General features: G+C 59.0%; 44 protein-coding genes and 2 pseudogenes (1 of these 46 running past the window's edge). 15 read left to right on the top strand and 31 right to left on the bottom strand.

Features of this window, described 5'->3' with window-relative positions:
- Positions 1-226 precede the first annotated feature (226 nt).
- The 3 genes from CKW18_RS16275 to CKW18_RS16265 all read right to left on the bottom strand — a co-directional run bounded on the left by CKW18_RS16275 (position 227) and on the right by CKW18_RS16265 (position 2,407).
- Complete coding sequence (locus tag CKW18_RS16275) at positions 227-520, bottom strand: hypothetical protein (protein WP_095189727.1); 294 nt, start codon at positions 518-520, stop codon at positions 227-229.
- A gap of 116 nt (positions 521-636) precedes the next feature.
- On the bottom strand, positions 637-1,023 hold the full coding sequence (locus CKW18_RS16270) for a cytochrome c family protein (RefSeq protein ID WP_095189726.1): 387 nt from the start codon (positions 1,021-1,023) through the stop codon (positions 637-639).
- 52 nt (positions 1,024-1,075) lie between these two features.
- Entirely contained in the window at positions 1,076-2,407 is a 1,332-nt protein-coding gene (locus tag CKW18_RS16265) for a PLP-dependent aminotransferase family protein (RefSeq protein ID WP_095189725.1), read from the bottom strand.
- Between the two features lie 88 nt (positions 2,408-2,495).
- Here CKW18_RS16265 and CKW18_RS16260 point away from each other — a divergent pair, with 88 nt between their 5' ends.
- Complete coding sequence (locus CKW18_RS16260; RefSeq protein WP_095189724.1) at positions 2,496-3,389, top strand: DMT family transporter; 894 nt, start codon at positions 2,496-2,498, stop codon at positions 3,387-3,389.
- 3 nt (positions 3,390-3,392) lie between these two features.
- Here the strand turns inward: CKW18_RS16260 and CKW18_RS16255 are convergent, their stop codons facing one another.
- Entirely contained in the window at positions 3,393-4,208 is an 816-nt protein-coding gene (locus CKW18_RS16255) for an AraC family transcriptional regulator (protein WP_095189723.1), read from the bottom strand.
- A 133-nt stretch (positions 4,209-4,341) separates the two neighbouring features.
- Here CKW18_RS16255 and CKW18_RS16250 point away from each other — a divergent pair, with 133 nt between their 5' ends.
- Complete coding sequence (locus tag CKW18_RS16250) at positions 4,342-4,854, top strand: carboxymuconolactone decarboxylase family protein (protein ID WP_095189722.1); 513 nt, start codon at positions 4,342-4,344, stop codon at positions 4,852-4,854.
- 142 nt (positions 4,855-4,996) lie between these two features.
- Here the strand turns inward: CKW18_RS16250 and CKW18_RS16245 are convergent, their stop codons facing one another.
- A complete protein-coding gene (locus CKW18_RS16245; RefSeq protein ID WP_095189721.1) occupies positions 4,997-6,442 on the bottom strand; it encodes a SulP family inorganic anion transporter in 1,446 nt (481 codons plus the stop codon).
- A 159-nt stretch (positions 6,443-6,601) separates the two neighbouring features.
- On the opposite strand from CKW18_RS16245, the gene CKW18_RS16240 reads away from it, so the two are divergent.
- Both CKW18_RS16240 and CKW18_RS16235 read left to right on the top strand, forming a co-directional pair.
- A complete protein-coding gene (locus tag CKW18_RS16240; RefSeq protein WP_095189720.1) occupies positions 6,602-6,901 on the top strand; it encodes a hypothetical protein in 300 nt (99 codons plus the stop codon).
- 96 nt (positions 6,902-6,997) lie between these two features.
- Complete coding sequence (locus CKW18_RS16235; protein WP_095189719.1) at positions 6,998-7,543, top strand: hypothetical protein; 546 nt, start codon at positions 6,998-7,000, stop codon at positions 7,541-7,543.
- 40 nt (positions 7,544-7,583) lie between these two features.
- On the opposite strand, the gene CKW18_RS16230 is transcribed toward CKW18_RS16235, so the two are convergent.
- From CKW18_RS16230 to ggt, 5 genes are all read right to left on the bottom strand, one after another.
- On the bottom strand, positions 7,584-8,219 hold the full coding sequence (locus CKW18_RS16230; RefSeq protein WP_095189718.1) for a hypothetical protein: 636 nt from the start codon (positions 8,217-8,219) through the stop codon (positions 7,584-7,586).
- A 128-nt stretch (positions 8,220-8,347) separates the two neighbouring features.
- A complete protein-coding gene (locus CKW18_RS16225) occupies positions 8,348-8,806 on the bottom strand; it encodes an N-acetyltransferase (RefSeq protein ID WP_095189717.1) in 459 nt (152 codons plus the stop codon).
- A gap of 96 nt (positions 8,807-8,902) precedes the next feature.
- The gene (locus CKW18_RS16220; RefSeq protein WP_095189716.1) at positions 8,903-9,916 is read right to left on the bottom strand and encodes a lysozyme inhibitor LprI family protein; all 1,014 of its coding nucleotides are present in this window, start codon (positions 9,914-9,916) and stop codon (positions 8,903-8,905) included.
- A 122-nt stretch (positions 9,917-10,038) separates the two neighbouring features.
- On the bottom strand, positions 10,039-10,572 hold the full coding sequence (locus CKW18_RS16215) for a cysteine hydrolase family protein (protein ID WP_095189715.1): 534 nt from the start codon (positions 10,570-10,572) through the stop codon (positions 10,039-10,041).
- 66 nt (positions 10,573-10,638) lie between these two features.
- Positions 10,639-12,366: a gamma-glutamyltransferase gene (gene ggt / locus CKW18_RS16210; RefSeq protein WP_095189714.1), complete on the bottom strand. Its 1,728-nt coding sequence runs from the start codon at positions 12,364-12,366 to the stop codon at positions 10,639-10,641.
- A gap of 151 nt (positions 12,367-12,517) precedes the next feature.
- Between ggt and CKW18_RS16205 the strand changes: the two genes are divergently transcribed.
- Entirely contained in the window at positions 12,518-13,033 is a 516-nt protein-coding gene (locus CKW18_RS16205) for a methylated-DNA--[protein]-cysteine S-methyltransferase (protein WP_095189713.1), read from the top strand.
- An 82-nt stretch (positions 13,034-13,115) separates the two neighbouring features.
- On the opposite strand, the gene CKW18_RS16200 is transcribed toward CKW18_RS16205, so the two are convergent.
- From CKW18_RS16200 to CKW18_RS16150, 11 genes and pseudogenes are all read right to left on the bottom strand, one after another.
- Positions 13,116-13,706 carry an NUDIX domain-containing protein gene (locus CKW18_RS16200; protein ID WP_095189712.1) on the bottom strand — a complete coding sequence of 197 codons (591 nt, stop codon included), beginning with the start codon at positions 13,704-13,706 and terminating at the stop codon, positions 13,116-13,118.
- A gap of 107 nt (positions 13,707-13,813) precedes the next feature.
- Positions 13,814-14,728, bottom strand: a complete 915-nt coding sequence (locus CKW18_RS16195) for a RimK family alpha-L-glutamate ligase (RefSeq protein ID WP_095189711.1) — start codon at positions 14,726-14,728, stop codon at positions 13,814-13,816.
- Between the two features lie 48 nt (positions 14,729-14,776).
- Positions 14,777-15,520 (bottom strand): SDR family oxidoreductase, encoded by a 744-nt coding sequence (locus CKW18_RS16190; RefSeq protein ID WP_095189710.1) that lies wholly within the window; start codon positions 15,518-15,520, stop codon positions 14,777-14,779.
- On the bottom strand, positions 15,507-16,658 hold the full coding sequence (locus tag CKW18_RS16185; RefSeq protein ID WP_095189709.1) for a homoserine O-acetyltransferase: 1,152 nt from the start codon (positions 16,656-16,658) through the stop codon (positions 15,507-15,509). Before CKW18_RS16185 ends, CKW18_RS16190 begins: the two co-directional genes overlap by 14 nt.
- 54 nt (positions 16,659-16,712) lie before the next feature.
- Entirely contained in the window at positions 16,713-17,669 is a 957-nt protein-coding gene (cysK, locus tag CKW18_RS16180; protein WP_095189708.1) for a cysteine synthase A, read from the bottom strand.
- Complete coding sequence (gene dapF / locus CKW18_RS16175) at positions 17,656-18,513, bottom strand: diaminopimelate epimerase (protein ID WP_256586984.1); 858 nt, start codon at positions 18,511-18,513, stop codon at positions 17,656-17,658. The genes cysK and dapF overlap by 14 nt, the downstream gene beginning before the upstream one ends.
- Positions 18,506-19,345 (bottom strand): arginase family protein, encoded by an 840-nt coding sequence (locus tag CKW18_RS16170; protein ID WP_095189707.1) that lies wholly within the window; start codon positions 19,343-19,345, stop codon positions 18,506-18,508. The genes dapF and CKW18_RS16170 overlap by 8 nt, the downstream gene beginning before the upstream one ends.
- A complete protein-coding gene (locus CKW18_RS16165) occupies positions 19,345-20,124 on the bottom strand; it encodes a YqcI/YcgG family protein (RefSeq protein WP_095189706.1) in 780 nt (259 codons plus the stop codon). Before CKW18_RS16165 ends, CKW18_RS16170 begins: the two co-directional genes overlap by 1 nt.
- Before the next feature lie 209 nt (positions 20,125-20,333).
- Positions 20,334-21,527: pseudogene (locus tag CKW18_RS16160) on the bottom strand (pyridoxal phosphate-dependent aminotransferase); the annotation flags it as partial.
- A 47-nt stretch (positions 21,528-21,574) separates the two neighbouring features.
- Positions 21,575-22,786 carry an MFS transporter gene (locus CKW18_RS16155; protein ID WP_095189704.1) on the bottom strand — a complete coding sequence of 404 codons (1,212 nt, stop codon included), beginning with the start codon at positions 22,784-22,786 and terminating at the stop codon, positions 21,575-21,577.
- Complete coding sequence (locus CKW18_RS16150; RefSeq protein WP_095189703.1) at positions 22,783-24,324, bottom strand: FAD/NAD(P)-binding protein; 1,542 nt, start codon at positions 24,322-24,324, stop codon at positions 22,783-22,785. The genes CKW18_RS16155 and CKW18_RS16150 overlap by 4 nt, the downstream gene beginning before the upstream one ends.
- A gap of 188 nt (positions 24,325-24,512) precedes the next feature.
- Between CKW18_RS16150 and CKW18_RS16145 the strand changes: the two genes are divergently transcribed.
- A complete protein-coding gene (locus CKW18_RS16145) occupies positions 24,513-25,976 on the top strand; it encodes a PLP-dependent aminotransferase family protein (RefSeq protein WP_170947267.1) in 1,464 nt (487 codons plus the stop codon).
- Between the two features lie 130 nt (positions 25,977-26,106).
- Here the strand turns inward: CKW18_RS16145 and CKW18_RS16140 are convergent.
- The 3 genes and pseudogenes from CKW18_RS16140 to CKW18_RS16130 all read right to left on the bottom strand — a co-directional run.
- A pseudogene (locus CKW18_RS16140) lies at positions 26,107-27,108 on the bottom strand (chitinase); the annotation flags it as partial.
- 42 nt (positions 27,109-27,150) lie between these two features.
- Positions 27,151-27,786, bottom strand: a complete 636-nt coding sequence (locus CKW18_RS16135; RefSeq protein ID WP_095189700.1) for a lytic polysaccharide monooxygenase auxiliary activity family 9 protein — start codon at positions 27,784-27,786, stop codon at positions 27,151-27,153.
- A 222-nt stretch (positions 27,787-28,008) separates the two neighbouring features.
- Entirely contained in the window at positions 28,009-28,446 is a 438-nt protein-coding gene (locus CKW18_RS16130; protein WP_095189699.1) for a hemerythrin domain-containing protein, read from the bottom strand.
- A 149-nt stretch (positions 28,447-28,595) separates the two neighbouring features.
- Here CKW18_RS16130 and CKW18_RS16125 point away from each other — a divergent pair, with 149 nt between their 5' ends.
- Entirely contained in the window at positions 28,596-29,021 is a 426-nt protein-coding gene (locus CKW18_RS16125; RefSeq protein ID WP_095189698.1) for an N-acetyltransferase, read from the top strand.
- 99 nt (positions 29,022-29,120) lie between these two features.
- On the opposite strand, the gene CKW18_RS16120 is transcribed toward CKW18_RS16125, so the two are convergent.
- Positions 29,121-29,471, bottom strand: coding sequence for a hypothetical protein (locus CKW18_RS16120; protein WP_095189697.1), 351 nt, complete (start codon positions 29,469-29,471; stop codon positions 29,121-29,123).
- A gap of 134 nt (positions 29,472-29,605) precedes the next feature.
- Here CKW18_RS16120 and CKW18_RS16115 point away from each other — a divergent pair, with 134 nt between their 5' ends.
- From CKW18_RS16115 to CKW18_RS16080, 8 genes are all read left to right on the top strand, one after another.
- Positions 29,606-29,935 (top strand): DUF6388 family protein, encoded by a 330-nt coding sequence (locus CKW18_RS16115; protein ID WP_095189729.1) that lies wholly within the window; start codon positions 29,606-29,608, stop codon positions 29,933-29,935.
- Positions 29,936-29,960: 25 nt separating this feature from the next.
- Entirely contained in the window at positions 29,961-30,665 is a 705-nt protein-coding gene (locus CKW18_RS16110) for a YoaK family protein (RefSeq protein WP_095189696.1), read from the top strand.
- 205 nt (positions 30,666-30,870) lie between these two features.
- On the top strand, positions 30,871-31,263 hold the full coding sequence (gene tusD / locus CKW18_RS16105; RefSeq protein ID WP_095189728.1) for a sulfurtransferase complex subunit TusD: 393 nt from the start codon (positions 30,871-30,873) through the stop codon (positions 31,261-31,263).
- A gap of 1 nt (position 31,264) precedes the next feature.
- Positions 31,265-31,621: a sulfurtransferase complex subunit TusC gene (gene tusC, locus CKW18_RS16100; protein WP_095189695.1), complete on the top strand. Its 357-nt coding sequence runs from the start codon at positions 31,265-31,267 to the stop codon at positions 31,619-31,621.
- Complete coding sequence (tusB, locus tag CKW18_RS16095) at positions 31,621-31,914, top strand: sulfurtransferase complex subunit TusB (protein WP_095189694.1); 294 nt, start codon at positions 31,621-31,623, stop codon at positions 31,912-31,914. The genes tusC and tusB overlap by 1 nt, the downstream gene beginning before the upstream one ends.
- Complete coding sequence (locus CKW18_RS16090; RefSeq protein WP_095189693.1) at positions 31,911-32,246, top strand: TusE/DsrC/DsvC family sulfur relay protein; 336 nt, start codon at positions 31,911-31,913, stop codon at positions 32,244-32,246. Before tusB ends, CKW18_RS16090 begins: the two co-directional genes overlap by 4 nt.
- Positions 32,243-33,244 (top strand): glycosyl transferase family protein, encoded by a 1,002-nt coding sequence (locus tag CKW18_RS16085; RefSeq protein WP_095189692.1) that lies wholly within the window; start codon positions 32,243-32,245, stop codon positions 33,242-33,244. Before CKW18_RS16090 ends, CKW18_RS16085 begins: the two co-directional genes overlap by 4 nt.
- Before the next feature lie 91 nt (positions 33,245-33,335).
- Entirely contained in the window at positions 33,336-34,337 is a 1,002-nt protein-coding gene (locus tag CKW18_RS16080) for a glutathione S-transferase family protein (protein WP_095189691.1), read from the top strand.
- A 116-nt stretch (positions 34,338-34,453) separates the two neighbouring features.
- Here the strand turns inward: CKW18_RS16080 and cysG are convergent, their stop codons facing one another.
- The 6 genes from cysG to CKW18_RS16045 all read right to left on the bottom strand — a co-directional run.
- Positions 34,454-35,848, bottom strand: a complete 1,395-nt coding sequence (cysG, locus tag CKW18_RS16070) for a siroheme synthase CysG (protein ID WP_095189689.1) — start codon at positions 35,846-35,848, stop codon at positions 34,454-34,456.
- Positions 35,849-37,129, bottom strand: a complete 1,281-nt coding sequence (gene serS, locus CKW18_RS16065) for a serine--tRNA ligase (protein WP_095189688.1) — start codon at positions 37,127-37,129, stop codon at positions 35,849-35,851.
- A gap of 15 nt (positions 37,130-37,144) precedes the next feature.
- The gene (gene crcB, locus CKW18_RS16060; protein ID WP_095189687.1) at positions 37,145-37,519 is read right to left on the bottom strand and encodes a fluoride efflux transporter CrcB; all 375 of its coding nucleotides are present in this window, start codon (positions 37,517-37,519) and stop codon (positions 37,145-37,147) included.
- Positions 37,519-38,841: a replication-associated recombination protein A gene (locus CKW18_RS16055; RefSeq protein WP_095189686.1), complete on the bottom strand. Its 1,323-nt coding sequence runs from the start codon at positions 38,839-38,841 to the stop codon at positions 37,519-37,521. The genes crcB and CKW18_RS16055 overlap by 1 nt, the downstream gene beginning before the upstream one ends.
- Before the next feature lie 152 nt (positions 38,842-38,993).
- On the bottom strand, positions 38,994-39,614 hold the full coding sequence (gene lolA / locus CKW18_RS16050) for an outer membrane lipoprotein chaperone LolA (protein WP_095189685.1): 621 nt from the start codon (positions 39,612-39,614) through the stop codon (positions 38,994-38,996).
- 66 nt (positions 39,615-39,680) lie between these two features.
- Positions 39,681-41,101, bottom strand: partial view of a DNA translocase FtsK gene (locus tag CKW18_RS16045; RefSeq protein WP_095189684.1) — the 3' portion only. The gene runs 988 nt beyond the window's last position; only the last 1,421 of its 2,409 coding nucleotides appear in the window; its start codon lies off the right edge, out of view; the stop codon is at positions 39,681-39,683.

Here is a 41,101-nt window from a genome sequence, read left to right as displayed (position 1 = left end):
CCCCTCACCGAACTCTTCGAGCAGCTCCTTGGGGATTTTTGGTAGGTCACGCAGGGGTTTCTTTTTGGTTGGCATACATGCACCTCTTACTCATGTTATGCCCGAACACAAAATTTCTGACACCCCCCGCAACGCTTGAACCAACGGTTCCAAGTTAACAAATAAACAGCCCGGCCTGATCAGCCGGGCTTTTTCATGTCTGCCGGAACGCTGGATCAACGGCCCTTCAACTCTTTTTCAATTCGCACACACCGTTGGCCCGGTTCTTCCCGGTGTAAGACACCGCCGGCGAACCATCAGGATTGATACTCAACGAAATGGTCACCCCCGCGCCCTTGGCTTCAAAGTAGTTCTCGTTGAACTTCTTCAACTTGCCCTCCTTGCCATTGATATAGATTGGCCCGCCCTCATCGGCATGCACTTCGATGTTGCCGGGGCACGTCGCGTTTAGTTGAGGGATAGCGGCGTGGGCCATTGCGCTGGCGAGCAGCATGGGTGCTGCTAATAACAAAGACTTCATGGTGTGTTCCTCGATTGGGCGAAATGGATACACCAGTGTAGAGGCTAGCGCAGGGTAGTTGGTTCACATGACCACTATCCCCCTGCGGCAGCACATACAGGGGATCGCGCGGGTTGTTATTGCGGGAACGTCTGCAGATACGCCAACAGATTTTCCAGCTTCTCCTCATCACTCAGTCCCCAGAAAATCATCCGCGTTCCCGGCACTACGCCTTTCGGATCCTTCAGATAGGCCTTCAGCGTTTCGTGATCCCAGGTCACGCCTGAGTTTTTCATCGCATCGGAATACACATAGTTCGCCGAAGTCCCGGCAGGTCGGCCGATGATGCCGTTGAGTTGCGGGCCGAACCCCGGCCGCGCGGACTCGCCAACCTGATGGCAACCGCCGCACAGACGCGGGAAGATTTTCGCACCGGCCTCGGGGTCGCCTGCGGCGTGGGCAGCGCTGCCGAGCAGGCCTGCGGTGAGAGTCAGGGCGAGGCACAGTGAAGCGGTGTTTTTCATCAGGCGATCCAAGCGGTGTCGTGCAATTGGGGCAAGGCTAACACTTTGTGTTTTACAGATAAGCACCAACGACCTTTCTGACCGTGATCAACGCCTGGCGCAATACGTCCATGTCCACCGAGCCCAGCGCCAGGCGAATCGCGTGAGGCGTGTGTGTCGACACTGAAAACGGCTCGGCGGTGGTCACTGAAATCTGTTCGTGCATCAACTCCACGACAATCTGGTCGGCGCGCACGTCTTCCGGCAGCGGTAGCCATAAAAAATAGGAACACGGGTGTCCGATGCAGGGCAGCCCCTTCAGTAATTCGGTGGCCAATGCCTGACGAGCCCTGGCGTCGTCGCGCTTTTGTTCTTCAAGCACGGTGACGGTGCCGTCATCAAGCCAGCCGCAAGCTATCGCGGTCATTATTCCGGGGGTGTTCCAGGTGGTGGCGCGGATGATGCGCTCCAGTGCCGGCACCATGGGCACGGGCGCGGCGATGAAGCCGACGCGCAGACCGGTGGCGATATTCTTGGAAAGACCCGACACGTAAACCGTGCGCTCCGGCGCCAGTTCGATCAGTGTTGGCGGTGGGTTTTCCACCAGAAAGGCGTAGGCCGCATCCTCGATGATCGTCAGATCGTGCCGGCGGGCAATCGAGGCCAGTTGCTCGCGCTGCTCAAGCGGCATCACCCAGCCCAGCGGGTTATGCAACGTCGGCATGCTGTACACGGCGCGCACCGAGCGGCTGCGGCAGAGTGTGTCCAGTGCCACGAGATCCGGCCCGTGGTCGCTGACCGGGATCGCCAACACTTCCAGATGCAGCGCTTCGGCCAGCACTTTGAACCCGGAATAGGTCAGCGCATCCGCCGCAATCACATCGCCGGGTTTGAGCAACGCCATCAACGTCACCGCGAGGCCTTGCTGGGCGCCGTTGACGATCAGCATTTGCTCGGCCTCGACGCTAATGCCACGGCTCAGCAAATGACGCGCGACCGACGCCCGCTCGCGTTGGCGGCCGGCATGGGGTTGATAACGCAGCAGCGATTCCAGGTCCCCGGACAATGCCAATTGCCGCAACGCTGTACGCAGCAGATCGGCCTGACCGGGCAAGGACGGGTAGTTGAAATTGAGGTCGATCATGCCGACCGCCACGTCCTTCTGATCAATGCCCTGCCCCGGCGATAGCGAGGTTTCGCGCACAAAGGTGCCGCGCCCGGTTTCGCCGCTGACCAGCCCCATCGCCTCAAGCTCGGCGTACACCCGCGAGGCCGTGACCAGCGCCAGCCCTTCCTGCGTGGCCAGTTGCCGGTGTGTCGGCAGACGTGTGCCGGGCGCCAGACGTCCAGTGCGAATGTCGGCGGCGTAGGTGTCGACGAGGGTCTTGTAACGAGAGCGGGACATGTCGGGATGTATCCATGACAATTTTTTGATTGTCCTGATTCTCGATCATAGGATTCTCTCAAAGCAACCCACAATGAGTGTGAATCGTATGGAACGGACTTCAAACGTGAGCAACCCGGCACTGGAAAAAACCAGCGGCTGGATCAATGGCTTTATTGGCGTGGTGTTCTTCAGCGGCTCGCTGCCGGCTACGCGCCTGGCAGTGCTGGAGTTCGACCCGGTGTTTCTCACCGTCGCGCGCGCCGCCATTGCCGGCGTCCTGGCCGTTGCCCTGTTGTGGTTGTTCCGTGAGCGGCGACCGGCCAGAGATCAGTGGTTTTCATTGTTCATTGTGGCATTGGGCGTCGTGCTCGGCTTCCCGCTGCTGACGGCGCTGGCTTTGCAGCACGTGACATCGGCACATTCGATCGTCTTTGTCGGCTTGCTGCCATTGGCCACTGCGCTGTTTGGCGTCTTGCGCGGTGGCGAGCGTCCGCGCCCGGTATTCTGGTTCTTCTCGATCCTGGGCAGTGCGCTGGTGGTCGGGTTTGCCTTGTCGCAGGGATTGTCCGCCTCGCCTACCGGTGACCTGTTGATGCTGGCTTCGATTCTGGTGTGTGGTCTGGGTTATGCCGAAGGCGCAAAACTGTCGCGCACCCTCGGTGGCTGGCAGGTGATCTGTTGGGCGCTGGTACTGTCGCTGCCGCCGATGGCAGTCGCAAGCCTGTGGCTGGCCCCACCGTCGTTCAGCGGTATCAGCGTGTCGGCGTGGGTCTGTCTGGGCTACGTTTCGCTGTTCAGCATGCTGATCGCGTTCGTGTTCTGGTATCGCGGCCTGGCCCAGGGCGGGATTGCGGCAGTCGGTCAACTGCAATTGCTGCAGCCGTTTTTCGGCCTGGCGCTGGCGGCGACGTTGCTGCATGAACAGGTCAGTATCGGCATGCTGGCAGTAACGCTTGGGGTGATTCTGTGCGTGGCCGGGGCGAAGAAATTTGCCCGTTAACGTTCAGACGCCGGTCTTCCACTCCCGCGGGCTGAGCCCGGTCTTGCGGCGAAACGCTCGGGCCAGTGCCGAAGGACTTTCATAACCGACCTCTTGCGCGATCAGCGCCATTGGCCGGCCCTCGCGCAGACGTTTCTGCGCGAGGCTGATGCGCCAGCTCAGCAGATAGTCCGCCGGGGGCTGGCCGACGACGCGACGAAACTGCTCGGCAAATCCGGCGCGAGACAGATTGGCTGCCGTCGCCAATTCGGCCACGCTCCATGGCTTGGCCGGTTGTTCATGCATCACGTTCAAGGCGCGGGACAGGCGCGGATCGGCCAGCCCGGCGATCATTCCCGGTTGTTGATCGCGGCTGCTGATGAGATGACGTAACAGCAGAATCACCAGCAACTCGAACAGCCGATCCATCACCGCCACGCGCCCGCAATGACCTTCGAAAGCTTCCGTGAACAACCATTCCAGGGTAGCGCCCAACTCGGGTATCTCGCTGAGTTTGAGCACCAGACAGTCCGGCAGAGCCGCCGCCAAGGCATTGCCTGAGCCACCGTCAAACGTCAGCGTTGCGCAGACCAGTTGGGTGTCCATGGACTCGTCGGCCGACATGCGATGGGGAAACGGTCGGGGGAAAAAGATCAGCGATGGTTCGTTGAGCCTGACCTCGCGCTCGTTGCCCGGCTTGAGCAACAACTCGCCGGCCTGCAACAGATGGACATGCCCAGTCGGCTCGCCCTCATGAGCGCTGACGCCGCAAAAATCGCCGCTGTGAAACGTGCCGGCATGGACAGCGAAATGGCTGAGCAACGTGGAAAGGCGATCCATAGTGACTCCTTCAGCTGCATGTCTGGACGATCTGTCGCATATCCTCGACGATCCGCAGCCAAAGCACCAGACGTGCTGATTAACATCACCTCCATCGCCGGCGCACTTCGAGCCGGTCTTTCGGAGAATCACCATGAGCCGCATCAACGCTATCAGCCTCGAATCCGCCCCCGACACCACCCGCCCAGTGCTGGAAGGCGTGAAGAAGAAAATCGGTTTTCTGCCCAACGTGTTCAGCACACTGGCCAAGGCACCGGTAGCCCTCGAAACCTACCTGCAAGCTTCGACGATCCTCGGCAAAACTTCGCTGAGCGCCAAGGAGAAAGAAGCGGTTTACCTCGCCACGTCACAGGTCAACGGTTGCGATTATTGCCTGTCGGCCCATACCTTCTTTGCGAGTAAGGCCGGGCTGTCGGCGCAGGACATCGTCGCTGCGCGTCAGGGCGAACTTAACGCCTACGCCACCCTCGCCCAGCAAATCACGCAAAGTCGTGGTCACTTGAGCGACGAGCAGATCGCAGTCGCCCGCGCTGCCGGGATCGATGACAGCAAGATCATTGAAGTGATTGCGCTGGTGGCGGTGCAGTCGCTGACCAACTATCTGAACAATGCAGCGCTGACCGATATTGATTTCCCGGCGATCTGAAATCCGGGCCACACACAAAACCAATGTGGGAGCTGGCTTGCCAGCGATGGCGGTGGGTCAATCGACATCGATGTCGACTGATCCGACCTCATCGCTGGCAAGCCAGCTCCCACAGGGATTGAGTTGCTCCTGCAAAAGGGCTTCAGTCGTGAGCGACGCCGGCGCGTTTGAGCAGTTTTTTGCAGCGTTCCGACAGGTGAAACACCTGCAAATGCTTGCCAGCCTTTTCGTAACGCTCACGCAGGGTTTTCAGTGCGGCAATCGCCGAGTAGTCGACGAAGCTCAGATGCCGGCAATCCAGCGTCACCCGCGCCGGGTCATTGGCCGGGTCGAACTGATTCAGGAACGGCGTGGTCGAGGCGAAAAACAGCGTTCCGTGCAAGCGGTAGAGTTTGCTGCCGTCGGCTTCCAGATGTTCATCGGCGTACAACTCGCGGGCCTGCTGCCAGGCGAAATTCAGCGCGGCAATGATGATCCCGCAGAGCACGGCGGTGGCCAGGTCGGTGAACACGGTGATGGTGGTCACGGCGATGATCACCAGCACATCGTTGAGCGGCACTTTGTTCAACACCCGCAACGAGGCCCAGGCGAATGTCTGCTGCGACACCACAAACATCACCCCCACCAGCGCCGCCAGCGGAATGCGCTCGATCAGCGGCGACAGAAACAGGATGAACAACAGGATCAGCACGCCAGCCACTACGCCGGACAGACGCCCGCGCCCGCCGGAGCTCAGGTTGATCACGGTCTGGCCGATCATCGCGCAACCGCCCATGCCGCCGAATGCACCCGAGACCATGTTCGCCGCGCCGAGCGCCACGCACTCGCGATCCGGGTAGCCACGGGTTTCGGTGATTTCGTCGGTGAGGTTGAGGGTCAGCAGGGTTTCCAGCAGACCGACCAACGCCATCAGGATCGCGTAAGGCGCAATGATGCCGAGGGTTTCCCAGGTCCACGGAATGTCCGGCAAGGCGAAAGTCGGCAAACCGCCGGCAATGTGCGCCATGTCGCCGAGGGTGCGGGTTGGCAGGCCGAACAGGTAGACCAGCAGGCCCACCCCCAGAATGGCCACCAGTGCCGGCGGCACCGCACGGGTCAGGCGCGGCAGAATGTAGACGATGGCCATGGTCAACAGCACCAGCCCGGTCATCAGGTACAACGGCGTACCGCTGAGCCAGTCTTCACCGTTTTTGAAATGCTCCAGTTGCGCCAGCGCAATGATGATCGCCAGGCCGTTGACGAAGCCGAGCATCACCGGATGCGGCACCATGCGCACCAGTTTGCCCAGGCGCAACAGCCCGAACACCATCATGATCAGACCGCCCAGCAGCACCGTCACCAGCAGATATTGCACGCCGTGTTGCACCACCAGCGCGACGATCACCACCGCCATCGAACCCGCCGCGCCGGAAACCATCCCCGGCCGGCCACCAAACAATGCCGTCAGCGTACAAATGATGAAAGCGCCATACAGGCCCATCAGCGGGTTGAGGTGGGCCACCAGCGCAAACGCAATGCACTCGGGCAACAGGGCAAACGAGGTGGTGAGTCCGGCCAGGACATCAGCGCGCAGACGAATCGGTTTCATGGCTTACCTGATTGAGCGGCCGCTGAGCACGGCCTGCGATGTTCGCGAAAAAAGAGGGTTGCGGATGTTACGGAATTGTCCGGGATCGGGCCAGTGATCGCTGACACTTGGCGGCTGGCGCATTATGCTGGCGCGCTTGTGCATACATAGAGTTCAAACATGTCTTCATTACTCACCGCCCGCGAGGTTTGCCAGCGTTTGCGTGAAGCTGCGCTGGGTGTGCTCGCATTCAGTTGCGAAGCGCGCACCGAGGCCGGACTGGTCGCGGTCCATATCGAAGGCTGGTATCTGCTGCTGGATTTTCAAGGTGAGCGCTTGCATCACTGTGAATATGCACGCAACGCCGACGGCCATGAAGGCGCACTTGAGACGTGGCAGCGTTATGGCACGGACCCGGTGAGTCTGCTCAGTACGTGGGAATTGGCGCAGATCGAGAAACTGCTGACTGGGCGAGGCTGAAACGGACCCATCGCCAGTGAATATGCAGGGGTGGTTGCTCGATGATGGCACTCTGCCCATAATTCGCGCCCCTACATTCCCACGCAAGGAACTGCCGTGAAGAAGTCGTTGTTGTTGATCCCGATGCTGGCGCTGTTGCTGCAAGGTTGTGGCATGACCATGCTCCGCTACGAGCCGAACTACGAAAACGTCCAGAAGCTCAAACAAACTCCGCCGCTGCACGCGATCAGCAATCCTCAGGTCACTGCCGAGTCCGGTGAAGGTTCACTGATGGTGCGCGCCAACCCAGTCCGTTCGCCGTCCGGCAGCATCCCGGCGCACATTCAGGATGCGATCACCGAAGAACTGCGCAAGGCTGGCCTGCTGGATCCGCAAGCTCAGCGGCAGTTGAAAGTGCTGGTGGTGAAGAATGAACTGACCGCTGGCATGGGCACGGGTAACGGCAAGCTGGCTGCGCGCTTCACCCTGCTTAACGGCAACGATGTGGTGTACGACGCGACCAAGGATGTCAGCAGCCAGTGGAGCAGCAGCTTCTTCGGTTTCATTGCGATCCCGAACGCGGTCAACGCTTACAACCCGATGCTGCGAGACCTGCTGAAGGAACTGTACAGCGATCCGCAGTTTATTCAGGCATTGAAGTAACAGACAAAAAAAGAGCCGCAATCGCGGCTCTTTTTTTGGCTTAGGCCCGTGGAATGCGGGTTTCCAGCGCCGAGTACTTCAGGCTGTTGGTCTCGACCACTTGCTTGAGCAGCGCGTTGACCTGACGGGTGAACGTGTCGGTCACGGCCTTGTTCGTCGTGTTGCCCATCAACGGGATAAACCAGATGCCAATCCAGGTGCCGACCGCGTCGTGATTACTCGCGGTGGTCAGTGCCTGACCTTGGCCATCCACGGCTTCCAGGCTCATGGTGTACTGATCGGTGCCATAAGCCGGGATTACCATCATGCTGAAACCACTGACGTAGGCCAGCACCATCGAACCGGCATTCGGCGGATGGTTGTAGACCTTCAGGCGCAGATTGTAGTCGCCCGGCTGCTTCTGGAACTCGTCCAGGGTGACACGGCCGAACAGACCGGAATCGGTCAGAATTTTTTGCAGCTGCGGCTTGAGCTGATCGCGTGCCTGCGGCACTTCTGTGGCGGAGGCGCTTTTCGGCTCGCCCTGATAGAAGTCGAAATCGACGTAGACGTTAGGCTTGTTGGTGTAGTTGGCCATCGACGGCATTGTCACCGGCGCCACTTCGTCTTTGGTGAAACTGGCACAACCGCCCAGCGCGAGCACCAGGCCCAGCGCCAGAATTTTCCCGAATTGCATGATGTCCGTCCCTTTATGAACAATGCTGAATGATGGCAATGCGCCTCTACTACAAAGGCCGGGCGGATTCTAGAGAGAGTGATCGGCTGGGGAAAGCCTGAATTTGGCAATTCGAGAAAAATATTTGCTCAGTCCTGCCGCAAATCGAGGAGGTAGGTGTAGTAACCCGTATCTCGCACATAGCCCAGCGACTCGTACAAACCCTGCGCGGTGACATTGTCGGTCGCGGTCTCCAGCACCAGACCTTTGGCACCGGTCTGCAGCGCGAAGTCTCGTGCGGTGTTCATCAACAGTCTGCCGACCCCGCGACCACGGGCGGCAGGCGTGGTGAACAGGTCACTGAGCAGCCAGGTGCGATGGGCGTCGATGGAGGAAAACGTCGGGTACAACTGCACAAAGCCCAGCACTTCAGCCTTGTCATCCTGAGCGAGAAAAATCACTGATTCGTTGCCGGCCATGCGCTCGGCGATGAACGCTCGTGATTGTTCAAGGTTCGACGGTTGTTCGTAGAAACACCGATAAGCGTCGAACAATGGCGCTACCGCATCCAGATGGGTCGCGTTCGCCCGTAGTGCCTGAATAGTCATGGCCGTCATCCGTTTGAAATCAATGATCGAACCAGCATAGCGCTGTCAGTTGAGTGCGCTGGATTTACCGCTAACAAGCGATGCATGGCCATGGATTCAGGGCATGAATTCCACGGGGAGATCCTGATAGCTTTTCTTGCTTTCATTCCAGGCTTGCAGGGCATCGGGTAGACGGGTTTTCCATTGCGCCGCGTTGGTGTAATAGCGCAGGAACGCTTGGCCTTTGGCATCGTAGGTCTGTAACAACACCCAGAAACGCGCGTCAGTTGAATACATGACGATGCCGGTGCCGCCTAGACCGCGCATCCACATTTGCGCGACCTGGCTACCTGGCACATCGCTTGAAGGCTCACCGGCCATCAAAGAGCCGGATAATTCCACCAGTCTCTGATAGTCATCCTTGAGCAGTTTGTGCAGGGCCTGGTTTTCTTCTGGCGTTCGCGCCAGGCCAAGGCTGAGCATGTCGTAATCCAGCGTCAACGGTTGCTGCGAGGCGACAAACCGACCGGTGTAGTACACGCCCATGCCGGCGCTGCAATAGCCACCCGAGCCAACTGGCGAGATATCCAGCACGCCATTGACGGGCGTGAAACTCAGGTTGCATTCGCCTTCGCTGTAAAAGGCTCCATCGCCCTTGAGCGTGGCGACTCCCTCCAGATCCCCGGAATTGGCACCCTCACCCGCCGTGATGTCGAAGGCGATGTGCGTGGCATCACGACGCTGAGTGATCACCATGGCCGATGTTGAAGAACTTGGCGGAATGAGTTGCCAGGTCGCGTCCCAACTGAAGGGCTCAGTGGCATGTTCAAGTTCGGCAAGGCGCATCAGGTACGCTCGGCGTAAGCAGGCCGCTGAGTCGCCACAGGCGTTGCGATTTTTCAGCCATTGCCGTTGATCTGTCTTGAGGACGTTGGGATTAGGGACTTTGGCCAGGATCGAGCGCCAACGCTCTGCGAGTTTATCGTCAAGGCCTGAAATATCCGGAGTGCTGCAGATGGCCTTTTCAGTCTTGCTGACAGCACTGGCGCAATCAAAACTGCTGGCGTGAATAACGGAGGCAAACGCGAGAGAAGTCAGCGCCAAGGCGTGACGGAAGTTGAAAGCGAGCATCGAGAGGATTCCATTCTTCAGGCGGCGGGCAGTATGCCAGTGCTGCCGCGGGAAATCCTCGGTGTACACAACGGTTTCTGGAAAACGCGAACCCCGTGGGAGCGAGCCTGCAGGGGGTGTAGTCAGAACACGATATCGGCGGCGGGTTTGACATCGATCCGCGCCACGGAGCCGGTCAGGTGCGCCAGGTCCTTGTTGTGTTCGGCGATGATGTCTTCGGCGCTCATGTTGCCGTTGTCGACGGTGGAGTGCGCGTCTGAGGCGAGCACCACGTCGTAGCCCAGTTGATGGGCCTGGCGCACGGTGGCGTTGACACAGTAGTCGGTCTGCAGGCCGCAGATCACCAATCGTTCGAAATCCTCTCCGGGCAGCAGTTTGCGCAGGTCAGTCTGGTAGAACGAATCCCGTGTGGTCTTGCGTACGCGCAAATCCTGCGGGGACGTTTCAAGTCCTTCGGCCAGTTGCCAGCCTTCGGCGCCATGGGCCAGCGGGCTGTCCTTTTCCTCATGCTGAATCAGCACCACTGGCACCCCGGCCTGGCGCGCGCGGGCGCTGAGGGCGTTGATGGTTTCGATCACGCGATGGATGTCGTGGCACTGGTATTCGCCCGAGCACAGGGCGCGCTGGACGTCGATGATCAGTAATGCGGTGGTCATGGTGTGACTTCCTTGATCGATACTGAAGACAGGGGCAGACGTACGCCCGCCCCCTTTTTACGCCTCTCAGTAACCCAGTGACAACCCGGTATTGCGGCGTGGATCGTTGGCGCCGTAGAAGCGGTTTTTGCCGACCGGTTTGCCGCCCAGCGACGGCGCGCCGACCAGAATCGCAGCGATGTGGTTGGCGTCCTGCGGCCCGGCAAATTTATGACCCCAGCTTTCGAGGATCTTCTTCGTGTCCGGGCTGGCGGCGAAGTCTTCGAGGTTGGTTTCTTCCGGCATCCATTGCTGGTGGAAGCGCGGCGCATCGACCGCTTCCTGCAGGCCCATGCCGTAGTCGATGACGTTGAGCATGGTCAGCAGAGTAGCGGTGATGATGCGGCTGCCGCCCGGGGTGCCGACCACCATCACCACCTTGCCATCCTTGGTGACAATGGTCGGGCTCATCGACGACAGCGGCGCCTTGCCCGGCGCGATGGCGTTGGCCTCGCCCTGCACCAGACCGTACATGTTCGGCACGCCGACTTTGGAAGTGAAGTCATCCATTTCGTCGTTGAGAATCACCCCGGTCTTGCTCGCCATCACACCCGCGCCGAACCAGTCATTAAGGGTGTAGGTGACCGAGACCGCGTTGCCCCACCTGTCGACAATCGAATAATGGGTAGTGTTGCTGCCTTCATGAGGCGCGACGCCCGGTTTCAATTCGGCAGAGACGCCAGCCTTTTGCGGCTGGATGGCATCACGCAGTTTGGTCGCGTAGTTCTTTTCCAGCAGGTGCTCGATCGGATTTTTCACAAAGTCCGGATCGCCGAGGTAGCTGTTGCGATCGACATACGCGTGGCGCATGGCTTCAATCTGGTAATGCATGCCCTGGGCTGAATGGAAGCCCAGATCCTTCATCGGATAGCCTTCGAGAATGTTCATGATCTGGCAGATCACCACCCCGCCCGAGCTTGGCGGTGGCGCCGAAACGACGTGGTAGCCACGGTAGTCACACTCCACCGGTGCCAGTTCACGGGTTTTGTATTTGTCGAGGTCGGCCTGGGTGATGATGCCCTTGTTGGCCTGACTGGAGGTGACAATGGCGTCGGCCACCCAGCCTTTATAAAAACCGTCGGCACCCTTTTCGGAAATAGTGCGCAGGGTTTTGCCCAGATCTTTCTGCACCAGTTTCTGCCCGACCTGCATCGGCTCGCCGTTACTGAGGAAGATCGAACCGGAATCGCGCATGTCCTTCTTGAATACGTCCGTGGCGTATTCCAGCAACTCGACATCGCCTTGCTGTAACTCAAAACCGTCTTCAGCCAGTTTGATCGCCGGGGCGATCATCTCTTTGCGCTGCTTGGTGCCGTACTTGCTCAGCGCCAGCTCCATGCCCGACACGGTGCCCGGCACCGCCACCGCGAGGTGACCACGGGTGCTCAGATCCGGAACGACGTTGCCGTCCTTGTCCAGATACATGTTGGCAGTCGCCGCCAGCGGAGCTTTTTCGCGGAAATCGAGGAAAGTCTTGCGCCCGTCCGCCAGTTGAATGGTCATGAAACCGCCACCACCGAGGTTGCCCGCTGCGGGATAAACCACCGCCAGCGCATAACCGACGGCAACCGCCGCATCCACGGCGTTACCACCGCTTTTCAGCACATCGACGCCGACATGCGTGGCCAGATGTTGTGCGGTGACCACCATGCCGTTTTCAGCGGCAACCGGTGCCACCGAGGCGGCGTGAGCCATGAGGCAACTGAGTGCCAGTGAGGTCGCTATCAGCGATTTGGCCAAAGGTTCGTACTTCATGAGTCGATCTCTTTTTTGTTTTAGGGGCTGTGCAAAGCAGAGGTGGAACGCTTCCGGAGCAACAAGCAGTATGGTCGGGTTTGCGGTTTGCGCCTCCCTGATCAGGCAGTATGCTGGGCGCTGTTGCCGTGCCGGTCCGGAGATTGCTCGCATGTCTTTTACGTTCATCACCCTGCCCTCACCGGTCGGCGAATTGAAGCTGGTCGCGAACGGATCACGACTGGCGGCCATCCTCTGGGAAAACGACAAACCGAACCGGGTGCGCCTTGGGCCGATGAGTGAAGCGCCGGGCAACCCGATCCTGATGAAAACCGCGCGGCAACTTGCAGAATATTTTGCCGGGACGCGTGATCGCTTTGATTTGGAGCTGGACTTTGTCGGCACCGATTTTCAGAAAAAAGTCTGGGCGGCGTTGCTGACCATTCCGTTTGGCGAAACCCGCACTTACAGCCAGATCGCCGAGCAGATCGGAAATCCGACAGCCGTGCGCGCGGTGGGAGCGGCGAATGGCCGTAATCCGATTTCGATTGTGGCGCCGTGTCATCGGGTCATTGGCGCGTCGGGGAAGTTGACCGGGTTTGCGGGTGGGCTGGAGGCAAAAGAGCGGTTGCTGGTGCTGGAGGGTGGTGACTGGACGGCGGCAGGCAGGACTGGGGAGTTGTTTTAGATGATCAGAAGATCGCAGCCTGCGGCAGCTCCTACAGAGGGAACGTATTTCAATGCAGCTGCCGCAGGCTGCGATCTTTGCTTTATCGGGCGAACAGATTGTTCATCGCCGCATACTGCAACAGCATGATGGTCTTGGCGTCGCAGATCTCGCCGCGCTGGAACGCCGCCAGCGCCTCATGGAAACCCCATTCCAGCACTTCCAGTTCTTCGGTTTCTTCTTCCAGGCCACCGCCCTCGCTGACCTTTGATTGCGCGTCGTACTCGGCAATGAAAAAGTGCAGTTTCTCGGTCACCGAACCGGGACTCATGTAAGCCTCGAATACCTTCTTCACGTCGTGCACACGGTAGCCGGTTTCCTCTTCGGCCTCGTCGCGAATCCGCTGTTCCGGCGCCGCACCTTCCAGCAGCCCGGCTGCCACTTCGATCAGCAATCCATCGTGACCGTTGACGAACACCGGCAGACGGAATTGGCGGGTCAGCACCACCGTGCGCTTTTCGCGATTGAACAACAGGATCGCCGCACCATTGCCACGGTCATAGACCTCGCGTGTCTGCCGCTGCCAGTCACCGTTGTTACGCAGGTAGTCAAAGGTGATTTTCTTCAACAGGTACCAGTCGTGGGACAACACCTGAGTGTCGACAATGCTGACCCGCTCGGCTGTCTTGGTCATGACGCCTGATCCTTGTGCCATCGGAAAACGCCCATATTCGGGTAATCGCGCGCACAAAAAAAGCCCGGCAATGCTGTCGGGCTTGTTTACTGGCGTTCACGGATGTTTCAGAGATCGACCAGGCGCCTGTCAATGCGCTTGAGCACACCTTCGATCAGGTTCATCGCGCTGTCAGCCCGAAACGGCAGGTTGAGCGAGGGTTCGCAAATCTCCATTTCCATGATCATCGGCCGACCGTCATAGTCGCGGATCACGTCGACCCGGCCGTAGAGCAACGGCAACTCAAGCCCGAGCACCTCGGCAGAAGCCACCAGCGCCGATAGCGCTACCGCCTGCTCTTCTGCATCCGCCTCGCGCGGCTGGCGAAACTCGGGGGTCGGCACATTCACCGTACCGTCCGCCATGAGCATGGCGCCCTTGCGGATGGAATGGCTGAACGTGTTATCGAAGAAGGTCAGGTCTGTCTCGCCGTAGGTGTCGATGGTGGTGATGTACGGCTGAATGATCACGTGCGAACCGCGCTTTTGCAGGGCGCGGATGTGCGCCAGCGCGGCCTCGGAACCGGCGCGGACAAACCTTTTCACCCCGCGCGAATACGAGCCGATCGTCGGTTTGACGACAAATTCGTGGCTGTCGGTGTTCGCCTCGAGAAAATCAGCCAGATAACCCTCGGGGGCATCGTCGGGCGCCAGGAACACACTGGGAATAATCGGCACGCCGTGCGCAGCAATGTCCTTCAGGTACAGCTTGTTCAATCCCCACCGGGCCACGGACGGCACGTTCAACAGACAAGTCAGTGCATGCACCTTGTCGCACCAGGCAAAAAATCCGTCGAGGTTTTCAATGCAGTCCCAGGGTGAGCGGATCAACACCGCATCGTAGGCTGCCCAATCGATTGACTGATCATCCCAGAAGCACACATCGGCGTTGATCGCCAGTTGCTTGCAGGCTTCCAGCAATGGCGGCATGTCGTAGTCAATGTGCAAGTTCGGCTTATCGGTGACGAGTGCAAGCTTAATCATGAAGAATCCTTTCTACTGAACAGTTAGAAGCAGAAAAACAGCAACGACTTACCAGGGAATCACACGGTCCTGATGGCGGTAAGTGCCAGTGGGGCCATCTGCACCGATCAGCGCCAGAGCGACACTGGTCCGCGCACCTTCTTGCACGTCGAGATCACCGGCGCCGTCATTCATGCCGGTTTTGGTGTAGCCGGGATGCACCGCATTGACCTTGACGGGCGTGTCGCGAAGTTCGTAAGCCAGGTGAACCGTCCACGAATTCACCCCGCTTTTACTGGCGCTGTAGCCCGGCAAGGACTTGAACATGGGGGAATAGGCGTATGAGTCCACATTGGTATGCGTGGTGAGCGATGCCAGCAGACTGGATACGTTGACGATGCGTCCGGCCGCAGATTGGCGAATCAGCGGCAGACAATGCTGGGTCACCGCGACCATGCCGAACAGATTGGTTTCAAACGTCTGTCGCCACTGTTGAAGTGGCTGTTGCGACGGGTTCAGCCCGTAGGACTCGATACGGATCGCGGCGTTATTGATCAGGATATCCAGTCGACCGAACTTCGCCTCGATCAGTCTGACGGCCGAGGCGATGCTGTCTTCATCCGTGACATCCAGCTGGCACGGGAACACCTTGAGCCCCACGGCGATCAGCGCATCGGCCGCCTGAGCGACAGCCTGGTAATTCCTGCCACTGAGCAGCACAGTCACCCCCTCGGCGGCCAGTTGTCGCGCCACCTCGAAACCGATGCCACGGTTGGCGCCGGTCACTAATGCAACCTTGTCAAAATCGTTCATCGTGCAACTCCAGACAACGCTCCGACCTGCCCGCTGGGAGGACGGAACCAATACGCTTCATGAAATGGTCCAGCAGCGGCCCGAACGCCCGCAGATCGGTCAGAAAGGCGTCGTGCCCGTCCGGGCAATCGAGCCGGACAAAGGTCACCTCTGCACCATCCTGCTCAAGCCCTTGAGCGATGTACTGCTGTTGCGCGACAGGAAACAGCGTGTCGCTCTCGACGCCGACCACCAGAACCTGCTCCAGCCCGGCAGTCTGAAAACCGCCCTGCGGTTGCTTCAGACAGGCATAGAGATCAATCGCGCGGCTTAACTGCAGATAACTGTTGGGGTCGAAATCCCGTGCGAATCGCCAGGCATTGGCCTGCAGATAGTCCTCGACTTCAAAGTCGTGGGTCATGCCGGCGGATTTTCCTGCCGACTGATCGCTGCGGCTGAAACGGCGATTCAATTGCGCGCCGGAGCGGTAACTCAACAGGCCGATCTTGCGGGCCAGCGTCATGCCGTGGACCGGACGCGCATCCGGCGAATACTCCCCACCGGCCCAAAGCGGATCACTGCGGATGGCTTCCCGCTGCAATGAACGCAAGGCTGTAGACACGGGAAGCGAACTGGCCGCACCGCACAAATTGATGTGATGCCGGACAAAACCCGGATGCCGGGTCAACAGGGCCAGCGCGCACATACCCCCCATCGAAGCACCGATCAGGCAGTTCACTTCCTCCATGCCCAGCGCTTTCACGGCCATGACGATCGTGTCGACGATGTCTTCGATGCTCAGTTCGGGAAAGCGCGACTGGTAAGGTTGGCCACTCGCGCGCTCGGTGGACATCGGCCCCGTCGAGCCCTTGCAACCACCCAGGTAGTTGAAACAGATCACATACCAGCGGTCTGTATCGATCGGCTTGCCTGAACCTGCAAAGTCCTCCCACCAACCTGTCTCAGGATCGCGGACGACACTGCAGACGTGGCTGTTGGCGGACATGCCGGGCAGCACCAGGACGATGTTGTCGCGACGATCATTCAGTTGTCCGAACGTCTCATACGTCAGCCTGAAATCTTCCAGTACACCTCCACGATGCATTGGAAACGGGCGCGCGAACTCGATGTAATCTGCTGCCGGAAGAGTTTCCACCATGATGCTAATCCCTTAGAGCGCCTGCTTCGCCAAGTAACCGGTTGCCTGTTACGGCTAGAGCGACTGCAACCAGTCATCGTCGGAATCTTCGGCGATGCCTTCCATCAGGAAGGTCGAGAGATAACGTTCACCGGTATCCGGCAGCATGGCCAGCAGCACTGAACCGGCCGCTGCGGTTTCGGCAACCTTCAACGCTGCGGCGACCGAGGCGCCCGAGGAAATGCCGACGAAGATCCCCTCCTCCCTGGCCAGACGCTGCGAAGTGTCGCGCGCATCGTACTCGTTCACGGTCAGGACTTTATCGATGACAGTCTTGTCCATGATGGTCGGCGTGAAGTTGGGCGCGAGCCCCTGGATCTGGTGCACGCCCCATGTGCCGCCCGACAGCAACGCGGCATTTTCCGGTTCTGCGGCAACGATCTGCACGGCAGGTCGCGCAACTCGCAGCATCTGGCCAACGCCGGTCAGGGTGCCGCTGGTGCCGAAACCAGTGACAAAGTAATGCAGGCATTTACCGGCAAAATCACCGAGGATTTCGGTGGCGGTGGTTTCACGGTGATAGGAAGGGTTGGCCGGGTTATCGAATTGTCGGGATCTGAACCAGCCAAACTTGTGCGCCAGTTCATCGGCAATCTGGTTGCCGCCGCTGCTGCCCAGGTGAGCAGGAAACAGCAGAACCTTGCCGCCATAGGCACGAATCAGCTTGCGCCGTTCGATCGAGTAACTGTCGGACATGATCGCCACAAAATTATAGCCACGCGCCGCGGCAACCATCGCCAGCGCAATGCCGACATTGCCGGAAGTGCATTCGGCGATCGTATCGCCAGGCTTCAAGAGGCCCCTGGCTTCGGCGTCGAGTACCACAGCCAGCGCCAGTCGGTCCTTGACCGAACCACCGGGGTTGAACGACTCGACCTTCACATAAATGCTGACGTGTTCCGGGGCGAGCCTTTGCAGCTTGACGATTGGCGTACGGCCGATCGTGTCCAGAATGCTTTCATACAACGGCATGAGCGAGTTCTCCATCAAATACGAATTCAGCAGGGCCAGAGAGGTACATCGCGGACAAGCCACGCTCCCAGGTGACTTCAAGGGTTCCGCCGGGCAGTTCGACCTCGACCGAACTGTCGACCCGCCCGGCCCGCGCCAACACCGCGACCGCCGCGCAGGCACCGCTGCCGCAGGCCAGCGTTTCGCCAGCGCCGAATTCGTAGACCTTGAGTTTTATCCTGTTCCGGGATTGCAACTGCACGAATCCGACATTGACTTCAGGGGAGAAATACCCAGAGTTTTGCAGGGCACTACCGACAGCAGGAATCTCATACTGATTGCGCTCGGCCTCGATCACCGCGTGCGGGTTGCCCATTGATACCGCCGAACACTCCAGGTGTTGCCCGGCGAGTTCGAGCTGATAAGCCGACTGCGCTTTGTCGAAGCCGAACACCGGGATGGCGTCGGGCGAGAAATTCGGCGCGCCCATGCTGATCTGATAGTTGCCGTCCTCCATGACCCGGACCTTGTGGGTACCGGAAGGACTGTCGAGGGTGAACTCGGACGCATCCGTCAGGCCTGCCCGAACCAGCCATGCGGCGACACACCGCGCGCCGTTGCCGCATTGCCGGGAGGACTCGCCCTGCGCCGTCCAGATATCGAACGAGGCAACGGACGATGGATTGCGCGCGGCCTTGACACCCAGGACCATATCGGCGCCGATACCTTTATGGCGGTTAGCCAGGTATTTGCACAATTCGCGCGACGGATCCTGCGCATCACGCAGATCCAGAATGATCATGTCATTGCCCGCACCGTGCATCTTGCTGAAACGCAGCCGGGCAGCATCAGCCGGTTTATGCATGGCACACACTCGCCTCAAGACACGCTTTGGACAGGATCGGGTCAACGATATCGATGATGCAGCGGGTCGCGCGCTGTGCCGTCGCCGCATCGCAGGATGCATTGAACTCGGCGATTTCCAGGCCGACGATCTGCTCGAGCGGAATCGCTCCCAGGATCGCCGCGAGCTGTTGCGGCAGCAGACCTCCGGGCACTGCGTAATCGGCGGGCACGTAGCCAGGCTCAAGCGAATCCCAATCGATGTGCACCCAGACCTGTGATTGGCCGATAGCGCTGCGCACGGCTTCAGCCGTTGCCTGCTGCGGGGAAAGCGTGCGCACATTATTGGCGCTCAGCAGACGCTGCTCTTGCCCGTCGATGTCGCGCGCGCCGACCAGAATGACGTTCTGCGCACGGATGCCGGCGCCACAGCCGCTGTCCCAGAGACCACATAATGCAGACACCACCATCCCGCCCAGGTAGCCCGTGTCCGTGGTCGTCGGGATATTGAAGTCACCATGGGCATCGATCCACACCAGGCAAAGGTCCGGGTAATGTCTCGCCACCGCAGGTACGCTGCCCAGGCTGGCCGGGCACGTTCCGTTGATGACCACCGTGAGTTGCTGCTCCTCTACCGCACAGGCCACGGCGCGATGCAGTGCGTCGATCTGCTCACGTCCCGCCGGCAGACTGACTGTCCAGTCATCGGCAGCCGGCTCGCACCGGCCATCACCGATATACAGCGGCACCACACCATACCTGGCTTCAAGTGCCGACGCGGCCTTCAAGGCACCGACGCGGGTAAATGCCGTGCGGTCTGCCACTCTGCCGTTGGATACAATCAACTTGAACATCAGGCTTCCTCTTTATTTTCATGGCTGGAATGTTTGAATGGACAAACATCCGTGCGCTCTGCATTTTCTTCAATCAAACCGTATTGCCACCACTCTTTGGCGCCAGATCCAAAACCGCCCAATTGCAAGGCGTGGGGCACCGAATCATATTTAAGGATGCGTTTGCGGATATTGGCGCGAACATTACGTCCGCCCACGGTATCGCCGGCAAATACATCGAAGCGTTCACGCGGGTTAATCACCAGTGCAAATCTGGAGCCCAGGTTTCTGCTCTTGCGTACTGTGTGTGCGGGAGAACTCATATTCACAAACAGTTGCATTCCAGCAAAGCACATCGACCAGAACGGTGACTCCGGGTCGACATCGACGCTGTCCGGCCAGGGGCTTTCATCCAGCCAGTGCAGGCTCTGCAGCACCCCCCACCCGGCGGCTTGATACTCCTGCGCAGTACTGGCCGATATCGCGTCCTTTGAAAAGAACACGATCAGCGGATAAGCGTCTTCGATTGAACCACTCCATGTTCTGGAAAGCGTTACATACTCTTTCAAGCCTTCAGCCAGTTTCGCCAGCCCCTGGGCATCCAAAGCGTCGACAAATACAAACTTGATCGAAGACTTCTTGAATGCGTTCTTGGAAAAGATGCAGGGAAAGTCGGAACCTGCCCCAAGTCGCTCTTCCAGCTCACTCAAGGCCTCTTTCTCCCAACGGCTTCCATGATGATTAACCTCATCTTGAGAAAGCATGACCCGATAAGAAACCTGCGCATCAAAGTTCCGCATACCCATTCCTTTATGCTGCACAACTTAGAGAGTTGGCCGAGCGTGGCATCCAGCCGTCTGGCACTTTGCGCTGTCACACCTGCCACGAACTTACGTCTGGCATGACAACTTGCTTGTTTGATCTGCGTTTGGATTCAGAAGACTGGCCACAGGTGCCGGGCGTTATTCGACATTCGGCGAACGCTCAGGTTGTTGACCGACTTGCTGCTGATGAATCGATGAATCCGCGCCATGGCGTCTTCGATGTCCGGCAATGCCGGCAACGTGACCACGCGAAAATGGTCGGGAGCGGGCCAGTTGAACGCGGTGCCCTGGACGACCAGCAGCCTTTCCGACATCAAAAGCTCGAGGACAAACTTCTCGTCATCCTTGATCGGGCAAACTTTCGGATCGAGCCTTGGAAACGCGTACAGCGCGCCCATCGGCTTGACGCAACTGACGCCAGGAATAGCGTTGAGCAGTTCATGCACCCGGTTGCGCTGTTCGAGCAGGCGCCCCTGAGGCAAGACCAGGTCATTGATACTCTGGTAACCCCCCAGCGCGGTCTGGATTGCATGCTGTGCCGGAACGTTGGCGCACAGGCGCATGTTCGCCAGCATGTCGATGCCTTCGATGTAGCCGGCGGCATGCTGTCTGGGCCCGGAAATCACCAGCCAGCCGGAGCGAAACCCGGCCACCCGGTACGACTTGGACAACCCGTTGAAGGTCAGGCACAGCAGGTCCGGCGCCAGCGACGCGGTGCTGATGTGCACAGCCTCGTCGTAGAGAATCTTGTCGTAGATCTCGTCGGAGAACACCACCAGATTGTGCTGGCGCGCGATCTCCAGCATTCCCAGCAGCACGTCTCGCGGGTACACCGCACCGGTGGGATTGTTGGGGTTGATGATGACCAGAGCTCGGGTGTTGGGGGTGATTTTGGCCCGCATGTCATCGAGGTCCGGCCACCAGTCCTGCTGTTCGTCGCACATGTAGTGCACCGCATTACCGCCGGCAAGACTCACCGCGGCGGTCCACAACGGATAATCCGGTGCAGGCACCAGTACTTCATCGCGATTGTTCAGCAGCGCCTGCAGTGACATCACAATGAGCTCGGAGACGCCATTGCCCAGGTAGATATCGTCGACGCCGACGCCCTCGATCTGCTTCTGCTGACAGTACTGCATGACTGCCTTGCGTGCGCTGAACAAGCCTTTGGAGTCACTGTAACCTTGCGCCGTGGGCAAATTACGAATCACATCCTGGAGTATCTCCTCGGGCGCCTCGAAACCGAAGGGAGCCGGATTGCCGATGTTCAGCTTGAGAATGCGCTGGCCGTCCTCCTCCATCTTTTTGGCCTGTTCCAGTGCCGGGCCACGAATGTCATAACACACACTGTTCAACTTCAGCGATTTCAGATACTGCACGACTACACTTCCTTGTTTTTTTTATCAGGGTCGCAGCAACAGCAATCTCAACTCCGAGAGACTGCCTTCAACTGTTTTTCCGGGGACTTCGACAGTGCCTGCGACATATTCAGGAAAACGAATAACACGACAATCGGAATGGCGATAAACAGTGCCAGGCCACGAACGCCCAGTTCAGAAAAGGAACTGACCAGCCAACCGTAACCGGCCCCCGCAGCCATCTGGAAAAAGAAAAACTGCCCGGAGGAAATACCGATATCGCGGCTGACACTCTTCAATAGCCCGGCCTGAGTCGCGGGAATCACCATCCCGACCGACAACAGAATGAACACCATTGGAATCAGCAGCGCCGGCAGCCCACTGCCAAACATCGACAACAGAATGCCCAGCAAAATGCACCCGGCCATGCCTACTCTGCTTCCAAGCAGCAGGATCTCGTTCAACTCCCACCTGGCGCTCAAGACTCGCGCCAGCGTACTGCCAATCACATAACCGACGGCGCACAGGGAGATCACCGCGCCGTAACCCAGGCTGGACAGGCCCAGTTCCGTCTGCAGCGCATAAGTCGAACAGGACAGGAACACGAAGTAACTCATCCACACCAGACTGATGCCGGCAGCGTATGCCAGATAATCCGCATTTCTGAAGTTGTCGGCATAAACAGCAATGATGCTGCGTCCCGTCGAATCCGATGCCCCCGGAGAGGTGTCGACCTGCCAGAAAAGCACCAATGCCGCGAGATTGAAGATCCCCACACCGCCCATCATCCAGCGCCATCCTATCGAAGGTAACAGCATGCCGCCGAGCAACGGTGCGATACATGGCGTGAGTGCGATCGCCGAGGCAAGGGTGGTGAGAATTCGCAGTCGTTTGCTTTCCGGATAATCCGATTTCACGATCAGTCTGGTCGTTACGGTTCCCACACAACCTCCCAGGGCCTGCATGAAACGCGCAACCGCAAACAGGTAAAAGGAGTCCGAGAGCGCTGCAAGCAGGCACCCGGCAGCACAAATCAGCAACCCCGAAATCTGTACGCGACGGGCTCCGATACGATCGGCAAGAATACCTGCCAATACCACCGACAACGCATACCCGATCATGTAAACAACGAACGTTTCCTGAATCGCCTCATGAGGGACTCGAAACTCCTCAGCCAGTTTTGCCACGGTGGGGGTCATCAGGCCGAGTCCGAGCTGCGGCACGATGACAGCCGCCAATAAAGCTGCAGGCAACAGGATGACGGGGCTGCTGGACTTCACGCAGAAAGCTCCTTGAGGTATTGATCAGTAGTCAGCAAATGCGGCAGGACCCGGTCGATCTGACGTGTGATCATGGCCAGTGAGCTGGTGTAGTAGTGGTTACCGGCAGCCAGTTGGCCCAGGGCATAAATAGCGTCGCTGGCTTTGCCACTGCGGTCGATTACCTTGTGCGAGCCGAATGACACGTGCAGCCCACCAAACGGATGGTGCTGAGCGACGCCATTGTTGACCATCGAGGACACCAGCTCGGTACCTGTCTGCCCGACACCACCCGTTTCAGATCGCGTGGCGTTGATCACCCAGTCGGAATGACAAGCGCCTGCCTGGTAATTCAGGACAAAACCGCCACCGGGGCTCAGTTCCACGCCCTTCAGGCCAGGACGAATCACCAGGTGCCCGGATTCGAGCATATTGCGCAATTTGTTGGCCGTCGCCGGAGGCATCGGGTTGCACAGGCTCATGAAAATCGAATGATAGTTGGCCATGTAATAACTGCGATCGCCCGCACTCAGGCTATCCCAGGCCAGCTCGACGTAGTCGTTGGCAATATCAATCAGAATGGACAGCCACTTTTCACCGCGGGTCGACGCTTGAAGATGGCGCTCCAGCCGCTCGAAAGGCAGTTGACCAGGCGCCAGTTCAGCCTTGAGCTTCTCCAGATCCACCCCTTGGGCAGTCAGTTCGAAGGTGATCAGGCCAAGCCATTTCGACCAGGAGATCATCCCTGCTTCATCACGCAGCTCTTCGATACGTTCGCGGGTGATGACCTTGTAAGTGAAGTCGTGATGCGGCATGCGCACCGCTGGCAGCAAAGCATTGCGCGACAGCATGACGATCTTCCCACGGTGTCCCTGGGCATTCAGGGCCAGGACCGCATCGACAGCTGAGAGGCTGGAACCAATGATCGCCACCTGATCGTCGCCGCCAATCGCGGAAAATTTGGTCCACATCGGATACGGATTGCCGATGTAGTTCTGGGAACAGGCCAACGAGAAGATATCCGCCGGCTCAGCGGTACCTATGCACAGAATCACACGGTCAAATACTTGCTGCGGCCCGTTTTCCACACCGACGACCGCTTTGTCATCGTGCATCGTCAAGCTGGTGACCTTTTGCCCGATCACCCGAATCGGACGCTTCAGGTCGCGCGCCAGCGCCACTTGCTCGGCAAAACAATCAGACAAGTACTCGCCAAAATAGTGACGGGGCAAGAAATCAAGTTGCGCCAATGCACTTCCATATTTATGAGTGACCCACCCTACAAAGTGCCGGGGATCATCACTTTTCACGGACATGAATCGGGCCTGGCGATTAATCAATCCATAATCACCATCGTTTTGATAAGCGCGACCTGGACCGATTTTCTTGTCAGGCTCAAAAAGGGTAATTGCAACATCCATACTTTTCAGCTTTACGTCTCGCTGCAACGCATCAATTACACTAATCGCTGTTGCCCCCCCTCCGACTATCGCAATCTTTAGTTGCGGCTCGCGATGATTAGTCTTATTGAGTGTTGACAGTTTTTCAAAAGCAGTCATTGCCGTCGATATCCCTATACCAATCCAGTTTCTCTTGACCCCAATGACTCGCGCGCCACCCCTCAACGCGTTAGCTTGAGCGGCGTTGAGCGTATTTGTATGCCGCGATAAGATGAAGATCCATTAAATGGATTTTGGTGTGTACCACTATGACCAGAGGTAAGCGGCCAGTTGGCCTCGACCTAGTCTTGCCGTTCGAATTGACTGAACATTCGCTGTCCACCAAACATCAGCTTTTGTGCCGTTTCCTTGAACACCTGATCAGTTCCGGTCGACTCCAATCCGGCGAAGCGCTGCCCTCCACGCGCACGCTTGCGCAAAGATGGGGAGTTTCACGAGGGACCCTGGAAACAGTTTTCGATCAATTACGCGAAGAAGGTTTCATCATTCGCAAGCAGGGTGCCGGCTCGGTTGTCTGTGCGACATTGCCGGACGACATGATCGCGGCAGCCAGAACGAAGGAACTGCAAGTCGAACTTGATACTCACCGGTCATCTGATTCACCGGCGTCCATCACTTATTTACAGCCGTATGTTCCGTTTATTGCCAGACTGGCCGATCCGGGATTGCTAGAAGAAAAAGATCTAAAGTCGTTATGCACACCATCCGCCAAAGACCTCGCCACCGCAGTATCGGCCTCATCACTTGGGGGTGACGAGAACTTGCGCAAGTCCATTTGCGACCATATCCAGATCTACCGGGGGATTGACTGCTCACCTCAAGACATCGTGATTACCCATGGCATCAGACACTGCCTCGACCTTATCAGCCGGGTATTGGGAAAAGAGGCAGTCGTCGCCATGGAGGATCCCGGCTATTACTGGGCAAGGCGGATATTCAATTGCTCCAGCAACACAATCATCGATATTCCAGTGGACGATGCAGGTCTGATCGTTGAAGCGCTGTCACCAGCCAGTCAAGTTCAGGCCATTTATGTCACGCCCTCTCATCAGGCGCCTTTGGGCGTCTGCATGAGCATGGAGCGCCGCAAGGCCCTGCTGGCCTGGGCGACCGCCGCGAATGCGATCATCATCGAGGACGACTACGACAGCGAGTACAACTATGGCAGTGCGCCCTTGCCCGCCATCAAATCAATAGATACACACGACCGGGTGATTTTCTGCGGCAGCTTCAATAAAACCCTGTTCAGCAACTTTCGTCTGGGCTTCATGGTTATTCCCAAACATTTGCAGAAGAAAGTCATCAACCTCATCGAAGACACCGGCCAAACGCCAGGCATACTGGGTCAGCTCGCACTCAACCAGTTTCTCTGCACCGGAAAATATGTACGACATTTGCGCATCTCGCGACAGACGTATCAACATCGACGAGATTTGCTGATCTCAAAGCTGCGAGAAAACCCTGATCTGCACATTTCTGGCGAGCAATCCGGATTACATTTTGTGCTCCGGTTACCGGCAGATATTGATGAAAGAGAATTCTGCACACGGGCTGCCCTTTTCAACCTTTGCCTGCAACCGGTCTGCGCATTCACCAGCAGTCACGCGGTCAAACCCGGCGTTCTGATTGGCTACGCGGCGCTTACAGATTCACAGATCAACCAGGCAGCTGCCAGCTTGCTGGATCTCATCAAGTCATTCACTCAATGTACCGAGCACGCCCAATCGGATAAACAACCCGCCCCGCTATGACTCACATCCGAGCCTTGCTTGCCTGGCCCACGCAAAAAAGCCCGGCAGCGCTACCGGGCTTCTTTATGTGCGACTAACGAGCGACGCGCGACAACGCGTCATCCGTTTCCTGCGCCGCTGTTCGGGCGCCATGAATCAGCGGCCCATAACGCCGACTGAACTCCCAGTTGTACGGCACACCGTCCTTGCTGACGCCGTTGTCCCAGTTGACCGACCACGTCATCAGGCCCTTGATCGGATGACCCTTGATCGCTAACCGTTTGAGCGCATTGCCCACCACAGTCTTGTCGATCACATAACCGGTGGCGGCTGCATCGACGTTGGCCGGCAGACCGATGACGAACTTTTCGGCGGCAATCCGGGTGAAACCCCGCGTGCCCGTCACCAGACTTTCCGTCAGGTAGTAGAGGAAATCCTCTTTCAGCGCATCGTTGTTCTGCGCGATCCACGCGCCGGCGCCGTTGTTGGCCTCCGGCACCCAGACCCCGTCGCCACCCTGGTTATAGAACTGCGGGGCGATGAAGTCGTAGTAGCCTTCCAGCGCTTGCAGGTAATCGACGTACTTGCCGTTGCTGGTGAGGTACGGAAACTCCGGGGCCATGCTGATGATGAAGTGCTTGCCTTCGCCGGCGTAGTGATCCTTGACCAGTTTCAGCGCGGCTGGCAGAACGGTCTTGTTGGCAGCGAAATCAATCGCGCTCTGTTCAAGATCGATGTCCAGCCCATCAAAGCCGTAGGTCTCCACCAGACGGATGATTTCGTTGGCCAGCGGCTGTTCCTGCCCGCTGCGCAGTTCGATGTGCGCATCGGCTCCGCCAAGGGAGATCAGCACCGCCCGCCCCTGACTGTTGAGCACGCCGACCTGACGGCGGAACTCGGCATCCGAAACGTTGAACGGCTTGAAGGTCGGAACTCCGCTGCCCTTCATGAAGGCCACGGCGACCACGTTGTATTCCTTGGGCACATCCTCCAGCGCGATGCTGGCAAACCGGCCCTGCCGATAGCCATCACTCTGTCCTGCCGGCCAGTTGTGCCAGAAGCCCATGAGGATCTTTTTACCGGCAATGCTTGGCATCAGCGACGCCGCATCAGTTGCCGGGTTTTGCATTAAAGAGAAGTCGATTTTTGACATGTTCTAATCCTTCAGAACCTGTGGGTTTGGCGCGTTGCTCCGTTATTTGAAGTCGACGTCGAAGGCCTGATAGAAGGCATTGCCGGTGTTGGCGACGATCCACATCAGCACGATGACGTGATGCCCCTTCTTGTTCGCCGGAAGTTTCACCGAATGGTTGACCTTGGCCTTCAGCTCCGCCGAATGGCTGTAATAAGGCACCTGAGTGTAGAAGTCCTCGAAGAACGGTTGCGCTTCCAGTTGCGCACGGCTGATGCGCTGTTTCGGGTCCCAGCCATCCTTGGTAATCAGCCAGCGATAGCCACGGGTGGTGTGCGGCGCGGTGTATTCCCATTTGACCTCGAGGGTCTGGCCCGCGGTGACATTGAGCAGCGGCCAAGAGAACGGACGCCCGAGCTTCTTGCTCAGCTCTTCATCAGTGAAGTTCACGCAATCACGCGGATCGGTCTTGCCGCCGCTGAGGATGTAGCCGTCAGCCGGCGGCGCGACACTGGCAGAGTCGGTTTCGTAGGGCGCCGGAAACGGCCCGGCCGCCAGTGCCGGGAAGTTCTTGCCGCCTTCCATTTCATTGACCTGCCAGGCACCGAGCAATCCTTGCTCGATGGCGACCGCACCGCGGCTCGCCGGGGAGACGACGCGACCGTGTCGCAGTTGGGTTTGTGGTTGTGGTTGATTCATGGTTTTCACTCCGTTGATTTAAGAACTCTCCTTTCCGAGGAGAGGTCTTCACGCTAACGGAGGGGGATTTTTTGTCCATCGGCGGTTTTGTCGCAGCCAGGATGGACACAATGGGTCAAACACCGAAAATACTGGATATAAACACAGTACATTGTGGCGATTCCTACTCAACGCATAGCCAAAGGCGTACAGGTCGACGTCACTAAGTCGCGCATCGGCGACTCACGGCAATTGAGCCTGGAACTCCTTTTCGTACGCTCCGGCTAGCTGCTCTTTCTGTTTTTCGTTGAGCAACTTGCCGGCCATCTGGAAGAACTTCTGCTCTTCTTCCTTGAGGTGGTGATGGACCTTGTCCGAGAGCTTTTTCGCAGTGGCCAGCCACGCCGGGCTCGACATCTCGGTCTCATCCAGCTCCTCCATCATCTCGTCCATCTCGTGGTGTTCGGAAATGGCGTGACGGCTGAGATCGACGCCGTTATCGAATTCCATCAACGGAATGTAGAAGTGGCGTTCTTCGGCGGTTTCGTGGGCTTGCAGTTCGGCTTTGAGCTGTTTGTAGGCCTCGACGCGCTCCGGCGTATCGCCGCTGGTCTCGATCAGGGCTTTGGCGTAGGTGCGCTGGCGGTCATGGCTTTCGCGAAGAGCTTCGAAAATGTTCATGGGGTGTCCTCATCAACCGCGTTCTGGAATGACGCTGTAAAAAGCTAGACCGCAGCGCGAGCGCGGCGGTTCCACCGAGTTACAGAGGGGCTTGGAGGACGCCCCCTGCACAGGATAGGCTGCGGGTTCTCACCACAAGGAAGTCATGCATGAACTTGCGTATCGAGTTGTCGCACAACCCCACCGACGAACAACGCCAAGCCATACTCTTGCCCCTGATTGCGTATAACGATGCCAAAACGGGCGGCTCAAAGTCAGAACCGTTCGCCCTCATGGTGCGCGATGACCACGACGCAATCCTTGGCGGCTTGTATGGTCGTGTGATTTTTCAGTGGATGTTCATTGAGTTGCTGTCAGTGCCCGAACAGAGCCGGGGACGGGGCATTGGCTCGGAACTGATGGCCATGGCCGAAGCGTTGGCCAGAGAGAAGAATTGCCTGGGCATGTGGCTGGACACCTTCGACTTTCAGGCGCCTGGGTTTTACCAGAAGCTGGGGTTCAGCCAGTTTGGCGAGATCGTCGATTATCCGCCGGGGCACAAGCGGCATTTTTTCCAGAAGCGCTTGAGGGATTGAATTTGACGGCCCCTTCGCGAGCAAGCTCGCTCCCACCTTGAAATGCATTGCTGTGGGAGCGAGCCTGCTCGCGAAGACGCAAGCCGCCTCAACACATCATCAAAGGCAAGTCGCCAACGCCGCCAAACGACGCTTGGCCACGAAATCGTCCTTCTGCGCGTAATAACTCAACGCCGTGCCCGACGCCTGCGTGCTGACATCGACAAACGACTCCGCCGAACGCGTATACACCGTCGAACCGCCCGTCTTGCCCGGTTGCAGATAAGCCCCGGCATCCACGCCGAACACCGCTTCGTCCTGCCACGCGAATTGCACGCACTGGGCGACGACTTTCTCAGGCTTGTCCGAGGTCAGGGTTTTGTAGGGAGTTTTAGTGCGAGCATCGTCCATCACCGAACCCGCGCAACCGGCCAGCACCGTCGCGGCCAGCGCCACCATCAGAATTCGCATTGCATTGGCTCATTCAGAAAAAAGCGGACTGTATCACCGCAGCAGCAGTAATCGTTCTGCTTTACTGCATTTATAGCGCGACACGCGCAGGCCGCTGCGGCAACCTAAGGTCATCAGCCTCACAAGGAAAACCCATGGCGCCTACCGATCAGCGACATGAACACGCTCTGAAACTGTTTCTCGATCAACGCCCCGAATTGCGCGAAACGCTTGATCATCTCAATCCGCTGTTGGCCCAAGCCAAGGGTGAAACCCAGGCGCAGTATCGCGAAGAACGCCTGCACGAAGCCTTTGAGGAGGAGGCAGAAAGCCTCGGGTTGTTTGCTTGGGAACTGACTTTGAAACTGACGGCCGATTCGCCTGAGGAATATCAGGCCCAGCGTCTTGAGGTGCACCGCGAAGTAGCGGAAATGGCCGGCATGGAGTGGCTGGAGTATTGCGACCTGTATGGAATAAAACCGTAACCGCCGCTCAAGGAAACAATTGACGATGCTGCCTTCCGCCTCGACTCACCGCGCCAGTCCCGGCCATCTGCACACGCAGAAATGGCGTGGCCGCGTGGGGCTGGCGCTGGTGGCCAGCCTGTCGGTGCTGGCCGGAATGACCGACGCCGTCGGTTTCATGGCCAGCGGCGACTTCGTCTCGTTCATGAGTGGCAACACCACGCGGCTGGCAGTAGCGATCAGTGATGGCGATCTCGGGCTGACCGTGCGTCTGGTGATTCTTGTCGCGACTTTTATTGTCGGCAATGCCCTGGGCGTGCTTGTCGCGCGCCTCGGCGGACGACGGGCGCTGCCGCTGCTGCTGTGCATCGCCACCCTGCTCTGCGCCGCGGCAGCCTGGCCGTTTGACTCGCAACTGCCGGCACTGCTGGCGGCGATCATCGCCATGGGCATGCTCAATGCGTCGGTCGAAGAGGTGAATGGTCTGCCGGTCGGGCTGACCTATGTCACCGGGGCGTTGTCGCGGTTTGGTCGTGGACTGGGCCGGTGGATGCTGGGCGAGCGGCGCAGCGGCTGGCGCGTGCAACTGGTGCCGTGGAGCGGGATGTTCATCGGCGCGATTCTTGGCGCGGTGCTGGAACACCATTTGGGGCTCAAGGCGATGTTCGTCAGTGGTGTGCTGGCGGCGATAATCGGGCTGCTCTCTCTGAAAATCCCCCGGCGCTGGCAACTCGGCTACATGCCTCGCTGAAAACACGATACCCCTGCAGGAGCTGCGGCACGCTCGGGCCGCGATCGGACGATCTTTTGATCTTGTTTTTAAAAAGCAAAATCAAAAGATCGCAGCCTCGTTTCACTCGACAGCTCCTACAGGGTTATGTACGTACGCAACTTGGGTTTCGCGGCTGCCTCGATAAAGCTTTATCATGGCCGCAGTTTTGCTGACCGAGTCCGTCATGAAGTTTGCCATCGCGCTGTGTTCCGCCGCTCATGCGCCCTCCTCGCGCCGTGCCCTGCTGTTTGCGCAGGCTGCACTGGCCGGTGGGCATGAGATTGTCCGGCTGTTTTTCTATCAGGACGGCGTCTACAACGCCTCCGATGCGGTAGTTACGCCGCAAGACGAACTGGACTTGCCCAAGCAATGGCGCGCTTTCATCAGCGAGCAGAACCTCGACGCCGTGGTGTGCATCGCTGCTGCCCTGCGCCGTGGTGTGTTGAATGACGAAGAAGCCAAGCGCTATCAGCGTGACGCCGTGTCCGTCAGCGCACCGTGGGAATTGTCCGGCCTCGGCCAGTTGCATGACGCGGTGCAAGACGCCGACCGCCTGATCTGTTTCGGAGGCGCGTGAAATGGCCAGATCCCTGTTGATCATCAGCCGCCAATCGCCATGGTCCGGCCCCGGCGCCCGCGAAGCGCTGGACATCGTACTGGCCGGCGGTGCCTTCGATCTGCCGATCGGTCTGCTGTTTCTCGATGACGGCGTGCTGCAACTGGCCGCCGGGCAAAATGCCAAGGCCCTGCAACAGAAAGACCTGAGTGCCAACCTGCAAGCGCTGCCGATGTTCGGTGTTGAAGAGCTGTTCTACTGTGCCGACAGCGCCTCCAGCCGTGGCCTGAACACGCTGTCGCTGGACGAAGCGCAACCGCTCGCCGCCGAGCAAATCACCGCCCTTATTGACCGTTACGACCAGGTGATCACCCTCTGATGTCGACTTTGCATGTGTTGTCTCATTCCCCGTTCGGCGACGATCGCCTGACCAGTTGCCTGCGCGTGATCGGCAGTGCCGACGCCTTGCTGCTCTGTGGCGACGCGGTATATGCCTTGCAACCGGGCACCGCGCCGTTCGCCGCGCTGCAAACCGGACAGGTAAAACTGTTCGTGTTGGCGGAAGATGCACAAGCCCGCGCCGTAGAGACTCCAGACTGGGCCCAAGCCATCGACTATCCGGCCTTTGTCGAACTGTCGATCCACCACGACAAGGTCAACAGCTGGCTATGAACTCCATGACCGTCGGCGCCCGCGCCATCGAACTGGATAAGGATGGCTTTCTGGTCGACCTCAGCGACTGGTCACGCGAGGTCGCCAGCGCCCTCGCCGTCGCTGAAGGCATCGAGCTGACCCCGGAACACTGGGAAGTCCTCGAACTGCTGCGCAGCTTCTATGCAGAATTCCAGCTGTCGCCGGCGACCCGGCCGCTGATCAAGTACACCGCGCTGAAACTTGGCCCCGAAAAAGGCAATAGCCTGCACCTGAACCGACTGTTCAAAGGCACCCCTGCCAAACTCGCCGCAAAACTGGCGGGCCTGCCCAAACCGACGAATTGCTTATGACTGAATATCCAGCGCTGACCCTCGAAACACCTGCCGAGCACCCGTTCGCTCAGTTCGTACGGATTCTTGGCAAGGGCAAGCGCGGAGCGCGCGATCTGACCCGCGAAGAAGCTCGCGAAGCCATGGGCATGGTGCTCGACGACAAGGTCGAAGACACCCAGCTCGGCGCGTTTCTGATGTTGCTGCGGCATAAAGAAGAAAGCGCCGAAGAAATGGCCGGTTTCACCGAGGCCCTGCGCGAGCGGTTGCAGGCGCCAGCGCTGAACGTCGACCTGGACTGGCCGACCTACGCCGGCAAGAAACGCCATTTGCCTTGGTATCTGCTGGCAGCCAAGTGCCTGGCGCAGAACGGCGTACGCATCTTCATGCATGGCGGCGGCGCACACACCGCCGGGCGGTTGTACACCGAGCAACTGCTGGGCGAGCTGAGCATCCCGTTGTGCCGTAACTGGCAGCAGGTCGGCACAGCGCTGAATAACGGCGGTCTGGCGTTCATGCCGCTGATGGATTGGGCGCCGCAGTTGCAAAAGATGATCGACCTGCGTAACACCATGGGCTTGCGTTCGCCGATCCACTCGCTGGCGCGAATTCTCAATCCGCTGCGCGCGCGTTGCGGTCTGCAAAGCATTTTCCACCCTGGCTATCAGGCCGTGCATCGCGATGCCAGCGGTTTGCTCGGCGACACGGCGATTGTGGTCAAGGGCGATGGCGGCGAAATCGAGATCAACCCGGATGCCGACAGCCATCTCTATGGCACCAGCGGCGGCGAGAGCTGGGACGAGGAATGGCCGCAATTGTCAGCCCAGCGCCACGTCAAACCGGCCTCGCTGGATGTTGAGCATTTGAAAGCGGTGTGGCGCGGCGAAGTGGTCGACAGCTACCCGCAAATGGCCTTGATCTCGACGATGGCGTTGGCGCTGCGAGGCCTTGGCCAAAGCCGCGACCAAGCGTTCGACACCGCCGAGCAGTATTGGGCCGCACGAGACAAATCGATTTAACCGATCATTCACGCCCGATCTTTGCGCTTTTTGTTCGAACTCATGCGAATAGACTCGACTCCAACGCTTATTGGTTTCAGGAGTCTTGAACATGGGTTTATTAGTCGATGGCCACTGGCAGGACAAGTGGTACGAGAGCAGCAAGGACGGCGCGTTCCAGCGCGAACAGGCGCAACGACGCAACTGGGTCACCGCCGACGGCCAGCCTGGCCCGAGCGGTGAAGGCGGTTTTGCCGCCGAAGCCGGGCGCTATCACCTCTACGTTTCGCTCGCCTGTCCATGGGCGCATCGCACGCTGATCCTGCGCAAACTCAAAGGTCTGGAACGTCTGATCGACGTTTCGGTGGTCAGTTGGTTGATGCTGGAAAACGGCTGGACCTTCGACACGACGCTCGGCTCCACCGGCGACAAGCTCGACCACTTCGATTTCATGCACCAGCGCTACACCGCCGACACGCCCGACTACACCGGTCGCGTCACCGTACCGGTGCTGTGGGACAAAAAGCTAAAGCGCATTGTCAGCAACGAATCGGCGGAGATCATCCGCATGTTCAACAGCGCGTTCGATGATCTGACTGGCAATGATCTGGACTTCTACCCGGCTGCGCTGCGTGGCGAGATCGATGCTCTGAATGAACGGATTTACCCGGCGGTGAACAATGGCGTGTATCGCGCCGGGTTCGCGACGTCGCAACAGGCTTATGAAGAAGCGTTCGACGAGGTGTTTGCCGAACTCGATCACTTGGAGCGGGGGCTGGGTGCCAACCGTTATCTGAGTGGTGAATACCTGACTGAAGCGGATATTCGCCTGTTCACCACGATGATTCGCTTCGACGCCGTGTATCACGGGCACTTCAAGTGCAACCTGCGGCGGATTGCCGATTACCCGAATCTGTCGAACTGGTTGCGTGAGTTGTATCAGTGGCCGGGGATTGCCGAGACGGTGGATTTCCAGCACATCAAAAATCACTACTATGGCAGCCACAAGACCATCAATCCGACGGGGGTTGTGCCGAAGGGGCCGGAGCAGGATTTCACTGTGGCGCATGATCGGACGCGGTTGGCTGGGAAAGGGATTTGGCGCCGGGGCTGAGTTACTCAGCGTTTTTGAAGGCCTCTTCGCGAGCAGGCTCGCTCCCACAGGGGATTTGTGAATGACACAGATCCAATGTGGGAGCGAGCCTGCTCGCGAATGGGGCAACTCGGTTCTCAGACCTGCGCCTGAGCCCCTTCGAACCACGCCAGCTTCTCGCGCAGTTGCACCACTTCGCCAACGATCACCAGTGTCGGCGCATGCACTTCATGCTCCGCCACCATCTTCGGCAAATCGGCCAGCGTGCCGGTGAAGACCCGCTGGTTGACCGTGGTGCCCTGCTGAATCAACGCCGCCGGGGTATCCGCCGCACGACCATGCTTGATCAACTGCTCGCAGATCACCGGCAATCCGACCAGGCCCATGTAGAACACCAGCGTCTGCGCCGGAGAGACGAGGTCGGCCCATGGCAGATCGGTGGAACCGTCCTTCAAGTGCCCGGTGACAAAGCGCACTGACTGCGCGTAATCACGATGAGTCAGCGGAATCCCGGCATACGCCGCACAACCGCTCGCCGCCGTGATGCCTGGCACCACCTGGAAGGGAATGCCGTGGGCAGCCAGCTCTTCGATCTCTTCGCCGCCACGGCCGAAGATAAACGGATCACCGCCCTTCAAGCGCACCACACGCTTGCCGGCCTTGGCCAGATCGACCAGTTGCTGGTTGATCTGATCCTGCGGCACCGCATGCTCAGCGCGACGCTTGCCGACGTAAACCCGCTCGGCATCGCGACGGCACAGATCAAGAATGGCCGGCGCGACCAAACGGTCGTACAGCACCACATCGGCCTGCTGCATCAGACGCAGCGCACGGAAGGTCAGCAGATCCGGGTCACCCGGCCCTGCTCCCACCAGATACACCTCACCCGTGGTGATGTCGGCTTCGCCATCAATCTTCGCCTGCAACAGGCGCTCAGCTTCGGCGCCCTGCCCGGCCAGTTGCCGATCGGCAATCGGCCCTTGAAACACGTCTTCCCAAAAACCGCGACGCTGCTGCACATCCGGAAACAGGCTTTTCACCTGATTACGGAAACGCGCGGCGAGACCGGCCAGTTGGCCGTAGGTCGAGGGAATCCAGGTTTCGATCTTGGCGCGAATCAATCGCGCCAGCACCGGCGCATCGCCGCCGCTGGAGATCGCGACGATCAGTGGCGAGCGATCGACGATCGCCGGGAAGATCACGCTGCACAGGGCAGGTGCGTCGACCACGTTGACCGGCACACAACGCCGATGGGCGTCGGTGGAAACTTGTGCGTTAAGCGTTTCGTCGTCGGTGGCGGCGATGATCAGCACGCAACCGTCCATATCCGCCTCAACGTAACCGCGCAACAGGCACTCGCCATCACTGGCGACAACCAACTCACGCAGTTGCGTTTCGATTTCAGGTGCGACCACCCGCAGCAGCGCACCGGCATCGGCCAGCAGGCGGGATTTGCGCAAGGCAATTTCCCCCCCACCGACGACCAACACACGACTGCCGCGCAGGTTGTGAAACAGCGGCAGATATTTCATTTAGCCGATAACCTCAAGGCCACCCATGTACGGCTTCAGCACGTCCGGCACACGGATCGAACCGTCGGCCTGCTGGTAGTTTTCCAGCACCGCAACCAAGGTACGACCGACCGCCAGGCCGGAACCGTTCAAGGTGTGTACCAGCTCAGGCTTGCCGGTTTCCGGGTTACGGAAGCGCGCCTGCATACGGCGGGCCTGGAAGTCGCCGCAGTTGGAGCACGACGAGATTTCACGGTATTTGTCCTGGCTCGGGATCCACACTTCGAGGTCGTAAGTCTTGACCGCGCCGAAGCCCATGTCACCGGTACACAGCGCCAGGGTGCGGTAAGGCAGGCCAAGCAGTTGCAGAACTTTTTCGGCGTTGGCGGTCAGGCCTTCCAGCGCTTCCATCGAGGTCGACGGCTCAACGATCTGGACCATTTCAACCTTGTCGAACTGGTGCTGACGGATCATGCCGCGAGTGTCACGACCCGACGCGCCGGCTTCACTGCGAAAGCACGGCGTGTGAGCAACGAACTTGATCGGCAGCAGTTTCGAATCGACGATTTCGCCAGCGACGATGTTGGTCAGCGACACTTCGGCGGTCGGGATCAGGTACAGATCGGCTTCGCCTTCGCGAGCGATCTTGAACAGGTCTTCTTCGAACTTGGGCAGTTGACCGGTGCCTTGCAGCGCCGGGGCCTGAACCAGATAAGGCGTGTACGCCTCTTCGTAGCCGTGTTCGTTGACGTGCAGGTTGATCATGAACTGCGCCAGTGCGCGGTGCAGACGGGCGATCGGGCCACGCAACAGGGCGAAACGCGCGCCGGACAGTTTGGCGGCGGTTTCAAAGTCCAGCCAGCCGAACTTCTCGCCCAGCGCCACGTGGTCTTTCACTTCGAAGTCGAACGCGGTCGGCGTGCCCCAGCGGCGCACTTCAACGTTGTCGTCTTCGTCCTTGCCGACCGGAACGGATTCGTGTGGCAGGTTCGGGATACCGAGCAGGATCGAGTCCAGTTCAGTCTGGATTGCGTCCAGCTCGACTTTACCGGCGCTCAACTCGCCCGCCATGCGCTCGACGTCCGCCATCAGCGGCGCGATGTCTTCGCCGCGCTGCTTGGCCTGACCGATGGATTTGGAACGCGCGTTACGCTCAGCCTGCAGTGCTTCGGTGCGGGTCTGGACGGTCTTGCGCTGTTCTTCCAGCGCTTCGATGCGCGCGGTATCCAGGGCAAAGCCACGGGAAGCCAGGCGGTCCGCTACGTCCTGAAGGTTGCTACGTAACAGTTTAGAATCGAGCATGTCGGTTTCTCGTTATCAAAGTTTGGTCAAGGACAGGCCGGCCCACGTCGCGAGCAGCCCGCCGAATACGCTGAGTGCCGCATAGCCGAGGGCCAGCAACACTTGCCCGCTTTCCAGCAGGCGCACCGTATCCAGTGAAAAGGATGAAAAAGTCGTCAGCCCCCCGAGGAAGCCGACCATCAACCCGGCACGCACCTCGATCGGCACTTCCGGGCGTATCAAAAACAGGCCGTACAACACGCCAATCAGCAGACAGCCCACGATATTAACGGCCAGCGTCGCGGTATAGAAGTGCCGCGGCCAATTGGCGTTGACCCAATTGCCGGTAGCGAAGCGCAACAAGGTGCCGGCAACCCCGCCGGCGGAGACCGCAATGATCAATGGAAGCACTATTTTCTCCGTTGCCGAGGGCTTAAACGATCAAGTTGAGCGAGGTGGTTGAGCTTCTCGCCGATCTTCAATTCCAGGCCTCGCGGTACTGGCTGGTAGAACGAGATCGGGTCGAGCTCTTCCGGGAAATAGTCTTCGCCGGCGGCGTAGGCGTCCGGCTCGTCGTGGGCGTAGCGGTACTCGTCGCCGTAACCCAATTGTTTCATCAGTTTGGTCGGCGCGTTGCGCAGGTGCAGCGGCACCTCCAGCGAGCCGTTTTCCGCGGCGGCGCGCAAAGCGCTCTTGAAGCCCATGTACACCGCGTTGCTTTTCGGCGCGCAGGCCAGATAGGTGATGGCCTGCGCCACGGCCAACTCGCCTTCCGGGCTGCCGAGGCGCTCCTGCACTTCCCACGCCGCCAGGCACAGGCTCAGCGCGCGCGGGTCGGCGTTGCCGATGTCTTCGCTGGCCATGCGCACCACGCGCCGGGCCAGGTACAGCGGATCGCAACCGCCGTCGATCATCCGTGCGAACCAGTACAACGCGCCATCGGGGTTGGAGCCGCGTACCGATTTGTGCAGCGCGGAGATCTGGTCGTAGAACGCTTCACCGCCCTTGTCGAAACGCCGGCGCGTGTCGCCGAGCAGACTTTGCAGCAGCTCGGTGCCGATCTCGCTGTCGTCTTCGGCCAGATCGGAGGCGTTTTCCAACAGATTGAGCAGGCGCCGGCCATCGCCATCGGCGGCGGACAGCAGCATCTGGAAGCCTTCGTCGTTCAGCGTCAGGTTGCGCTTGCCCAGACCGCGCTCTTCGGTGAGCGCGCGGTGCACCAATTTGCGCAGCGCTGCTTCGTCGAGACTTTTCAGCACGTAGACGCGCGCCCGCGACAACAGCGCGTTGTTCAGTTCGAACGAAGGGTTTTCGGTAGTGGCGCCGATGAAGATCAGCGTGCCGTCTTCGACATACGGCAGGAACGCGTCCTGCTGGGATTTGTTGAAACGGTGCACTTCATCGACGAACAAAATGGTGCGCTTGCCGTACTGGCCGGCCTGCTGCTTGGCGATTTCAACGGCCTGACGGATCTCTTTGACCCCGGCGAGGACCGCCGAGACCGTTTCGAAGTGTGCATCCGAGACTTCCGCAAGCAACCGCGCCAACGTGGTCTTGCCAACGCCCGGCGGGCCCCAGAAGATCATCGAATGCAGGGCACCCTGCTCCAGCGCCTCACGCAGAGGCTTGCCGCGAGCGAGCACGTGCTCCTGACCGACGTACTCATCCAGATTGGTCGCACGCAAACGCGCGGCCAGTGGCTGGGCAATCGGTGCACTGCGAAACAGATCCATCACGTAGCGTTGAAACCTCTATTTGAATCCGGTCGATCAGATGGCCGTTGTGGGAGCGGGCTTGCTCGCGAAAGCAATTTGTCATTCAACATTGAAGGTGACTGATATACCGCTTTCGCGAGCAGGCTCGCTCCCACAAGGGGTTTTGGAGCTTATTCCTGGATCACGTCGGCACCTTTGGGGATGTCGAACTTGAACTTCGACGCCGGCACGGCTTCGTTGGCCTTCACCCCGGTGAACAGGATGTTGGTGCGCTGGCCGACGCTGTCGATCAGTTGCATGTCATTAAGCAGACCGTTGCGGAACGACAGGCGCAGGTTGTCGAACAGGGTGTCCTTGGTTTTCGGCTTGAGGGTGAAGTCGATCACGCCGCCCGCCTCTTTCGCGCTGATGTCGAAGCTCTGGCTGATCTTCGACACGTCACCGGACAGCAGCAGCGCCGGGGTCTGGGTCAGACGCTCGTCGAGCTTCTTGATGGTCGCCTGTTCCAGATCCGGATCCCACAGGGTGACCTTTTTGCCATCGGAAACCATGGTCTGTTCGGCCGGCGCATTGGTGTGCCAGTAAAACAGGCCCGGACGCTGCAGGGTCATGTCGCCGGTGGTTTCCTGCAACTGAGTGCCGCTGCCGTCGAGGGTCAGCTGCGAGAAGTTTGCACTCAGGGTCTTGGATGTTTCCAGCAATTGGGTCAGACGAGCCACGTCCTTGTCATCGGCGTGGGCCGTGAATGTGGTCAGAGCCAGTACTGGCAGCAGCATGCGGATAAGACGCATGGGAGTCCTCTTGAATACTCGTGGGAGAGCGGCGGGACATCATTGTCCCGCCTGTTGCTTTTGGGCTCAGTCGCGTACCGGGCCAGGGGCCAGAACTTCACGCGAACCGTTGGTGTTCATTGATGTGACGACGCCGGCCATTTCCATGGCTTCGATCATCCGGGCGGCACGGTTGTAGCCGATTTTCAGCTTGCGCTGCACCGCGGAGATCGAGGCACGACGGCTTTCCAACACGAACTGTACGGCTTCGTCATACAGCGCATCGGCTTCCGGATCATCACCGTCACCGCCACCGCTGCTGCCTTCAAAACCACTGCCCGCCTCTTCGACACCGTTGAGGATGTCGTCGTTGTATTCCGGTGCGCCGCGCAGTTTCCACGCTTCGACCACACGGTGGACTTCATCGTCGGAAACGAACGCGCCGTGAACCCGGATCGGCAGGCTGGTGCCCGGCGGCATGTAGAGCATGTCACCGTGGCCGAGCAATTGTTCGGCGCCGCCCTGGTCGATGATGGTTCGCGAGTCGATCTTGCTCGACACCTGGAACGCCATACGGGTCGGAATGTTGGCCTTGATCAGACCAGTGATCACGTCCACCGACGGCCGCTGGGTCGCCAGGATCAAGTGAATACCGGCCGCACGCGCTTTCTGGGCGATACGGGCGATCAGTTCTTCAACCTTCTTGCCGACGATCATCATCATGTCGGCGAATTCGTCGACGACCACAACGATGGTTGGCAGCTTCTGCAACAGCGGCGCTTCGTCGTGAATGCTTTCGCGCTTGTACAGCGGATCGCTCAACGGCTCGCCGGCGTCCTGGGCTTCCTTGACCTTGGCGTTGAAGCCGGACAGGTTACGCACGCCCATCTTCGCCATCAGCTTGTAGCGACGCTCCATCTCGGCGACGCTCCAGCGCAGGGCATTGGCGGCATCCTTCATGTCGGTCACCACCGGGCACAGCAGGTGCGGAATGCCTTCGTAGATCGACAGTTCCAACATCTTCGGGTCGATCATGATCAGTTTGGCGTCTTCCGGGCCAGACTTGAACAGGATCGACAGGATCATGGCGTTCACACCCACCGACTTACCGGAACCGGTCGTACCGGCCACCAGCAAGTGCGGCATCTTCGCCAGGTCGGTGATCACCGGTTTGCCGCCGATGTCGTGGCCCAGGGCCAACGTGACCGGCGATTTGAAGTTGTCGTACTCAGGCGTCGACAGCACTTCGGAGAAGCGCACGATCTGCCGGTCTTCGTTCGGAATCTCGATACCGACCGTGGTCTTGCCCGGAATCACCTCGACCACCCGCACACTGGTCACGGCCAGGGAGCGCGCGAGATCTTTCGCGAGGTTGGCGATACGGCTGACTTTTACCCCGGCGGCAGGCTGGATTTCGTAACGGGTAATCACCGGGCCTGGGTGGATCGAATCCACCGTAACTTCGACGCCGAATTCCTTGAGCTTGATCTCCAGCAAGTGGCCGACCG

The sequence above is a fragment of the Pseudomonas sp. Irchel 3E19 genome (assembly GCF_900187585.1).
Taxonomy (GTDB): domain Bacteria; phylum Pseudomonadota; class Gammaproteobacteria; order Pseudomonadales; family Pseudomonadaceae; genus Aquipseudomonas; species Aquipseudomonas baetica.
This window is presented reverse-complemented; position numbering and strand designations above follow the sequence as displayed.

What these genes read in the sequence shown, in the direction of transcription:
- CKW18_RS16275 (WP_095189727.1), bottom strand. Translation starts at nt 520, where the DNA reads ATGAAGTCTTTGTTATTAGCAGCACCCATGCTGCTCGCCAGCGCAATG.
- CKW18_RS16230 (WP_095189718.1), bottom strand. Translation starts at nt 8,219, where the DNA reads ATGCAATTCGGGAAAATTCTGGCGCTGGGCCTGGTGCTCGCGCTGGGC.
- CKW18_RS16225 (WP_095189717.1), bottom strand. Translation starts at nt 8,806, where the DNA reads ATGACTATTCAGGCACTACGGGCGAACGCGACCCATCTGGATGCGGTA.
- CKW18_RS16170 (WP_095189707.1), bottom strand. Translation starts at nt 19,345, where the DNA reads ATGTTCAAGTTGATTGTATCCAACGGCAGAGTGGCAGACCGCACGGCA.
- dapF (WP_256586984.1), bottom strand. Translation starts at nt 18,513, where the DNA reads ATGCATAAACCGGCTGATGCTGCCCGGCTGCGTTTCAGCAAGATGCAC.
- CKW18_RS16125 (WP_095189698.1), top strand. Translation starts at nt 28,596, where the DNA reads ATGAACTTGCGTATCGAGTTGTCGCACAACCCCACCGACGAACAACGC.
- CKW18_RS16055 (WP_095189686.1), bottom strand. Translation starts at nt 38,841, where the DNA reads ATGGATCTGTTTCGCAGTGCACCGATTGCCCAGCCACTGGCCGCGCGT.
- cysG (WP_095189689.1), bottom strand. Translation starts at nt 35,848, where the DNA reads ATGAAATATCTGCCGCTGTTTCACAACCTGCGCGGCAGTCGTGTGTTG.
- CKW18_RS16245 (WP_095189721.1), bottom strand. Translation starts at nt 6,442, where the DNA reads ATGAAACCGATTCGTCTGCGCGCTGATGTCCTGGCCGGACTCACCACC.
- CKW18_RS16240 (WP_095189720.1), top strand. Translation starts at nt 6,602, where the DNA reads ATGTCTTCATTACTCACCGCCCGCGAGGTTTGCCAGCGTTTGCGTGAA.
- tusB (WP_095189694.1), top strand. Translation starts at nt 31,621, where the DNA reads ATGTCGACTTTGCATGTGTTGTCTCATTCCCCGTTCGGCGACGATCGC.
- CKW18_RS16195 (WP_095189711.1), bottom strand. Translation starts at nt 14,728, where the DNA reads ATGATTAAGCTTGCACTCGTCACCGATAAGCCGAACTTGCACATTGAC.
- CKW18_RS16085 (WP_095189692.1), top strand. Translation starts at nt 32,243, where the DNA reads ATGACTGAATATCCAGCGCTGACCCTCGAAACACCTGCCGAGCACCCG.
- CKW18_RS16255 (WP_095189723.1), bottom strand. Translation starts at nt 4,208, where the DNA reads ATGGATCGCCTTTCCACGTTGCTCAGCCATTTCGCTGTCCATGCCGGC.
- CKW18_RS16090 (WP_095189693.1), top strand. Translation starts at nt 31,911, where the DNA reads ATGAACTCCATGACCGTCGGCGCCCGCGCCATCGAACTGGATAAGGAT.
- CKW18_RS16270 (WP_095189726.1), bottom strand. Translation starts at nt 1,023, where the DNA reads ATGAAAAACACCGCTTCACTGTGCCTCGCCCTGACTCTCACCGCAGGC.
- CKW18_RS16200 (WP_095189712.1), bottom strand. Translation starts at nt 13,706, where the DNA reads ATGACCAAGACAGCCGAGCGGGTCAGCATTGTCGACACTCAGGTGTTG.
- CKW18_RS16185 (WP_095189709.1), bottom strand. Translation starts at nt 16,658, where the DNA reads ATGGTGGAAACTCTTCCGGCAGCAGATTACATCGAGTTCGCGCGCCCG.
- CKW18_RS16130 (WP_095189699.1), bottom strand. Translation starts at nt 28,446, where the DNA reads ATGAACATTTTCGAAGCTCTTCGCGAAAGCCATGACCGCCAGCGCACC.
- CKW18_RS16250 (WP_095189722.1), top strand. Translation starts at nt 4,342, where the DNA reads ATGAGCCGCATCAACGCTATCAGCCTCGAATCCGCCCCCGACACCACC.
- cysK (WP_095189708.1), bottom strand. Translation starts at nt 17,669, where the DNA reads ATGCCGTTGTATGAAAGCATTCTGGACACGATCGGCCGTACGCCAATC.
- CKW18_RS16080 (WP_095189691.1), top strand. Translation starts at nt 33,336, where the DNA reads ATGGGTTTATTAGTCGATGGCCACTGGCAGGACAAGTGGTACGAGAGC.
- ggt (WP_095189714.1), bottom strand. Translation starts at nt 12,366, where the DNA reads ATGAAGTACGAACCTTTGGCCAAATCGCTGATAGCGACCTCACTGGCA.
- serS (WP_095189688.1), bottom strand. Translation starts at nt 37,129, where the DNA reads ATGCTCGATTCTAAACTGTTACGTAGCAACCTTCAGGACGTAGCGGAC.
- CKW18_RS16115 (WP_095189729.1), top strand. Translation starts at nt 29,606, where the DNA reads ATGGCGCCTACCGATCAGCGACATGAACACGCTCTGAAACTGTTTCTC.
- tusD (WP_095189728.1), top strand. Translation starts at nt 30,871, where the DNA reads ATGAAGTTTGCCATCGCGCTGTGTTCCGCCGCTCATGCGCCCTCCTCG.
- tusC (WP_095189695.1), top strand. Translation starts at nt 31,265, where the DNA reads ATGGCCAGATCCCTGTTGATCATCAGCCGCCAATCGCCATGGTCCGGC.
- CKW18_RS16220 (WP_095189716.1), bottom strand. Translation starts at nt 9,916, where the DNA reads ATGCTCGCTTTCAACTTCCGTCACGCCTTGGCGCTGACTTCTCTCGCG.
- CKW18_RS16110 (WP_095189696.1), top strand. Translation starts at nt 29,961, where the DNA reads ATGCTGCCTTCCGCCTCGACTCACCGCGCCAGTCCCGGCCATCTGCAC.
- CKW18_RS16150 (WP_095189703.1), bottom strand. Translation starts at nt 24,324, where the DNA reads ATGACTGCTTTTGAAAAACTGTCAACACTCAATAAGACTAATCATCGC.
- CKW18_RS16215 (WP_095189715.1), bottom strand. Translation starts at nt 10,572, where the DNA reads ATGACCACCGCATTACTGATCATCGACGTCCAGCGCGCCCTGTGCTCG.
- CKW18_RS16165 (WP_095189706.1), bottom strand. Translation starts at nt 20,124, where the DNA reads ATGCGGAACTTTGATGCGCAGGTTTCTTATCGGGTCATGCTTTCTCAA.
- CKW18_RS16265 (WP_095189725.1), bottom strand. Translation starts at nt 2,407, where the DNA reads ATGTCCCGCTCTCGTTACAAGACCCTCGTCGACACCTACGCCGCCGAC.
- CKW18_RS16205 (WP_095189713.1), top strand. Translation starts at nt 12,518, where the DNA reads ATGTCTTTTACGTTCATCACCCTGCCCTCACCGGTCGGCGAATTGAAG.
- CKW18_RS16135 (WP_095189700.1), bottom strand. Translation starts at nt 27,786, where the DNA reads ATGAATCAACCACAACCACAAACCCAACTGCGACACGGTCGCGTCGTC.
- CKW18_RS16120 (WP_095189697.1), bottom strand. Translation starts at nt 29,471, where the DNA reads ATGCGAATTCTGATGGTGGCGCTGGCCGCGACGGTGCTGGCCGGTTGC.
- lolA (WP_095189685.1), bottom strand. Translation starts at nt 39,614, where the DNA reads ATGCGTCTTATCCGCATGCTGCTGCCAGTACTGGCTCTGACCACATTC.
- CKW18_RS16260 (WP_095189724.1), top strand. Translation starts at nt 2,496, where the DNA reads ATGGAACGGACTTCAAACGTGAGCAACCCGGCACTGGAAAAAACCAGC.
- CKW18_RS16190 (WP_095189710.1), bottom strand. Translation starts at nt 15,520, where the DNA reads ATGAACGATTTTGACAAGGTTGCATTAGTGACCGGCGCCAACCGTGGC.